Genomic DNA, 57,096 nt, shown 5'->3' on the forward strand with positions numbered 1-57,096 from the left:
ATCGTATTTGCTGGCGTCGCCGTACGGCGCCATGCCCATGACCTTGAACTCACCATCGAGCATATCGAAACCGAGGAACTCGGTGATCGCGCCGTACAGGCCGCCGAGGGAGTCCGGATCGAAGAACTCCTTGATCTTGTGGATCTTGCCGTTTTCACCGTAACCGAAAAAGGTCGTGGCGTACTCGCCCTTGCCGTCGATGCCCAGGATCGCGGTTTTCTCTTTGAAACCGGAGCAGTGATAAGCGCTGGAGGCGTGGGCCAGGTGGTGTTCGACCGGCTCGATCTTGATCTTCTTCGGATCAAAGCCCAGTTGCTCCAGGCACCAGACGATCTTGTTGCGATAGCGCTTGTAGCGACGGTTGCCCATCAGGATCGCGTCGAGGGCGCGGTCCGGGGCGTACCAGTAACGCTTGGCGTACTGCCAGCGGGCCTTGCCGAACAGACTGATCGGGGCGAACGGGATCGCTACCACGTCGACATCGGACGGCTTGATGCCAGCCTGTTCCAGGCAGAATTTCGCCGATTCGTAGGGCATGCGGTTCTTTGCATGTTTATCGCGTACGAAGCGTTCCTCTTCAGCCGCCGCGACCAGCTTGCCGTCGATGTACAGGGCTGCGGAAGGATCATGGCTAAGGGCGCCGGACAGGCCAAGAATCGTCAATGCCACAGGGGTCTAGCCTCTTTAGTCTGCATGCAGGCGCAAGCGCCTCAAAAATTAATGTGCCCTCGCAAGGGGCGAGAGACAGCTAAAGGGCGGGATTATAGCGTAAAAGCAGCGGCAAACCTCTAGCCGCAAGCGGCATGCAACTACGGCCGGGGCCTCGCGACATTTTTTATCCGCGCGCAGGTCGCCAATAGATGGAAATATTGCCGTCCACGCTTTGCCGGTAAATCGTGTACGGCAAGACAACGGTGTCCAGCGCGCCAGACACGGCCAAGTCCAGCAATACGAGTGGCACAAGGAAACCCGTAGGGTCTGGCGGCGCATTCAATACACAGAAGTCATAAGCCAGGCCGCTGTAGACCCGCGGGATGGACTGGCAATAGGTCTTTTGCCTGCGCAGCCCCTGCGCTGCTTCGGCTTCATCCTGCAGGACGGTGGCGGCGGTCCCGCAGCCCATTAGCGACACTGATAAAACACCTGCTGAAACTGCCATTTTGATTGTCACAGCCTGACCTCCGAGAACGTCAGGCAAACTAGCATCGGGGCAATTTCAGCCACAGTTCATGACTTCCCAAGATCGCGTAGGACGGATCACAAGAACTTGTCTGCTTTCTTGGTTGGCAGTTCCGACCTCATCGTCGGAACGCCGCCCGGAGCAAGCTCGCTCCCACATTTGAACTGAGGCGTTCACAGGTTTTGTGTTCACCACCAATCCCTGTGGGAGCGAGCTTGCTCGCGATAGCGATTTAAGCAGCGCCTGAGATGTCCTTGGGCAAACGCTGATCAATCACCTGAAAAAGGGCGCTACCTTCAGGCCAATTGCGCATGAACCGCGCGCGATCCCTGGCGTACGCCGGGGCGAAACTGCCAAGGGAACCGTGCTGGCACATCGAATCGAGGTCGATCAACGCCCAGCGATCCTGCTGCCAGAACAGGTTATGCCCCTTGAAGTCGCCATGACTGATGCGTTCGCGAATCAGCTCGGCAAACAAATGATCCAGCGCCGCCAGCTCGGCTTCCGGTGCATCACCGCTTTCAACATACGGCGCAAAACGCTCGATGATGTCCGGCCCCGGCAGGTACTCGGTGATCAGGTAAGCCCGACTGCGCAGCCACAGAAAACGCTTTTCCAGCAACGCCAGCGGCTTGGGCGTGGCAATCCCGAGGAACGCCAGGCGGTTGCCTTCGCGCCACGAATGCCAGGCCCGGCTCGGGCGCCAGAAACGCTTGAGCCAGTGGGCGAAGCCCTTGATGTTGTAGCGCTTGATCACCAGCGTGCGGCCAGCCACCTCGACCTTACCGACGCTCGCCGCGCCCCCGGTCTTGTACAGATGCCCCTGATCGAGCAGGGTATCGGCCTGCTCCAGCACCGGCACCATCGACGGCTCTTCCTCGCGGCGAATCGCCCGTAAGCCGAACGCCCCGCGCTGGACGCTGAACAGCGTGCACTCGCGGCCGACCTTGATCAGGAAGTCCTTGAGGCGCCAGCTGCGGACCTTGTCGATCTGCTTCTGCAGCGCCTCCATGGGCAAGGCGTGCTCGCCGTTGCTGAGCAGGTAATACACCAGCAACTCTTCAATGAAGGGCTCGATCGACTTCGGCAACTGGGCGAAGAACACCCCGAGGTTTTCCAGGACCTTCTGCCGCGACAGCGGCTGGCCAGGTGTTTCGGAGCAAATCCCGGCGCCGTCGATCAAGTACAGACGACCACGCTGACGCAGCAGGTTGTCCAGGTGCAGATCTTCCTGCCACAGGCCTTTGCGGTGCATTTGACCGATGGCACCTAACGCCTCGGCCAGCACCGCTCCTTGCCCATCGGACAGCACGGGCTGCTGCTCAACCTGCGTCCAGGTATCACCCAGGCTTTCGGCGCCGTCCAGAAACTCGAACAGCAGCCAACCACCCTCACCCTCTTTCAGGCCATCGGCCAACAGCTGCGGCGTGGTCAATCCTTGAGCGGCAAGCAAGCGCACGCCGTCCAGCTCACGCTGGAAGTGCCGCGAAGCCTTGCTGCCGACCAGCAACTTGGCCAACACCGGCCGGCCACGCCAGACGCCGGCACCGACATAACGCTGCCCCGGCAACACCCGCAACAGGCTCAGCAGTTGTAGCTCGGCGGGGCCGGCGGCATCAGCCAGCGAAACGCTCAATGGCAACGCCGGATTGCGGCCGGCGGACTTCAACTCGGATAAACGCATCAGCGTGGTCCCTTTTGGCTGCGCCGCGTCGTCAAACGCCCCAGCCAGCTGTCGATCAACGAGCTGTCCTGTGGTTGATCCAGATAGGCGGCCAGCAATTGCCGCAGGTGCGACTCTCCCCACTCGGGCGCGCGACGCGTCAGCGGTTCCAGGTCCTTGATTCGGTCACGCTGCCCGTACAGCAGTGGTCGGGTTTTTTCCAGGTCGATCAATTGAGCCTGATAGCCGTTGCCGGTGGCGCGCATGAAAATATGCTTGGGATAGAAGCACCCATGCACCTGGCGTGCAGCGTGCAACTGCCTGGCCAGTTCGCCAATGGCCTTGAGGATTTCCGAGTGCTGCTCAGGGCTCAATTCAGCCCAGTGCTGCAACAGCGAGTCGAGATCGTCCCAACCATCCAGGGCACGGGTCAGCAGGATCGCACGGACTTCGCCATCGACCTTGCGCTCCCCGTAGAACACCGCTTCCAGCGCCGGAATGCCCATCCTCCGGTAGAGGGAGATGTTGCGAAACTCGCGAGCGAAACTCGGCTCGCCGAACGGCGCACGCAAGGTGCGGGTCAGGTAGTTGCTTTGACGCTTGAGGTAGAAACCATGACCTTCCAGATCCAGCCGAAACACGCTGCTCCAGCCGCCGCGACCGGTGTTGGGCTCGTCCACCGCATCGAGTTGCTTGGCCCAGAGTGCTTCGAATGTGCCGAGGCCGTGGCGCTCAAGCAGCGCTCGGTCTTCAGCGGCCAGAAAATCAGTCATTCACGCCCCTCGAAAAATCTCACCACGTGCCGGATACGTTTTTTGTCCGCAGCGTTGAGCCGGGTCCGATTGCGGTATTGCAGGTAAAAGCGCAGGCGCTGGGTTGCCGACAGTTGATACTTGGCGACCTTGTCCAGGCACGCCAGATCCTTGGTAATACGGTACTTGAGCCAGAAACCGCGCCAGAAATCGCCGTTGGGGCAATCGATCAAAAACACTCGAGCCTCATCGTCGATCAGCAGGTTGCGCCACTTCAAATCATTATGGGTGAAGCGGTGGTCGTGCATGGTCCGGGTATATTCGGCCAGCTGACGACTGACGGTATCGACCCAGGCGCGATCCGAAAGTTTCGGGTCGCGACGCTCGGCCAGTGCCGACAAGTCTTCGGTACGAGGCAGCTCCCGGGTAATCATCGCGCCGCGAGCGTAGGCCACACCGCGTCGTTCCAGCCCCCAGGCCACCACTTCGGCCGTGGGGATGCCCCACTTGGCGAAGCGCTTGAGGTTCTGCCATTCCATCTTCACCCGAGGCTTGCCCAGGTAACGCCGCAAGCCTTTGCCAGCGCCCACATACCGCTTGACGTAATAGTTGACGCCATTGCGCTCGACCCGGATGACCTCCGAGAGCAGGTCACTGGTCAAACGCTCGCCTTGCAGCGCAAACACAGCCTCGAGGCTGCCAAAGTCATCGGCCAGGTCGCTGTAGGCCGGTTCCAGTTTCCAACCCGACATCAGAGCGCATCCCCGTATCGTTGTTTACGCTCATAGAGCTTGTTGGCCTTGCCGTCGAGCCATGCCAGCAAAGACGCCTCTTCAATCAGGATCTGACGCAGCGGCTGCTGGAAATAGCCTTTGAGGAAACGCAGCTTGTCGCGGCGGGTCAGGCCAATGTCCAGCGCGGAAAAGTACAGCGCGGCCAGGTCCTTGTTGCGCCAGCGCGAGGTGATCGCCGGGCGGGTCTGGGCGCGGTGCAGGTCGATCACCGAGAGTTTGAAGTCGTCGGCGGTCACCGGTTTGTCGGTATGCAGCAGGAAATGGCAGATGTAGCAGTCGCGGTGATTGACCCCGGCGCGGTGCATCATGCCGGTCATGCGTGCGACTTCGGCGATCAGCGCGCGCTTGAGCTTTGGCTCCGGTGGCTGCTTGATCCAGTTGATACTGAAATCTTCCAGACTGACCGTCGGCGCCAGCTCCTCGGTGACGATGAACGAGTGCTGGTCGGCGGGGTTGCTGCCCTTCTCGCCATACGCGACGGCGGTCATGGTCGGCACGCCAACTTGCTGCAGGCGTTGAATGGCCTGCCACTCCTGACCGGCCCCCAATACTGGAAGCTTGGCAGTGAGCAGGTTCTTGAAAATTTCGCCCCAGCCGATGCCACGGTGGATTTTCACGAAAAATCCGTTGCCATCGACTTCCGTGCGTAAGGTCCGACGTGCTTCCAGCTCGCGGTACACCTCGCCCTTGAGCCCCTCGACTTCGGCGAACGGGTCGCGTCCGGCCCAGAGGCTCTTGAACGGTTCAGCCAGCATCAACTTCATTTAAGCGTGCTCCGCCAGAATCACATCGGCCGCGTGCTGCGGCATGCTGTAGAGGTCGGCCGTCCCGGCGTAGGCCAGACCATTGCGGCTCCAGGCCGCCCTTGCTTGAGCGTCGTTCAACATGCCGGTCAGGTACTGCGTCAGCTGTGCCTGATCGAACGGTTCGTCCAGCACCAGGCCGGCGTCGGCCTCGGCAATGTAATGGGCGTACCCGCACACCGCGCTCACCAGCACCGGCAAACCGGCCACCAGCGCCTCGAGCAGCACGGTGCCGGTATTTTCGTTGTACGCCGGGTGGATCAACAGATCGGCACCCAACAGGAAACGCGGGATATCGCTGCGGCCTTTAAGGAACGTCACGTTTTCTCCAAGCCCCAGTGTCGCACTCTGCATCTGGAATAATTTGGGGTCATCCTGGCCAATTACAAACAGCCGGGTGCGTTTCCTCAACTCGGCAGGCAATGCCGCCAGTGCCTTGAGGCTACGGTCCACGCCCTTGGTCTTGAACCCGGAGCCGATCTGCACCAGCAGCAGTTCGTCGTCCTTGAGATCGAATTCAGCGCGGAACCCTGCGCGAACTTCATCGGCATCCGGCGGCCGGCGACGGTCCTGGGCGATGCCCGGTGGCAGCAGGTGGAAGCGCTCCAGCGGCGTGTCGTAATGCTTGATGAACAACGGCTGCTGAACCTCGGAAATCATCAACACTTCGGTCTTGGCGTCCCTGGCGAACACCGCCCGCTCGTATTCGGCGAAGTGGCGATAGCGGCCCCAACGGCGATACAGCGAGTTACGCAGGTTCTGCGCCTTGTCTTCGAAGCAGCCGTCGGCGGCGTAGTAGACGTCCAGGCCCGGCATCTTGTTGAAGCCAATCAGGCGGTCGACCGGGCGCTTGGCCAGGTCCGCTTCCATCCACTCGCTGAGCTTCTCGTTGCGGCGATGGTTGAAGAACGCCTTGACCGGCGCCACCAGCACTTCAAAACCCGGCGGTACGTCGCCTTCCCAGATCAGCGTGTAGACGCGAATCTGATGGCCGCGCTTCTGGCACTCCAGGGCGATGCGCATGAAATCGCGCTGCAGGCCACCAAAGGGAAAGTATTTGTACAGGACAAATGCCAATTGCATCAGCGCAGCTCCTCAGCCATTAACAACGTGCTCAGTCGGCTGGCGACACGCTCGGGATTCAGACGCGTGAAGCACAACGGCCACTCGCGTTTCAGGTCAAATTGACGGAAATCTTCAGCCGTCGGCTGATAAGTGCATTTCTTTTGCAGGCACGGTGCACAAGGGAAGTCGCTGGCCATGTGAATCTGCACTTTGCCATAGGCGCCGGTCAGGCCCGGATTGGTCGGACCGAACAGCGACAGCGTCGGCACATCCAGTGCGGCGGCCAGATGGCCCAAGCCGGTATCCACCGCCACGCAGGCTTGCGCGCCGGCCAGCACCTTGCCGACACCCGCCAGGTTCAGTTTTGGCAGCACTTCGGCGTGCTTGAAACCCGCAGCGATACGCTCGGCCCGGGCTTTCTCCAGGGCATTGCCCCAGGGCAACTTCACCCCGACGCCAAGGTAGCCAACCCGTTCAGTCAGCTCGCGCCAGTAGGCTTCGGGCCAGTGCTTGGTGTCCCAGGTGGTACCGTGCAAAAACACCACGTAAGGATTCTTGCGCGGCAACTCCACCAGGCGCTCGATATTCAGTCCGTAGTCGCCCAGACCTTTGGGCAAGTCATAGCCCAACGCAATGGCGAACAACTGACGCACTCGCTCCACCGCGTGCTGCCCACGGGCAACGGCCAGACGTCGATCATAAAAGCGCGCAGCAATGGGCTCGCGTGCGGAGCTTTTATCGAGGCCGGCCACCGGAGCCTTGACGTAACGGGTCAGCCAGGCGCTTTTCAGCAAGCCCTGGGCGTCTATCACCAAGTCATATCTGGTGGCGCGAACGCTTTGTTTGAAGCGCTTCCACTCGCCGCTCTTAATGGTCTGCCAGATGTTTTTGCGCCAGCGACGGATCGCCACCGGAATCACCTTGCCCACCGCCGGATGCCAGGTCGGGATTTCGGCAAAGCCTTCTTCCACCACCCAGTCGAATTTGATGCCGGGAATCGCCCGCGCCGCGTCGGTCAACGCCGGTAACGCGTGAATGACGTCGCCCAGCGAAGAAGTCTTGATCAACAGAACCCGCAAGCTATTTGACCTCGACCACAGTGCCTTGCAACCGCTGCAAGGCTTCGTTCACGGCCTGCGGCATGAGCTGGCGCAGGCAGTTGTAATGGCCGAAACGGCAGGTGCGATCGAAGCACGGACTGCACTCGATGCCCAGGCGTACGATTTCCACGTGCTCGGCCAGCGGTGGCGTGAAGCCCGGCGACGTCGAACCGTAGACCGCGACCAGCGGGCGGTTCAGCGCGGCGGCGACGTGCATCAGGCCGGAGTCGTTGGACACCACAGAATCTGCACAGGACATCAGGTCGATGGCTTCGGCCAGCGAGGTGCCGCCGCTGAGGTTGACCGATTCTTCACGCAGGCCCGGAATCAGCCGCGCGCGGATGTCTTCGCCCACGGCGTGATCGTTTTTCGAACCGAACAGCCAGACTTGCCAGCCTTCGCGGATCTTCGCTTCGGCGACCTTGGCGTAATGCTCGGACGGCCAGCGCTTGGACTCGCCAAACTCGGCACCAGGGCACAGGGCCAACACCGGACGGTCGAGGGTCAGGCCGAACTTTGCCAGTGCCGCCTCGCGCGTGACCGAATCGATCTGCAGCGTCGGGCGCGGATACGGCTTTGGCAATTCAACGCCAGGCTCGTAAGCCAGGGCCATGAAACGCTCGATCATCAGCGGGTAACGATCCTTATCCAGCGTGCGCACGTCATTGAGCAGGCCATAGCGGAACTCGCCACGCCAGCCTGTGCGTTTCGGGATGCTGGCAAAGAACGGCACCAGCGCCGACTTCAGGGAATTGGGCAGCAGGATCGCCTGGTCGTACTGGCCAGCCAGGGATTTGCCGATGCGCCAACGCGTTGCCAGCTCCAGGACACCGTGACCGAGCGGAAAGCTCAAGGCCTGGCGAACTTCGGGCATCCGCTCAAGAATCGGCCGGCTCCACTCGGGGGCCAGCACGTCGATTTCGCATTGCGGGTGGCGTTGCTTCAAACACTGGAACAGTGTCTGCGCCATCACCATGTCACCGACCCAACTGGGCCCAACGATCAGAATTTTCATGTGGTTTCCATAAACGAACCGGGGAGGCCTACGCCTCCCCGCCTCGAAAATTCTACAGAACAACGCAAATCTACTGTAGGAGCGAGCTTGCTCCGGGCGGCGATCCGACGATGAACCTGAGACCCCTCAGGGTGTCAGGCTCGCCGCGTTATCGTTAACGACCATCGCGAGCAAGCTCGCTCCTACAGGGAATATTGGCGTATCAAATATCCCGTTTCAGCTTAGCCCCAGCTCAAGCCAGATCCGCATGACCTGCCGCCGTTCGTCCGCGAACTGGTCGCCCGGTATCACCCCGGGGTCCTTCTGCAAGGCCTGCCGGTGGGCGGCGGAGCGGTAGGCTTTATACGCTTCACGCAACAGACTGGCATCTTCGACGGGCATCAGCCCTTCATGCTCCAGTTCTTCCAGAATGCGGATATTGTCCGTCCAGCGCAGCAATGGCGGGTGTGTTTCGGACCACGCCAGGGCCGCGTATTGCACCATAAATTCAATATCGACGATACCTCCGGCATCTTGCTTGATATCGAACGGCGCCGTGGCTTCGAAGGCATTTGCCCCGGTGCCGGCCGCCGTGCTCTTGCTGCCGAGGTTATCGCGCATCTTGGCGCGCATCTCGCTGACCTCCTGACGCAGGGTCGGTAGATCACGGGTTTTGCCCAATATCGCGGCGCGGACTTTCTCGAATGCCTGGCCGACATCCTGACTGCCCACCAACACCCGCGCACGCACCAGTGCCTGATGTTCCCAAGTCCAGGCTTCGTTCTCCTGATAACGGGCAAACGCCCCGAGGGAACTCACCAGCAACCCCGACGCACCGGACGGCCGCAGACGCATGTCCACCTCATACAGCTGCCCGGAGTTGGTCTGCGCTGTCAGCAAGTGAATGATCCGTTGCCCCAGACGGGTGAAAAATTGCGCGCCATCGATGGGTTTGGGTCCGTCGGTTTCAGCCTGCGGATCGCCATCGTGGATGAACACCAGGTCCAGGTCCGAACCATGCCCGAGTTCCAGGCCGCCGACTTTCCCATAACCGACAATGATGAAGCCGGGATCGCACAAGGTGCCATCGGTGCGCAGTGGCGTGCCGTACTTGGCCACGGTCTGGCGCCAGGCCAATGCCAGCACTTGCTCCAGGATCGCTTCGGCGAGCCAGGTCAGGTAATCGCTGACTTTCATCAGCGGCAGACTGCCGGCGATTTCCGAAGCGGCCACCCGCAAGCGGTGCGCCAGCTTGAAGTGGCGCAGGGCTTCCATTTGCTGTTCGAGGTCGTCCTCGGGAATCCGCGTCAGGCGCTCGCGCAACTCGGCCGCCAATTCTGGCGCCAATGGCGGTTTGAACAGCCGGCCTTCGTTGAGCAGTTCGTCGAGCAGTAACGGGAAACGGGTGATTTGCTCGGCGATCCACGGACTTGCCGCACACAGCGTCAACAAACGCCGCAGCGCACCGGGGTTCTCGGTCAACAACACCAGATACGCGGAGCGACGGGCCACGGCTTCAACCAGCGGCAGCACCCGTTCCAGTACCAGGTCCGGATTGTCATGTTCCACGGCCTGTGCCAGCAGACGCGGAATAAAAGCATCGAGACGTTCGCGGCCCAGACGCTGCATCGCCCGCAATTGCGGGCTACTGCGCAAGCCGGCCAAGGCTTTCAAGGCTTTGGGGGCATCCTTGAAGCCACCCTCTTCCAGTTGGCGGCAAGCGGCCTCATCGTCCTGAGCCTCTTCCCACAGCGGCAACCACTCACCGCCGACCACCACTTCGCTTTCGGCGCCCTGCTCTTCGTCGGGATCGGCGATCACCTGCCCGAAGTGCCAGGCCACGCGGCCGCGCCAATACATCAGTTGTTCGTGGAACGCCGTCCAGTTGGCGAAACCCAGCATAAAGGCAATGCGCGCCTGATCCTGCTCGCCACTGGGCAACATTTGCGTCTGGCGATCGGCAATCGCCTGAATCGCGTGTTCGGTGTAACGCAGGAATTCGTAACCTTCACGCAGCTCGCCGATCACGGCCGGCGGCAGGTAACCCTGACCTTCCAGCGTGCTCAGCACTTTTAATAGCGGGCGTTGCTGCAAGCTCAAATCGCGGCCGCCGTGAATCAGCTGGAACGCCTGGGCAATGAACTCGACTTCACGAATACCGCCGGAACCGAGCTTGATGTTGTCGGCCATGCCCTTGCGCCGTACTTCCTGCTGGATCAGTTGCTTCATGGTGCGCAGCGCTTCGATGGCCGAGAAGTCCAGGTAGCGCCGGTAAACGAACGGCCGCAGCATCTCCTGCAGTTGCGCGCCGGCTACTTGATCGCCGGCCACCACCCGCGACTTGATCATCGCGTAGCGTTCCCAGTCGCGACCCTGGTCCTGGTAATACTGTTCCAGCGCGTTGAAGCTCAGCACCAGAGCGCCGGACGAACCGTAAGGTCGCAAGCGCATGTCGACGCGAAATACAAAGCCGTCGACGGTCATCGGGTCCAGCGCCTTGATCAGCCGCTGGCCCAGACGAATGAAGAACTCCTGGTTATCCAGCGCGCGTTTCACGCCGACGGTTTCGCCGCCCTCGGGGTAGGCAAAAATCAGATCGATGTCCGAGGACAGGTTCAGCTCCACGGCGCCGAGCTTGCCCATGCCGAGAATGACCATCTGCTGCGGCTCGCCGCTGCGCCGCCCGGTCGGCACGCCGAACTGCTGGCAATGCCGCACATACAACCATTGATAGGCCTGATCGATGCTGGCATCCGCCATGTCCGAAAGGTCGCGACAGGTCTGGATCAAATCGGCCTGGCGGGTCAGGTCGCGCCAGATGATCCGCACCTGATGGCGTGCACGCTGGCGGCGCAAGGCGCGGCCAAGCTGATCGTCGGACTCGGCCTCGCTCACGGCGGCCGCGATCTGCCCGCACAACTCGCCGGGAGCGAAGCGGCGATCCAGTTCGCCGGACTGCACCAGCTCCAGCAACATCAAAGGGTCACGAGCACACTGTTCAATCACGAAATCGCTGGCGGCGGTGACGCGGGCAAATTGCGCCCAGCGTTCCGGCGTCCAGGTGGACAGCCCGTGGTCATCGTCCAGGGCAGCGACGGCAGCCCGGAACGACTGCTCGGCGCGGGAGACCAACGGCAGGAGAATGGCGGGCAGTTCGGCAAGCGAAGGGAGGCTCATGGTCTATCCTTGATCGGCGTACAACGGACTGCATGTAGTGGTTTTCGAAAACTCACTACCTGAGGGACTGTCGAACAAAAGTTAGAAATAGCTGAGATTTCTTTAATTTTGGCAGCCAGCATCAAGCTTTTACCTTCTGTAGTTGGAAAAAGACCAACCTTAACGATTATTCTCACAACGCAGCCGGGGGCGACAAGCCGCTCATCTGTAGTTTTACTACTCGTATATACATTAGACGGGCTGAAATGCCGGAAGATTTGTAGTAAAACTACACGCCGCCGGAACAACCTGTCGGCAATCCAAGAATTCATAACGTCTGCCCACAAGGCCAGTCGCTAACTCAGGCAACCGATTCTGGTAGCCTTTCCGCCCTGGAGCAAGCCATGCAAGACCTCGATCCCGTCGAAACCCAGGAATGGCTGGACGCCCTGGAATCGGTTCTCGACAAAGAAGGCGAAGACCGTGCTCACTATCTGATGACCCGTATGGGTGAACTCGCGACCCGCAGCGGTTCGCAGTTGCCTTACGCCATCACCACACCTTACCGCAACACGATCCCCGTTACCCACGAAGCACGCATGCCTGGCGACCTGTTCATGGAACGCCGCATTCGCTCGCTGGTACGCTGGAACGCGATGGCCATGGTAATGCGTACAAACCTGAAAGATTCTGACCTCGGCGGTCACATCTCCAGCTTCGCTTCCAGTGCGACCCTGTATGACATCGGCTTCAACTACTTCTTCCAGGCCCCGAGCGACGAACACGGCGGCGACCTGATCTACTTCCAGGGCCACACCTCGCCAGGCGTTTACGCCCGCGCATTCATGGAAGGCCGCATCACCGAAGACCAGATGAACAACTTCCGCCAGGAAGTCGACGGTCAGGGCCTGTCGTCCTACCCGCACCCTTGGCTGATGCCTGACTTCTGGCAGTTCCCGACCGTATCCATGGGTCTGGGCCCGATCCAGGCGATCTACCAGGCACGCTTCATGAAGTACCTGGAACACCGTGGCTTCATTCAGCCGGGCAAACAGAAAGTCTGGTGCTTCCTGGGCGACGGCGAGTGCGACGAGCCGGAATCCCTGGGTGCGATCTCCCTGGCCGGCCGCGAGAAGCTGGACAACCTGATCTTCGTCATCAACTGCAACCTGCAACGCCTCGACGGCCCGGTTCGCGGCAACGGCAAGATCATCCAGGAACTCGAAGGCGTGTTCCGCGGTGCCCAGTGGAACGTGACCAAAGTCATCTGGGGCCGTTTCTGGGACCCACTGCTGGCCAAGGATGTCGACGGCATCCTGCAACGCCGCATGGACGAAGTCATCGACGGCGAGTACCAGAACTACAAGGCCAAAGACGGCGCGTTCGTGCGTGAACACTTCTTCAACACGCCTGAACTCAAGGCAATGGTCGAAGACCTGTCCGACGACGAGATCTGGAAACTCAACCGTGGCGGCCACGACCCGTACAAGGTCTACGCGGCGTACCACGAAGCGGTCAACCACAAAGAACAACCGACCGTCATCCTGGCCAAGACCATCAAGGGTTATGGCACCGGTGCCGGCGAAGCGAAGAACACTGCGCACAACACCAAGAAAGTCGACGTCGACAGCCTGAAGTTGTTCCGTGATCGTTTCGACATCCCGGTCAAGGACGATGAGCTGGAAAACCTGCCATTCTTCAAACCGCAAGAAGGCAGCGCCGAAGCCCGTTACCTGAGCGAGCGCCGTACCGCACTGGGCGGCTTCGTACCTCAGCGTCGCGCCAAGAGCTTCAACATCCCGACTCCGCCACTGGACACCCTCAAGGCGATCCTGGACGGCTCGGGCGACCGCGAAATCTCCACCACCATGGCCTTCGTGCGGATCCTCGCGCAACTGGTCAAGGACAAGGAAATCGGTCCGCGCATCGTGCCGATCATCCCGGACGAAGCCCGTACCTTCGGTATGGAAGGCATGTTCCGTCAGCTGGGCATCTACTCCTCCGTCGGCCAGCTCTACGAGCCAGTCGATAAAGACCAGGTGATGTTCTACAAGGAAGACCAGAAGGGTCAGATCCTCGAGGAAGGCATCAACGAAGCGGGCGCCATGAGCTCCTTCATCGCTGCCGGTACTTCGTACTCCAGCCACAACCAGCCGATGCTGCCGTTCTACATCTTCTACTCGATGTTCGGCTTCCAGCGTATCGGCGACCTGGCCTGGGCCGCTGGCGACAGCCGCACCCGTGGCTTCCTGATCGGCGGCACCGCCGGCCGTACCACCCTGAACGGTGAAGGCCTGCAACACGAAGACGGTCACAGCCACCTGCTGGCCGCGACCATCCCGAACTGCCGCACCTACGATCCAACCTACGGCTACGAGTTGGCGGTGATCATTCAGGACGGCATGAAGAAGATGACCGAAGAGCAACAGGACGTCTTCTACTACATCACCGTAATGAACGAGTCGTACCAGCAGCCAGCCATGCCGGCCGGTGCCGAAGAAGGCATCAAGAAAGGCATGTACCTGCTCGAAGAAGACACCCGCGAAGCGGCGCACCACGTTCAGCTGATGGGCTCCGGCACCATCCTGCGTGAAGTTCGTGAAGCAGCGAAGATCCTGCGCGAAGAGTTCAACGTCGGCGCCGACGTGTGGAGCGTTACCAGCTTCAACGAACTGCGTCGCGACGGCCTGGCCGTTGAACGCACCAACCGTCTGCACCCGGGCCAGAAGCCTAAGCTGAGCTACGTCGAAGAGTGCCTGAACGGCCGTAAAGGTCCGGTCATCGCGTCTACCGACTACATGAAACTGTTCGCCGAGCAGATCCGTCAGTGGGTACCGTCCAAGGAATTCAAAGTCCTGGGCACCGACGGTTTCGGCCGCAGCGACAGCCGCAAGAAACTGCGTCATTTCTTCGAAGTCGACCGTCATTTCGTGGTGTTGGCAGCCCTGGAAGCACTGGCTGACCGTGGTGACATCGAACCTAAGGTTGTGGCTGAAGCCATCGCCAAGTTCGGTATCAACCCGGAAAAACGCAACCCACTGGACTGCTGAGGAGAGATTCTGTGAGCGAACTCATTCGCGTACCTGACATCGGCAGCGGTGAAGGTGAAGTAATTGAACTGTTTGTGAAGGTCGGCGACCGTATCGAAGCCGATCAGAGCATCCTGACACTTGAGTCGGACAAGGCGAGCATGGAAGTGCCTGCGCCGAAGGCCGGTATCATCAAGAGCCTGAAAGTGAAGCTGGGTGATCGCCTGAAAGAAGGCGACGAACTGCTGGAGCTGGAAGTCGAAGGTGCCGCTGCTGCGGCCCCTGCGGCTGCGCCGGCGGCCAAGGCTGAAGCCAAACCGGCTGCTGCACCTGCCGCCACCCCTGCTCCTGCTGCGCCGGCTGCTGCCAGCGTTCAGCAAGTGCACGTGCCGGACATCGGTTCGTCGGGCAAGGCCCAGATCATCGAGATCCAGGTCAAGGTCGGCGACACCGTCGCGGCTGATCAATCGCTGATCACTCTGGAATCCGACAAGGCGAGCATGGAAATCCCGTCGCCTGCCGCTGGCGTGGTCAAAGCCATCAGCGTCAAGCTCAACGACGAAGTCGGCACCGGCGACCTGATCCTGGATCTGGAAGTGGCGGGTGCTGCGGCACCAGCTGCTGCTCCGGCCCAGGCTGCCGCTCCGACTGCTGCCGCTGCGCCTGCTCCTGCAGCAGCTCCGGCTGCTCCAGTGGCCGACAGCGTTCAGGACATCCACGTTCCGGACATCGGTTCTTCGGGCAAGGCCAAGATCATCGAAGTCCTGGTCAAGGTCGGCGACACCGTTGCCGCCGACCAGTCGCTGATCACTCTGGAATCCGACAAGGCGAGCATGGAAATCCCGTCGCCAGCCGCTGGCGTGGTGGAAAGCGTTTCCATCAAGCTCGATGACGAAGTCGGTACTGGCGACCTGATCCTGAAACTGAAAGTCAAAGGCGCCGCTGCGGCCGCTGCTCCGGCACCTGCCGCTGCTGCTCCGAGCGCAGCTGCTCCATCTGCTCCTGCCGCCGCCGCTGCACCTGCTGCTGCGCCGGCCGCTGCTCCAGCCAAGCCTGGTGCAAAAGTTCACGCCGGCCCTGCCGTGCGTCAACTGGCCCGCGAATTCGGCGTCGAACTGAACGCCGTTGGCGCCAGCGGTCCGCACGGTCGCATCCTGAAAGAAGACGTGCAGGTTTACGTCAAGGCCATGATGCAGAAGGCCAAGGAAGCACCAGCCGCTGCTGCTGGCGCAACCGGTGGCGCGGGCATCCCGCCGATTCCGGTCGTGGACTTCAGCCGCTTCGGTGAAATCGAAGAAGTGCCGATGACCCGCCTGATGCAGGTCGGCGCCGCCAACCTGCACCGCAGCTGGCTGAACGTGCCGCACGTGACGCAATTCGACTCGGCGGATATCACCGAACTCGAAGCGTTCCGTGTTGCCCAGAAAGCCGTTGCAGAGAAGGCCGGCGTCAAGCTGACCATCCTGCCGTTGCTGCTCAAGACCTGTGCACACCTGCTCAAGGAGCTGCCGGACTTCAACAGCTCGCTGGCGCCAAGCGGCAAGGCGATCATCCGCAAGAAATACGTGAACATCGGCTTCGCCGTCGACACCCCGGATGGCCTGCTGGTACCGGTCATCAAGAACGTCGACCAGAAGAGCCTGCTGCAACTGGCGGCCGAAGCGGCTTCCCTGGCTGAAAAAGCCCGGACCAAGAAACTTTCGTCGGACGAGATGCAAGGCGCCTGCTTCACCATTTCCAGCCTCGGCCACATTGGCGGCACCGGCTTCACGCCGATCGTCAACGCGCCGGAAGTGGCGATCCTCGGTGTTTCCAAGGCAACCATCCAGCCAGTCTGGGACGGCAAAGCCTTCCAGCCGAAACTGATGTTGCCACTGTCGCTGTCCTACGATCACCGTGTGATCAACGGCGCCGCTGCTGCACGCTTCACCAAGCGTCTGAGCGACCTGCTGGGCGACATCCGCACCATGCTCCTGTAACACCGACCGGCCCTCCTTCACCGGAGGGCCAGTTGCGTTCCACGTTTCCGAGCGCCACGCTCGTACCTCAACCCCGCCAATTTGGCGGGGCTTTTTTTGCCTGTACGAAACGCAGGCAATGTCCTACATGCCTGGTTTGATTGCCCCACACACACCATCCCTTTTTGCCCGATATTTTCCCGTCAGCAAACACTTAGCCTTAACGCCCAAAACCACGATGGCAACTTTTAAAGCCACTGGTTGATTAGTTCATTATTCGAATGGATTCGAACATGCTAAAACTCTCTGTTGGCCCAATAGTTGGGCACACTACAACTGATCACGCGCGTATCTTTGTGCGTGGCGAAGCGCAAAAAAATGCACCCGTATTTGCCGGTATTCGTTATCGGCAGTCCGGGCATGAACAATGGCTCAAAAGTATCTTTGTAAGGCTGACAAGCCTGCAGGACATGTCCGATGTCATTGTTCTCAATAACCTGGCGGCCGATACCGAATACGAATACCAGGCCGGCTGGTTCAGCACTACGAGTGCCGAGCACTCTGTGGATTCGCTGCAAGAACTGCCGCTGCAATGGCCGCAAGAGCTCTATCGCGTGCGCACCCGGTCCGGCACGCTCGGCACACCACGAGCCTATTTCGTTGGCTCATGTCGTTACTTGCGGATGACCGCCGGCATCCCGTCGGCGCCACATCTGGGCGACCGGGTATTTGCCTCGATTACACAACTGGCACAACAAGCCGACCCGCCGGTCAGCGCGATGTTGATGACTGGCGATCAGATCTATGTCGACGATTTGAATTTTTTCGCGCCTGACCGCGAATATCAGCAAATACTCGCGAAATACCGTGCGGCTTTCTCCCAGCCGCATATTTCCAGGTTAATGGCCAACCTATCGACTTACATGATCCTCGACGATCACGAAATTGAAGATAACTGGCCGACCAAGAAAAGATCAGGCGATGATATTCTATATAAAAACGCCATCACTGCTTATGAGTTATATCAAGCCAGCCACAGCCCGGCATTTAAATTACTTGACGATGGGCGGATCAGCCGGCATCCAAAGCACTATTGGTATCAGTTCACCGATGGCGATATCGAATGGTTCGTCACCGATAGCCGTACCCAGCGTAATCTGTCCGCCGATGATCGACGCATCCTTGATGTTGAACAGGAATATGCCTTGTGCCAATGGCTGATCCACAGCCCCGCCCGGGTCAAGTTGGTGGTCACCAGCGTGATGCTCTATCCCGACGCCAAACACAACGGGGATGACGCCTGGGCCGGCTTTCCCGGGCAACGGCTGCGGTTGCTGGAGACCATTCGTTCGCACCGGTTGAAAAATGTCATTTTCGTTTCCGGTGACGTCCACGGCTCCTTGACCAGTCGACTGACCCACAGCAAAGACCCGGACTTTGAGGTGCACACCATCGTGTCTTCGCCATTGTGCAACATCAAACTGATGCCCTATGCCAGTCAATCCAGCTTTATCCTCGACCGGCCGTTGGCACGCAACGCCGCAGGCGAATATCGACAGGAATTGACCGGCAAAGTCATCAGTCAGGATAACTTCGCGCACCTGGTCATCGATGCGGAACGCATTCAGGTGAATTACCACGATCGGGATGGCAAGTTGCTGCAATCGACAGGCATCAATTTGCGCTGATGGCAAAAAAATCACAGCCTTCGGGACGCCCCCCAAGGCTGCGATCTGATCAATAACAATACTTTCTGCCGGGAACTGCAGAAATCTTCGCGCCTGCCGACATATTCTTATAGCACTTGGCCTTCATCTCTCTTGTCAGTCGGTGTCGCAATGATGCAACCTTGCCGCAGGCAACAGTCAAGAGGGCGAGAGCCCAGCGCGTTCAGCATATTCGAAGCGAGTTTCCCTCCATGAAAAGCCAACCCGATGCCGCCTGCCGTATGGTGGCCGAGGTAGTGACGCAGTTGCCTGTGCCCTCGCGGCTCGGCATGCTGCGTTTCGAACGGCTTAATGAACCCAGCTGGGCGCTGCTGTTTCTTGATCCCAATTGCGAACGCCAGTTCGGCCTGCCGGCCGTGGAGCTGTGTGCGCTGGTGGGCTCGCCCTACGCCAGCCTGATGGAGCCGCAAGCGCGCTATCAACTGCACGACGCGGTCCAGCAACAGCTGACTGAAAGCACGCATTACCTGATCCGCTACACCCTGCACACCGCCTCAGGCTCCCTGAATCTGCTGGAACTGGGCGAAGCCTACAAACAACACAACCGCCACCTGTTGCGCGGCTATCTGCTGGTCATCGACGGCCTGTTCGAGGATGACCCGCTGCAACCGGCCCTGGATCTGGAAACCCAGAACTCGCGCCTGCAATTCGCCCTGGAACTCAATCAGCGTGCCCAGCAGGAGCAACTGCTACATCTGGACCGGGTGCGTGCCCAGCAGGACCTGATCCTGCTGCTGACCCGGCAACGCTACAGCAGCAACAATTCCCTGCAAGAAGCTGCCGAACTGATCACCCGCAGCGCCTGCGACATTTACGAAATCGACTGCGCCAGCCTGTGGCACCTCGAAGGCTCGATGCTGGTGCCGATCTCGGCCTACCACCGCACGAACCAGGAATACCTGCTGCCGCAACCGATCGACGTCAGCGTGTTCCCCGATTACCTCGACGCCTTGCACACCGGCCGCGCCATCGACGCCCATAACGCCATGCGCGACCCGCGTACCCGGGAGATGGCCGAGAGCCTGCGCCCGCGCGACGTTAACGCAATGCTCGACGCCAGTATCCGCGTCGATGGCCAAGTGGTCGGCGTGCTGTGCCTGGAGCAGACCGGTGCGACCCGTGCCTGGCAACAGGACGAAATCGCTTTTGCTGGCGAACTGGCGGACCAGTTTGCCCAGGTCATCAGTAACCACAATCGTCGAACCGCCACCAGCGCCCTGCACCTGTTTCAGCGTGCGGTCGAGCAAAGTGCCAACGCCTTTCTGCTGGTCAACTGCGACGGCGTGGTGGAATACGTCAACCCGAGCTTCACCGCGATCACCCAATATTCCACCGAAGAAGTGCACGGTCAGCGCCTGTCGGAACTGCCGGCCCTGGAGAACCTCAGTGAACTGCTGTTCGACGCACCTTCGGCGTTGGCCAAGAGCAACAGTTGGCAAGGCGAATTCAAGAGTCGCCGGAAAAACCTCGAACCCTACTGGGGCCAGTTGTCGATCTCCAAGGTTTACGGCGACAACCGCGAGCTGACCCACTACATCGGCATATACGAAGACATCACCCAGACCAAGCTTGCTCAGCAACGCATCGAGCGCCTGGCCTACACCGACAACCTGACAAACCTCGGCAACCGCCCGGCGTTCATCCGCAACCTCGATGAACGCTTTGCCCGGGACAGCGATGCGCCGATCAGCCTGTTGCTGGTGGACATCGACAACTTCAAGCGGATCAACGACAGCCTCGGCCACCAGACCGGCGACAAACTGCTGATCAGCCTCGCCCGGCGCCTGCGCAACAGCCTGGTTCCGAGCGGCAGCCTGGCGCGATTCGCCAGTAATGAATTCGCCGTGCTGCTGGACAACACTGACCTGTCGACGGGCCAGCAAGTGGCCAACCAATTGCTGGCGACCCTCGACAAACCGATGTTCGTCGACAACCAGTTGATCAGCGTCACCGGCTCCGTGGGCCTGGCCTGCGCGCCGCTGCACGGGCGCGACCCGCAAACCCTGATGCGCAATGCCGGGTTGGCGCTGCACAAGGCCAAGGCCAACGGCAAACACCAGGTGCAAGTGTTCACCGAAGCGCTCAACGCCGAGGCCAGCTACAAGCTGTTCGTCGAGAACAACCTGCGCCGAGCCCTGACCCAGAACGAGCTCGACGTGTTCTATCAGCCCAAGCTGTGCCTGCGCAGCGGTCGCCTGCTGGGCATGGAAGCACTGCTGCGCTGGGACCATCCGGAAAAGGGCATGATCCGCCCGGATCAGTTCATCAGCGTCGCCGAAGAAACCGGACTGATCATTCCGATCGGCAAATGGATCGCCCGCCAGGCATGCCGCATGAGCAAAGCGCTGACCGCCGCCGGCCTGGGCAACCTGCAAGTGGCGATCAACCTGTCGCCCAAGCAGTTTTCCGATCCGGACCTGGTGGCCTCCATTGCCAACATCCTCAAGGAAGAAGCCCTTCCCGCTCATTTGCTGGAGCTGGAGCTGACCGAAGGCCTGCTGCTGGAAGCCACCGAAGACACCCACTTGCAACTCGACCAACTCAAGCGCCTGGGCCTGACCCTGGCCATGGACGACTTCGGCACCGGTTACTCGTCGCTCAGTTACTTGAAAAAATTCCCCATCGACATCATCAAGATCGACCGAAGCTTCATCCACGAAATCCCGGACAACCAGGACGACATGGAAATCACCTCCGCGGTGATCGCCATGGCGCACAACCTGAAACTCAAGGTCGTGGCTGAAGGCATCGAAACCGCCGAACAGTTGTCGTTCCTGCGCCGTCACCGCTGCGACGTCGGCCAGGGCTACCTGTTCGATCGTCCGATCCCGGGCAATGAGCTGATCGAAAAGCTCAAGCGCTACCCGCGTGGTCCAATCGCCTGACAGACACAGAACCTGCTCGCGAAGGGGCCATCGAAATCGCTACAAAATCCATTCCTTACCACTTTCCTTGAGCTGCATCAAAAGACCGATTCGTTAGGCACCTTACCATTGGACATCGAACATTTCTAACGTCCTCTGGAGCCCTCATGAACAAGTCCATGCTCAGCGCTTCGCTGGTTGCCTTCGCGCTCGCAGCCCCGCTCGCCCAAGCCCACGAGGCCGGTGACATCATCCTTCGGGCGGGCGCCATCACCGTTAACCCGAAAGCCGACAGTTCCAGCGTGAAGGTCGATCAGGGTCCGCTGGCCGGTACCAACCTGGGCGGCAAGGCGACCATGGACAGCGACACGCAGCTGGGCCTGAACTTCGCCTACATGCTCACCAACAATTGGGGGATCGAACTGCTTGCCGCCACTCCGTTCGAGCATGACGTGAATCTCAAAGGTACCGCCCTGCCTGCTGCCAACGGCAAACTCGGTTCCCTGAAACACCTGCCGCCAACCCTGAGCGTGGTCTACTACCCGCTGGATTCGAAGTCGGCCTTCCAGCCCTATGTCGGCGGTGGCATCAACTACACCTGGATCTACGACGAAAGCCTCAGCAGCGAAGCCAAGTCCGCCGGTTTCAGTAACTTCAATGCGAAGAACTCCTGGGGTCTGGCCTGGCAGGTCGGTGCCGACTACATGCTGACCGACCATGTCATGCTCAACGCCCAGGTGCGCTACATCGACATCGATACCCGCGCCACAGTGGAAAACAACGCCATTGCCCCGGGCACCCGCGCCAAGGTCAACATCGACGTCGATCCGTTTGTGTACATGGTTGGCCTGGGTTACAAGTTCTAAGCGACATCGCTGGAAGAATGTTCACGTGGTGGTGAACCAGGCCGTTGTGGCGAGGGAGCTTGCTCCCTCGCCACAGGGATTGCATCCGCTTTAACGCAAATTCCGGCCGTGAAAAAGGCGCCTGTAAAAAGGGCTCACCGGAGGCAACTTGCCGACCACGGCTTCCAGCGCTTCGAGCATTTGCTTGAGGGTCGTCGCCTGGTTCCAGCCGACGTTGACCGCACCGACTTCGACCCGGGGTTTCTCGATGGCCTGCACCAGCAAGTCGACCAGGTCTTCGACGTAGACAAAATCCCGGGTCTGCTCGCCATCGCCGAACACGGTGATCGGCAAGCCCTTTAGTGCGCGCTCGCTGAAAATACTGATCACCCCGGAGTACGGCGAGGACGGATCCTGGCGCGGGCCGAAGATGTTGAAGAAGCGGAAAATCACCGGCTCCAGCCCATGCAGGCGGCGGTAGAAATCGAAGTAATGCTCGCTGGCCAGTTTGTCCACCGCATAAGGCGTCAACGGCGCCTTGGGCGTGTCTTCGTCGATCGACTCACCTTCGCCATTGTTGCCATACACCGCCGCGCTGGAGGCAAACAGCACGCGCTTGACCCCGGTCTGGCGCATGGCTTCGCAGACGTTCAGCGTGCCGATGAAGTTGCTCTGGTGCGTACGCACCGGATCGTCCACCGAGGCCTGCACCGAAGCCACGGCCGCGAGGTGCGCCACGGCGCTGCATCCAGCCATCGCCTGGGCAACCAAAGCCGCATCGGCCACGTCGCCGACGATCAGTTCGACCCTGGGATTATCCAGCGGCAGATTGCTGCGCTTGCCGGTGGACAGGTCATCGAGAATCCGCACTGCATGGCCCTTGGCAAGCAGGGCGTCAGTCAGGTGTGAACCAATGAAACCGGCACCACCGGTGATCAAAACGGGACCGTCAGCCATGGCGATAGAACCTGTCCAGTAGACCGGGAAGCGCCGCACGCCAGGCGCGCGGCTTGATCCCGAAGGTGTGCAGAATTTTCTTGCAGGCCAATACCGCGTGTTGCGGTTCTTCGGCAGCATCCGGACGCGCGGCGTGAGCCTGAGCGGTCGGGGCCTCAATGGCCAGCGGATGCAGGCTGCGGGCTTCGGTCAGAATCGCCTGTCCCAGCGCCAGCGGCGTGGTCGCCTCATGCCCGGCGTAGTGGTAGGTGCCCCACAGCGGCGCGGCGCAATCGAGTTGCTTGAGCACAGAAATGATCACCCGGGCAGCATCGTCGACCGGCGTCGGATTGCCGCGTCGGTCGTCGGCCATCAGCAGTTCTTCGGGTTGTTCGGCACGGGCGAGGAAGCGGCCAAGGGTGCCATCCGGACTGTCGTCCAGCAGCCAGCCGAAACGCAACAGCACGTGTTGCGGGCAGGTGGCGCGAACGCTTTGTTCGATCCGCCACAACGCCTGACCGCGCAAGCCCAGTGGAACGGGTTCGTCTTTTTCGCTGTAGGCCGTGGCACGGGAGCCATCGAACACTCGATAGCTCGAAGGTTGCAGTAGAACGATGTTGTGGTGCTGGCACAGTTCCGCCAGACGCTCGATCGCACGCTCCTGGCTGGCCAGACGCTGTTCGCTCACTGCCTCCGCCTGAAACCAGTCGAAGTAGTAGGCAAGGTTGATCAATGCATCGGGACGGGTGTCGTCGAGCAGTTGTGTCAGGCTCGCGGCATCCCAGCCGTCTTCGGGCGGGCGGGGGGCGAGGAAACCGATGTCTTCCTCCGCACCGAGGCGAATCAGCGCCTGCCCAAGGGCATTTCCGCCGCCCAGTAACATAAGGCGCATTCGCATAGAGTCAGCAGGCCCAGTCTGATTGAAACAATGGCGTTATCGACACCGCGCCCAGGCGATGTCGTTGGTAATTGCCGGAATCGTTGCATTTTGCGGGTTTAGTGCGCAACCGTCACCCGTAAAGTGTAGATGTCTGACTTTTGCGGTGCCTGGACTGGCCTCATCGCGAGCAAGCTCGCTCCCACATTGGATTTATGTGAACCGAAGATCCACTGTAGGAGCGAGCCTGCTCGCGATGAGGCCCTGGAAGGCGGTGAAGATCTTGAGTGGTACTTGCATCTTCGGCCACCCACCCGCATAACTTGCTGCATGAACCTGCCCATTCCTGCAGACAGTGCCCTGAGCGGCTTTCATCCCGCAGTCAGCGCCTGGTTCAGTCACACATTCGCAGCGGTCACCGCCGCCCAGGCCCGGGCGTGGCCGTCGATCCGCCAGCGCCGTTCGACCCTGGTCGCCGCGCCCACCGGCTCCGGCAAGACCCTCACCGCCTTTCTCGCCGTCATCGACGACCTGGTGCACCGCGGCCTGGAAAGCCCCGAAGGCTTGCCCGACGCCACCCTGGTGGTCTACGTCTCGCCGCTCAAGGCGCTGTCCAACGACATCCAGATCAACCTGCAAAACCCGCTGGCCGGCATTACCGAACAGTTGCGCGTGATGGGTCTGCCCGAATTGCAGATCACCACCGCCGTGCGCACCGGCGACACACCGCAAAAAGACCGCTCGGCGATGCGCAAGACGGCGCCGCATATTCTGGTGACCACGCCGGAGTCCCTGTACGTGCTGCTCGGTTCCGATTCCGGTCGGCAGATGCTTGGCACGACACAAACGGTGATCATCGACGAGATCCACGCCATGGCCGCCAGCAAACGCGGCAGTCATCTGACCCTGAGCCTCGAACGCCTGCAAGCACTCTGCCCTGAGCCGTTGCTGCGCATCGGTCTGTCTGCCACGCAAAAACCCGTCGAAGCCGTCTCGCGCTTCCTGGTGGGTCGCGACCGCCCGTGCGAGATCGTCGACATCGGCCACGCCCGCCCCCGCGATCTGGATATCGAAGTGCCGCCCGTGCCGCTATCGGCGGTGATGGCCAACGATGTCTGGGAATTGGTGTACGACCGCCTCGCCGCCCTCGCCCGGGAACACCGGACCACGCTGATTTTCGTCAACACCCGGCGCCTGGCCGAACGCCTCAGCCGGCACCTGAGCGAGCGCCTGGGCAAGGCTGCCGTGGCGGCCCACCACGGCAGCCTGGCCAAGGAGTTTCGCCTGGACGCCGAGCAGCGACTCAAGCGCGGCGACCTGCAGGTGCTGATCGCCACGGCGTCGCTGGAACTGGGGATCGACATCGGCGAAGTCGACCTGGTGTGCCAGATCGCCTCGCCGCGTTCGATTGCCGGGTTTCTGCAGCGGGTCGGCCGTTCAGGGCACCAGGTCGGCGGCACGCCCAAGGGCCGCTTGTTCGCCACCACCCGCGACGACCTGATCGAATGCGCCGCGCTGCTCGACTGCGTGCGCCGGGGCGAACTCGATACCTTGCTGATCCCGCAAGCGCCGCTGGACGTGCTGGCGCAACAGATCATCGCCGAGGTCAGTTGCCAGGAATGGCCGGAGCAAGCGCTACTGGAGATGCTGCGGCGTGCCTCGCCCTACACCGGGCTCGACGACAAACACTACCAGGCGCTGCTGCACATGCTCGCCGAGGGCTACAACGGGCGTCAGGGCGTCCGCAGTGCCTACCTGCACCGCGACGCCGTGAGCCGCACCCTGCGCGGTCGCCGTGGCGCAAAACTGACAGCGGTGACCAGTGGCGGGACCATTCCGGACAACGCCGACTACAGCGTGCTGCTGGAGCCTCAAGGGCTGAACATCGGCAGCGTCAACGAAGACTTCGCGGTGGAAAGCATCGCCGGGGATGTCTTCCAGTTGGGCAATACGTCCTATCGGATCCTGCGCGTGGAAACCGGCAAGGTGCGGGTCGAGGATGCCCAAGGCCAGCCGCCGACCATTCCGTTCTGGCTCGGTGAAGCACCGGGGCGCAGCGCCGAATTGTCCGCGGCGGTGGCGCGCTTGCAGGCACAACTCGACGACCTGCTGGGGGCTGCGCCAGGCAACTTGCAGCCAGCGCTCGACTGGCTGACCGAGACCTTGGGCTTGAACCTCGCCAGCGCTGATCAACTGGTGGACTACCTGGCCCGTGCGCGACAGGCGTTGGGGGCCCTGCCATCCCAAGACACGCTACTGATGGAACGTTTTTTCGACGAGTCCGGCGGCACGCAACTGGTCATTCACACGCCGTTCGGCAGCCGCATCAACCGCGCCTGGGGCCTGGCCCTGCGCAAGCGTTTCTGTCGCACCTTCAACTTCGAATTGCAGGCCGCCGCCAGCGAAGACGCCATCGTGCTGTCGCTGTCCACCAGCCACAGTTTTGAACTGGACGACGTCTGGCGTTACATGCACAGCAACAGTGCCGAACACATCCTGATCCAGGCCGTGCTCGACGCGCCGCTGTTCGGTGTGCGCTGGCGCTGGAACGCCGGGGTGGCCCTGGCGCTGCCGCGCTACAGCGGCGGGCGCAAAGTCCCGCCGCAGATCCAGCGAATGAAAAGCGAAGACCTGATCGCCAGCGTGTTTCCCGACCAGATCGCCTGCGTGGAAAACCTCGCCGGCGAACGGGAGATTCCCGACCATCCGCTGGTGGAGCAAACCCTCGACGATTGCCTGCACGAAGCCATGGACACTGAAGGTTGGCTGGCACTGTTGCGGCGCATGGAACGCGGCGACATTCGCCTGATCAGCCGCGATTTGCCGGCGCCTTCGCCACTGGCGGCGGAGATTCTCAGCGCCCGGCCCTATACCTTTCTCGACGATGCGCCACTGGAAGAACGCCGCACCCAAGCCGTACTCAACCGCCGCTGGAGCGACCCGCAATCCACCGACGATCTCGGCGCGCTGGACGCCGAGGCGATTGCCGCCGTGCGCGACGAAGCCTGGCCGACGCCCTCCGGTATCGATGAAATGCACGAGGCCTTGATGAGCCTGGCGTGCATCACCGATGCCGAGGCCGACGCCAATCCGCAGTGGCTCGACTGGCTCACGACCCTGGCCGACAGTGGACGCGCAAGCCGTTTGCAGATCAACGCCGGGCAATCACTGTGGCTGGCGCTGGAGCGCCTGACCTGCCTGCGGGCAATTTATCCACAGGCCGAATTGACGCCATCGCTGCAAGTGCTGCCGGACTTCGACGAGGCCTGGGAACCCGACGACGCCATCCTCGAACTGATCCGCGCGCGGCTAAGCGCCTTCGGGCCGCTGGCGCTCAATCGTATTGCCGAACCGCTGGGCTTGCCCGCTACACAGGTCAACCAGGCCCTGGCGCAACTGGAACGCGAAGGCTACGTGCTGCGCGGCCGCTTCACCCCGGGCACCGCTCAGGAGGAATGGTGCGAGCGGCATTTGCTGGCCCGGATTCACCGCTATACGGTCAAGCGCCTGCGCCGGGAAATCGAACCGGTGGCGTTGCAGGATTTCATGCGGTTTCTGTTCGACTGGCAGCATCTGTCGAGCGCAAGCCAGGGCCAGGGTGCGGCGGTATTGCCGGCCGTCGTTGCGCAGTTCGAAGGCTACCCCGCCGCCGCTTCAGCCTGGGACAGCGACATCCTGCCGGCGCGGATCAAGGACTACTCGGCGACCTGGCTCGATGATCTGTGCCGCAGCGGCAGACTGGTGTGGACGCGCCTGACTGCGCACAACAAAAGCGCCAGCACCGCCCTGCGCAGCACGCCGATCGTGTTGCTGCCGCGCAACCGGGTCGGACTCTGGAGCGGCTTGACCGAACAGACGCCGGTCAGCGAACTGTCGCCGAAAACGCAAAAGGTCCACGCCGCCCTCAGCCAGCATGGCGCGCTGTTTTTCGATGAGCTGATCCATGAGGCCCACCTGCTGCGTTCGGAGCTGGAGATCGCCCTGCAGGAACTGGTGGGCGCGGGGTTGGTGAATGCCGACAGCTTCGCCGGATTGCGCGCACTGATCACCCCGGTCAGCAAGCGCCAGCCGCGCAACAGTCGGCGTGGGCGCGGGGCATTTATCGGTGGCATGGACGACGCCGGGCGCTGGGCCCTGTTGCGACGCGAACCTGCCGCGCCGGTGGTGGAAAACCAGCGGACGCCTGCCGAAACCCTTGAACACATCGCCATGACCTTGCTGCGCCGCTACGGTGTGGTGTTCTGGCGCTTGCTGGAACGTGAGGCGGACTGGTTGCCGAGCTGGCGCGAACTGCTGCGTACTTTCCATCGCCTGGAGGCTCGCGGCGAGATTCGCGGCGGGCGGTTTGTCAGTGGCCTGGCGGGCGAGCAATTCGCCTTGCCCGAGGCGATTCCATTGCTGCGCGAGGTCCGGCGTCGACCCCATGGCGGCAGCCTGGTCGCAGTGTGCGGGGTCGATCCGCTGAACCTCGCCGGCACGCTATTGCCCGGCTCGAAAGTCCCGGCACTGGCGAGCAATCGACTGGTGTATCGCGACGGGTTGCCGGTCGCTGCCGAGATTGCCGGCAAGCAGCAGTTCTGGGTGGAACTGGATCAGCAGATGGGCGCTGAAATACATAAAAAACTGATTCAACACAGTTATCTGTAGGAGCTGGCTTGCCAGCGAAGAGGCCTTCAGGTTCAAGATCAATGTTGCCTGACCATGCGCCTTCGCTGGCAAGCCAGCGCCTACAAAGGTGTTGCTATTGAGACCGCGGCCGATCCGGCATCAGCACCGCCGAGTGATCCGGCTCATGCCCTGCCTCGGGTGGCGCTTCGACCAGATGCCGCGGCACCAGCGCCCGCTGTGGATAAGTCTGCGCGAAGTTCACCCACGGGCAGTTATCCACAAGCTTTTTCAAACGCTGGTTGAAGGCGCGGCTCACCGCATATTGGCCACCGGACACCGTGCGGAATTGCGCGGTCAGCACCACACCGTTGAGGTCCATCTTGTCGACGCCAAACACGTCCAGCGGTCCTTGCAGGTTGTAGCGCAGGAATGGGTCGTTGCTGATGGAATGCCCGGCCTCGCGGATCAGTTCAATGGCCTTGTCGACATCAGTGTCGTAGGTGAATTGCACCGAGAAAAACGCATAGGCGAATTGCCGCGATTGGTTGGTCACGGCCTTGATCTGCCCGAACGGCACCGAGTGCACGAAGCCTTTGCCGTCGCGCAAGCGCAAGGTGCGGATGGTCAGACCTTCGACCGTGCCGGCATGTCCGGAATCGAGCACCACCCAGTCGCCGATGGACAGGGTATCTTCGATGATGATGAACAGCCCGGTAATCACGTCCTGCACCAGTTGTTGGGAACCGAAACCGATCGCCAGGCCGATCACCCCGGCACCGGCCAGGAAAGGCGCGACGTTGATTCCCAGGTTGGCCATGGTGGTGATCGCGCAAATCACCACCAGGATGATTTTGATCGCGTTGCGCAGCAGCGGCAGGATGGTTTTCACCCGCGTACTCGGCTGGCGCGCCGAACGCTTGTTGGTCGGTGGCTTCAGGGCTTCCTGAATCGCCGTGTCGAGCACCACCCAGACCATCCAGGTCACCAGCAGGATCAGGCCGATGTGGCTCAGGGAATCACTGATCGCCCGGCCCACGGCATTGCTCACCGCGAATTCGAACAGCGACACGCCCCAGACCCGTCCGAGGATATCGATGAACACGATGGCCATGCCGATGCGCAGCAAGGCGTGGGACAGATTGAGAAAGCGTTCCTTGTAGGCGCTGCTGCGGCGCAGGTCCGCTTCGCTGCGGGCCTTGAACAAATGGTGCAGCGTGGTGCTGAGAAACACCGTGGCAATCAGCAACACCGTGGTGAACAAGGCGCTGCGCAGCACTCTCTGGTTGTCCGCCCCGGCGCCGATCAGGTTGATGATCGAAACCAGTACCATCAACAGAATCGGCCAATACCAGAGCCCGGAAAATATCCGCAGGGTTTCACGCAACGCCGGCTGCCTGAGGCGCTGAGCCAGCGGCAAAATACGGATCACATGGGCGACCGGGCGACGCATGCGGATCACCAGCAAGCCGAAGGAAACCGACGCTGCCAACCCGGTGAACACGGCGATGCTGCTGGTGAGATTGTTGCCCAGTTGATGGGCGATCTGCGGGCTGGTCAGGGCATCGCTCAATGCCACCAGAAAGCCGATACCGAATAACGGCCGGGGACTCTTCTCGCGAATGATCTGCACCGCCCGCCGCTTGTGGCCGGCATTGAACACCACCACCAGCGACAGCACCAATGACGCGGCAAATATCCCCGCGCTAGCGGCATAAGCCAGACACAGCGCCAGCACCCGACCCGCCGATATCGGCAAAAACTGGCTGGCATAAATCGTCAGGGGCAGGCTGACCACCGCCGGAAGGGTGTAGGGCAGCACGTAACCGAGCAACGCCTGGCCCCGTTCACGACTGAGCAGCAGACGATGCTCGCACAGGCGCCTGGCGGCCATCCGCCCAAGCAGCCAAAGACAGGCAAACACCACCGTCCACACGCAGGTCAGCAGCAGGAAATCGCCGGCGACGCTCCAGGGCGAACGCGCCGATGGCTGATTGACCAACTGATCCACTTCATCGGCCGCGAGATCGGCACGCAGGCGCCAGGCGTCGACCAGGTTCTCGTTGAGATCGAGTTTGGTCTGGACCTCGTCGATGCTTGTACTGATGGCCCCCAGTAATCCGCCTTGCACCAAGGGTTCGGGGTGCGCCAGCGGCGTCGCGGCGGCCGGCAGCCCCGGTATCGCGGCGGCTTCCAGTTGCTCGCTGCCCAGAAACAGCAACGCTCCCAGCAGTATCGCGGTCTTGAGCCTGATCAAAGCACCCACTCCTTTGGCTGTGTCTGTAAGGAACTGATCGAGAAATGCCGGGCAAGTTCGGATATTGCCCGCAGATAGCAGGACCGCGATATTTGATCTGCACGCAAATATCAAATGTCCATCCCTGTATTTTTCTGAACGAGCCAAGTCCCGACACTGCGCTCCATCGAATCAACCTCCGGAGTTGCAGCCATGCCCATTGCCCTGCTCGCGCTGACCCTCAGCGCCTTTGCCATCGGGACGACCGAGTTCGTCATCGTTGGCCTGTTACCCACCATTGGCGCCGACCTCGGCGTCAGCCTGCCGTCCGCCGGCCTGCTGGTCAGCCTGTATGCCCTGGGCGTTGCCGTCGGCGCCCCGGTGCTGACCGCCCTCACTGGCAAGGTTCCACGCAAATTGCTGCTGTTGTCGCTGATGGTGCTGTTCACCCTCGGCAACCTGCTGGCCTGGCAAGCACCTGGCTACGAGTCGTTGATCCTCGCCCGGATCGTCACCGGCCTGGCCCACGGGGTGTTTTTCTCGATCGGTTCGACCATCGCCACCAGTCTAGTGCCGAAGGAAAAAGCCGCCAGCGCGATCGCCATCATGTTCACCGGCCTGACCGTGGCGCTGGTCACCGGCGTGCCGCTGGGGACATTCATCGGCCAGCATTTCGGCTGGCGTGAAACCTTCCTCGCCGTTTCGGCACTGGGCGTGATCGCCTTCATCGGCAGCCTGCTCTACGTACCGAACACTATCGCCCACACCAAACCCGCGTCGTTGTTGCAGCAATTGCAGGTGCTCAAGCAACCGCGCCTGTTGCTGGTGTATGCCATGACAGCCGTCGGCTACGGCGGTTCGTTCATCGCCTTTACCTTCCTCGCGCCGATTCTTCAGGACCTCTCCGGCTTCAGCGCCAGCACCGTCAGCCTGGTGTTGCTGGTCTACGGCATCTCCGTGGCCGTCGGCAACATCTGGGGCGGCAAACTGGCGGACCAGCGCGGCCCGATCAGCGCCCTGAAAATCATCTTCGCCCTGCTCGCCGCCGTGCTGTTCGTGCTGACCTTCACGGCCGGCAATCCTTGGCTGGCGCTGGCTACCGTGCTGGTGTGGGGCGCCGTGGCATTTGGCAATGTGCCGGGGTTGCAGGTGTATGTGGTACGTCAGGCTGAGCATCACACCCCGCAGGCGGTGGACGTGGCATCCGGCCTGAACATCGCGGCATTCAACCTCGGCATTGCCGGTGGCGCGTGGGGCGGTGGCCTGATCGTCGCCCACATGGGGTTGATTCACACCGCGTGGATCGGCGGTCTGGTGGTGTTGCTGGCGCTGGCATTGACCGCGTGGAGTGGACGTCTTGATCGCCTCGGCCCGGTCTATGCCGAACCGGCAGAAGGGACGACCCGGATAGTTGCTGGTCACTGAGGGACCCGGTGGGAGCAACTGTCTTCACCATGCCACTCGTCACCGCCATTCGGTACCGTCCGTAGCCCCATCGAAACTTTCGCCGCCGCCCCAGAGTCATCCAAGGACAGGAGCCGTCAGGCGGGAGGCGACATGACAGCGAATCACACCGATATTCCCGCACACTCAAACGCAACCGACATGCGGGTACAGGGTTCGTCCGTCACTTGTCGTTTCACGGTACTGACGGTCAACACCCATAAAGGTTTCACCGCGCTCAACCGGCGCTTCATCCTGCCGGAACTGCGTGAAGCGGTGCGCAGTGTGTCTGCCGATGTGGTGTTTTTGCAGGAAGTCCACGGCACCCACGAACAGCATCCCCGGCGCTACACCAACTGGCCGGCGATGCCACAATACGAATTCCTTGCCGACAGCCTGTGGCCGCAGTTCGCCTATGGCCGCAATGCGGTGTATCCGGCGGGCGATCACGGCAATGCGCTGTTGTCGAAGTTCCAGATCATCCGCCACGACAACCTCGACGTATCCATCAGCGGCCACGAGAACCGCGGGCTCTTGCATTGCGTGTTGCGTTTGCCCGGCGACGGCCAGGAGGTGCATGCCATTTGCGTTCATCTGGGGCTGCGCGAAACCCATCGCACCGCGCAACTGAAGCTGCTCACCCAGCGCCTGGACACCCTGCCCGGCGACGCCCCGGTGATTGTCGCCGGGGACTTCAACGACTGGCGCCAGCGCGCCGATGCGTTTCTCAAGCCCAGCGGTCTGCATGAAGTCTTCGCCGCGCTGCATGGCAAACCGGCGCGCAGTTTCCCCGCGCGCTTGCCGGCATTGCGCCTGGACCGCATCTACGTGCGCAACCTCAAGGCCAGCCATCCGCAAGTGCTGACCACCCGGCCCTGGTCGCATCTTTCCGACCACGCCCCGCTGTCGGTGGAAATCGAGCTATGAGCAGCCAATCGATGGAAAAAAACACGCTGGCAGACATTCCCGCCCCATCGATCCGCGAGCCGACAGCGGTCGATGTCGAATACGGCTGGCAAGGCAGCAATCGCGTCGAGTTGCTGGAAAACGGCGAGGCGTACTTTCCCCGGGTATTTGAAGCCTTGCGCCGGGCGCAAAGTGAAATACTGCTGGAAACCTTCATCCTGTTCGAGGACAAGGTTGGCAATGAGCTGCAACAGATCCTGATCGAAGCCGCTCAGCGCGGCGTACGCACCACCGTCAGCCTCGACGGCTTTGGCTGCGGCGAGCTGAGTACCGGGTTCCTCACCGCACTGACCGCGGCCGGGGTGCAACTGCAAATATTCGACCCGGCACCGAAACGCCTGGGCATCCGCACCAACTGGTTCCGGCGCCTGCACCGCAAGATTGTGGTGGTGGATGGCACCGTCGCGTTCGTCGGCGGGATCAACTTTTCCGCCGATCATCTGGTCGACTTCGGCCCCGAGGCCAAACAGGATTATTCGGTAGAAATTGAGGGTCCGGCAGTGGCCGATATCCATCACTTCGCCCTGCTGCAATGCGGTCGCCCGGTGCACGCCAAATACTGGTGGCAACGCCGTCGGCTGCGGCGTTCGGAACTCGCCTTCAGCGATCACGACGGCCAGGTGCGGCTGGTGTACCGCGACAACGGTGAACACCCGACCGACATCGAGGAGGTTTACCGCCTGGTGTTGCGCCAGGCGCAGCGCCGAGTGGTGATCGCCAACGCCTACTTCTTTCCCGGTTTCCGCTTGCTGCGCGAGATCCGCAACGCGGCCCGCCGAGGCGTGGATGTGCGGCTGATCCTGCAGGGCCAGCCAGACATGCGGGTGGCCAGGCTCGCCGCGCGCATGACCTATGACTACCTGCTCAAGTCCGGGGTGAAGATCTACGAATATTGCGACCGCCCGCTGCACGGCAAGGTCGCCTTGGTGGACGAGGACTGGAGCACCGTTGGCTCCAGCAACCTCGACCCGTTGAGCCTGTCGATGAATCTGGAAGCCAACGTGCTGATCCGCGACCAGGCCTTCAATCGTCATCTGTTCGATCGCCTGGAAGACCTCAGCGATAACCATTGCAAGGCCATGTCTCCCGACATCGCGCCACGCGGGCGTGTCTGGCACATGACCATCGGTTTTCTGGTGTTTCACTTCCTGCGGCATTTCCCGGCATGGGCCGGTTGGTTGCCGGCGCATAAACCTCGCCTGAAACCCTTCCACCCGCCAACCGGAAGCGCTGACCATGAACCGCGCTGAGACCCACCCGGCCTCTCAGGGCAAAAGCTCCGGCAAGTCCCATTGGCGTCGCTGGAAACGACCGCTGACGATGCTGTTTTTCCTGATGCTGATCGTGCTGTTCACGACGCTCGCCCAGCGCATCGAGTGGAACGAAGTGTTCGATAACCTGGCCGATTTCAAGGTGCGCACGTTGATCATTGCTTCGGGGCTGACCCTGGTGAGTTTTCTGGTGTACGCCTGCTTCGACCTGATTGGTCGCACCTACATCCGCCAGAACCTGACCTGGAAGCAGATCCTGCCCGTGGGGATCATCAGCTACGCCTTCAACCTGAATCTGAGCGCATGGGTCGGCGGCATCGCCATGCGTTACCGGTTGTATTCGCGGCTCGGGGTGAGCAAGAGCAACATCGCGAAAATCCTTGGCCTGAGCCTGGCGACCAACTGGTTCGGCTACATGATAATTGCCGGCGCCGTGTTCAGCAGCGGGCTGGTGCACATGCCACCGGGCTGGAAACTCAGCAGTAGTGCGCTGCAAGGCGTGGGGGGTTTGTTATTGCTGCTGAGCGCCGGGTACCTGGCGGCGTGCCGGTTTGCCAAACGTCGGGAGTGGGCGACTCGCGGCGTGGAAATTGATCTGCCGTCGCTGCGCATGGCGGTGCTGCAACTGACCCTCGGGGCTCTGAACTGGTCGCTGATGGCGGCGGTGATTTTCACCTTGCTGCCGAGCAAACTGGACTATCCATTGGTACTTGGCGTGTTGTTGATCAGCGCCATCGCCGGAGTCATTACCCACATCCCGGCCGGGCTCGGCGTGCTCGAGGCGGTGTTCGTGGCGCTGCTGCAACACGAGGTTTCACGGGGCAGCCTGGTGGCGGGACTGCTGGCCTATCGGGCGATTTATTTCATTTTGCCGCTGTTGATTACCGTGGTGATGTATTTGCTGGTGGAGGCCAAGGCCAAGGCGTTGCGGATCGAGAAAAAACCCAAGTGACGGGGTGGTCGTGAGGACGCTATCGCGAGCAGGCTCGCTCCCACATTGGATCTCGGGAGTTCCACAAAAACTGTATTCACCACTGAACTACTGTGGGAGCGAGCCTGCTCGCGATTGGTAGCAAGATCACCGCAAACTTCAAGATGATTGAATAATGCTCAACCGCTCCCCCACCACCATCTCGGTAATCCAGCCGACAAGGATCGAGGTGTAGGCCTGCTGCGAAACCGGGTCGCTCAGCGCATGGTCGGCACCGTCGATGATGCGGTGAGTCAGCGAGTGCGTCTGCTGACAGGCTGCCCGATAGCTCATGATCGTCGCGTGGGGCACGTATTCGTCGGTCTCGGACTGCACCAGAAGCACGTCCCCGGTGAATTGCGAGCAAGCATGCAAGGCACGGTTGCTGTCGGCACGCACCAGGGTGCCTCGGTAATCACGCAGATCCAGTTTGTCCAGATCGCGTTTCGGTGTGTGCCATTGCTCGTCGCGATACAACGCCGGCACCCGTAGCGCCAGCCAGCGCACCGGCCTGAGCGAGGTCAGAATCGAGGCCAGATACCCCCCGTAACTGGTGCCGACCACCGCAATCGCCGACGTATCGAGCGCCGGGTGCGCGAGCAATCGGTCATAGGCTGCCAGCAGGTCGCGCAGGTTGTCTTCGCGGGTCACCCGGGACAATGGAATGCCGGTGCCGCTGGTGTGCCCGCGCAGGTCGAAGGTCAGGCAGACACAGCCCAACCCGGCGATGCCTTTGGCGCGCTCCAGGTCCCGCTCCTGACTGCCGCCCCAACCGTGCACGAAGAGCACGCCGGGGACCTTCGATTTGGGGCTCAGGAAGGTCCCACTCATCTGTTCGTCGTCGATGTCGATCTGAATGGATTCGCTTCTAGCCGTCATAGGATTTGACCGTCACGTACTTGAGGAGAAAGTCACTGGTCTGCGCCCGCCCGCGGTACACCTCGATGGCGTCCGCCGGCAGCGGCTGATCGCTGTAGGTTTCCACCGAAGACACACGAATCGCACACATCCCCGGATCGTTGACGAAACGCTGCAAGGCCGCCACCTCGGCACTGCTGGCACCGCCAATGCGCCAGGACTGTTCGAGCACACCACTGCGCCGTTTGCCGTCGCTATCGATGCCCTGAGCGATGTCGTAGTTGCGCCGTGACGCGTAGAAACGCGGATAGGCTTCATCCGCAGCGCTGTCGAACACCTGCGCTTGCTTGATAGCCACCCGCACATCATCGGCCAGGTCCAGCTTCAGTAAATCGACGTAGCTGCCCTGCACCACCAACAGGTTCGAGCCGCCATACACCTCTTCGCCCCTTGCGTCCTTGGTCAAGTATTGTTCACCGCAGTAACTCAGCACCTTGTCGCCGATGAAACTCTGACCGACGCTGTGGGTGATCACTTGATCCAGGTCCTGCTCCAACACCACGCCTTCCGTGAACAGCGTTTTGGCTTCGGGCCGGGCGAGGATTTCGTCGAACCGGTCGAGGCTGTCGATCACTTCCTGACCCCGCCCGGCGCAGGCGTGAATCGGCTTGAGGCGGATCGGGCCGGTATAGAGCAGATGCTTCGCCGCTGGCCGTGCATCCTCCAGCGAGAACACGCTGAGACCGTCGAGCACGACACTGCGCACCCGCTCGGAAAACAATGGTGTCCAGCCTTGCGGTGCATGGGCGTGGTGGTTGAGCAATCCATGACTGATGGCTTTGGTGCACATGAAGTCGTGGTCGACATAACCGCCCCAAAAATCCTCCGGCCCCTTGACCCCTAGTTGCCGGGCAGCCGCAGCGCCCACCAGGGTCTGGGTCGGCAACAGGTAGAGGTCCCGTCCGTCATGCAACTGCGGGTCGTAGCTGCCGCCGTACTTGAGCCCCAGTATCTGCGCCAGCCAGCGGGCCAGTGCACGGTTGGTTTCAACTTCGTGCACTGGCGCGTCGGCGAGCACCGAATGGGCGACCACCAGTTTCCTGCGGTTTGTTGGGGTCATGCATCCCCCTTCAATCGACGCTTGATGAATGTAGCTGAAGAGGTGCAGAGATCAGGCCAAGGCCCGGTGCGGGAAAAGGGGTTTTAAATCAGCCCGTTGCGCAAAAAGTGATGGCATGGGGCCTGTTTTATTCTGCACGACGCCCTTTGATATTCCGGCATTTTGCACGACTCTCTGTAGGAGCGAGCCTGCTCCGGGCGGCGTTCCGACGATCAGGCCAACACCATCAATATTGATGTAGCCTGACACACCGCGTTCGCGGGCAAGCCCGCTCCTACAGGTTATTGGCAGTACAGCGACTACCGCACAGCAGCACCCGGCGTCACACCAAACCTCGACCGATAATCACTCGGCACCAGCCCGGTGATTTTCTTGAACGTCGCACGAAACGCCCCGGGGTCCTGATAACCGACGGTCCAGGCGATGTGGTCGATGGTGCCGTTGGTGAACTCAAGCATTTCCCGGGCCTTGCCGACTCGCAGATGCTGGCAGTATTCGGTGGGTTTGAGCCCGGTGGCCGCGCGGAAGCGTCGCAGGAAGGTGCGCTCTTCCAGGCCTGCCTTTTCGGCCATCGCCGCCAGCGACACATCGGTTGCCCCGGTACTTTGCAGCCAGTGTTGCACCTTGAGGATCGCCGCATCGCCATGGCTGAGAATCGGCGCAAAATTGCTGCCGCACTCACTGGCGCTGTCGCTGTGTTCCACCACCAGAAAACGCGCGGTGCTGGTGGCGATGCTTGGCCCCAGTAGTCGGTTGACCAGGCGCAGACCCAGTTCGGACCAGGCCATCAGCCCGGCGGTGGTAATCAGGTCGCCATCATCGACAATCGGCGTATCGGCCTTGAGCCGTATCGCCGGATAACGTTCGGCGAAGGCTTTGGCCGAGGTCCAGTGAGTGGTGGCGCTGCGACCGTCGAGCAGACCACTTTCGGCCAACAGGATAGAACCCACGCAAACCCCGCCCAGTGTCGCACCGTTGGCATGTTGCTCACGCAACCAGCGGATCAATCCCTGTGGCGCCTGGCCTTCGGAAAAACCGCCGATCGATGGCGGAATCAACACGGCCACCAGGGTGCGCTCCGGGCCGGGATGGCTGTCGAAGACCCGAACTGGCGGCTGATCACCCTCGACCTGCCAATGGCTGACCCGCAGCAGCGGCAACTGCGCAGACTGATGTTCGGCGGCAATCCGGTTGGCCACCCCGAACAAATCCGTCAACCCATGCACCGCCGCCATCTGCGCGCCGGGATAGATCAACACTCCGAGTTCGGCGATTGCCCTTTCTGCATCCATTGTCAGTTTTCCCCCTTCTATTGTCGGTGCGGCCAATCCTCGGATCGCCTGCCAGAGCCAATACTTCATTCCACACCTACACACACTTCGAGGAAACAGTCATGGCCAAGCAAGCGCTCATCGTAGTCGATATCCAGAACGACTACTTCCCCCAAGGCAAGTGGCCGCTGGTCGGTGCCGACGCCGCTGCCGACAACGCCGCACGCCTGATCAAGACCTTCCGCGACGCCGGTGATTCTGTGGTGCACATCCGCCACGAGTTCACCTCCGAAGAGGCGCCGTTTTTCACCCCGAACTCCGAAGGCGCCAAGCTGCACCCGAAAGTGCTCAACCGCGCCGACGAACCGCTGGTGCTCAAGCACTTCGTCAACTCGTTCCGCGAAACCGGGCTGAAATCGATCCTCGATGAGCAAGACATCAAGGAGCTGGTGGTCGTGGGCAGCATGAGCCACATGTGTGTGGACGCCATCACCCGTGCGGCGGCGGACTTTGGCTATAAGGTGACAGTGATCCACGACGCCTGCGCCACCCGCGACCTGGAATTCAATGGCGTGGCGGTTCCGGCGGCGCAGGTTCATGCGGCGTTCATGGCGGCCCTGGCGTTTGCGTATGCCAGTGTGGTGTCGACCAACGAGTTCCTCGCGGCCTGAGTCTTCAAATAAATTTCACCGCCCATAAAAAAACCCGCACTTCAGACCGAAGTGCGGGTTTTGTTTTGTCAGCTTGCCGCTTGTAGCTGTTTTAGAACGGGATATCGTCATCAAAGCTGTCGAAATCCGGGGCCGGCTGAGGAGCAGCCTGCTGTGGAGCCGGGCGCGACTGTTGCGGCGCCGACTGCTGTGGACGCGGAGCCTGCTGGCGCGGAGCGGGTTGCTGGTAGTTGTTACCGCCGCCCTGGCCTTGCTGGTCGCCCTGTGGACGGCCGCCCAGCAGTTGCATGGTGCCTTGCATGTCGACCACGATTTCGGTGGTGTAACGCTTGATACCGTCTTTTTCCCACTCGCGGGTCTGCAGCTTGCCTTCGATGTAGACCTGCGAACCTTTACGCAGGTATTCGCCAGCGATTTCCGCAACTTTGCCGAACATCGACACACGGTGCCATTCGGTCTTTTCGACTTTCTGACCGGTTTGCTTGTCGGTCCACTGTTCGCTGGTCGCCAGACTCAGGTTGGTCACGGCGTTACCGTTAGGCAAGTAGCGAACTTCGGGATCCTGGCCGCAAGTGCCGACCAATATGACTTTGTTAACCCCACGGGCCATAACGTTCTCCTAGGCTACGCACGCTGCCCCGGCCGGGTTGTTCACCAGGCACTCAAGGGTGGTGCGATCCAATAGTTCGGTGTCCAGTTTGATGTAAATCGCCGCCTCTTCTGCGACGATGACTGCATCTGTTACCCCTACGACCGCCTTCAGGCGCTCGACCAGACCCGCTTCGCGGATCGCCTCGGGCGACAACGGCAAGCGCAGGCTCGTGACGTAGGGAGGTTCGCGCATGGTAACAGCAAAGGCCAGCCAGAGGGCAGCCAGACCGGCGCATCCGAGGAACACAACCGACAGACCGCCATGCTGGAACAGCCAGCCACCAAGAATGCCGCCCAATGCCGACCCGAGGAACTGGCTGGTGGAATAAACCCCCATCGCAGTGCCCTTGCCGCCGGCCGGTGAAACCTTGCTGATCAGCGATGGCAACGAAGCTTCCAGCAGATTGAACGCGGTGAAGAACACCACCGTACCGATCACCAGAGCCCGCAAGCTGTCGCCGAACTGCCAGAAGAATAGCTCAGTGAGCATCAGCGTCACGACGGAGCCGAGTAAAACTCGTTTCATTTTGCGTTTCTTCTCGCCGTAGATAATGAACGGGATCATGGCGAAGAAAGAAATCAGCAGCGCGGTCAGGTACACCCACCAGTGCTGCTCTTTGGGCAGCCCGGCTTTCTCGACCAGCGCCAGCGGCAAGGCGACGAAGCTGGACATCAACATCGCGTGCAACACAAAAATACCCAGGTCCAGGCGCAGCAGGTCCGGATGCTTGAGGGTCGGGATCAACGCCTGGCGCGCAATACCGGACTCACGATGCTGCAACGGGCTGGTGGAGCGCGGCACCATGAACATCACGATCACGATGCCGAACAGTGCCATACCGCCAGTAGCGAGAAACAGCCCGGACAGCCCGAAGGCGCGGGTCAGCAGCGGGCCGACCACCATGGCCACCGCAAACGACAGGCCGATGGTCATGCCGATCATGGCCATGGCCTTGGTCCGGTGCTGCTCGCGGGTCAGGTCCGACAGCAAGGCCATGACCGCCGCGGAAATCGCCCCGGCGCCCTGCAGGATTCGGCCGGCGATCACGCCCCAGATCGAGTCGGCATTGGCTGCCAGCAGACTGCCGAGGGCAAAGACGATCAGGCCCAGGTAAATCACCGGGCGGCGACCGATGCGGTCGGAAATGAAACCGAACGGAATCTGGAACACTGCCTGGGTCAGGCCATAAGCGCCAATCGCCAGACCGATCAGGGCCGGCGTGGCTCCGGCCAGATCCATCCCATAGGTCGCCAGTACCGGCAACACCATGAACATGCCAAGCATACGGAAGGCGAACACCAGGGCCAGACCGCTTGCCGCGCGGGTCTCGCTGCCACTCATGCGCTCGCTGTGGGGATCGTGCATGGAAAAACCTCATGTGAACCGGCGGCGATTCTACCAGTCCCATCGATTGGCAGGGTATATCGCGACGCTTTGACGCGCATTGCTGACACACTCTTCATGTAAGACAGTAGCCCACTCGTTTGATAGTGTGCATCCATCCAGTATTTGGCCGTATACTCCTACGTTTTCGACGCCCGCCAAGCGAGGCCACCTTGGACAAGATCCTGATTCGTGGGGCTCGAACCCACAACCTGAAGAACATCGACCTGACCCTGCCACGGGACAAGCTGATCGTCATCACCGGCCTGTCCGGCTCCGGCAAGTCGTCCCTGGCTTTCGACACCCTGTACGCCGAAGGTCAGCGCCGCTACGTCGAATCGCTGTCGGCCTACGCCCGGCAGTTCCTGTCGATGATGGAAAAACCCGACGTCGACACCATCGAAGGCCTGTCGCCGGCGATCTCCATCGAGCAGAAGTCCACCTCGCACAACCCGCGTTCGACGGTCGGCACCATCACCGAAATCTACGACTACCTGCGCCTGCTATATGCTCGCGTGGGTATTCCCCGTTGCCCGGATCACGACATCCCGCTGGAAGCGCAGACCGTCAGCCAGATGGTCGATCTGGTCCTCGTCGAACCGGAGGGCAGCAAGCTGATGCTGCTGGCGCCGGTCATCCGCGAGCGCAAAGGCGAGCACCTGTCGGTTTTCGAAGAGCTGCGCGCACAGGGCTTCGTCCGCGCCCGAATCAACGGCAAGCTCTATGAGCTGGACGAAGCCCCCAAGCTCGACAAGCAGAAAAAACATACCATCGATGTCGTGGTCGACCGCTTCAAGGTTCGCGCCGACCTGCAACAACGCCTGGCCGAATCCTTCGAGACCGCGCTGAAACTGGCGGACGGCATCGCCCTGGTGGCGCCGATGGACGACGAGCCGGGTGAAGAGATGATCTTCTCCGCACGCTTCGCCTGCCCGATCTGCGGCCACGCGATCAGCGAACTGGAACCCAAGCTGTTTTCCTTCAACAACCCGGCCGGCGCTTGCCCGACCTGTGATGGTTTGGGGGTGAAGCAGTTCTTCGACATCAAGCGGCTGGTCAATGGCGAACTGACCCTGGCCGAAGGAGCGATTCGCGGCTGGGACCGGCGCAACGTCTATTACTTCCAGATGCTCGGCTCGCTGGCCTCGCACTACAAGTTCAGCCTGGAAATTCCGTTCAACGAACTGCCGGCCGATCAGCAGAAATTCATCCTGCACGGCAGCGGTTCGCAAAACGTCGACTTCAAATACCTGAACGACCGTGGCGATATCGTCAAACGCTCGCACCCGTTCGAAGGCATCGTGCCGAACCTGGAACGCCGTTACCGCGAAACCGAATCGGCATCGGTGCGCGAAGAACTGGCCAAGTTCCTCAGCACCCAGTCGTGCCCGGATTGCCGTGGCACCCGTCTGCGGCGTGAGGCACGGCATGTGTGGGTCGGCGAGAAAACCCTGCCGGCAGTGACCAACCTGCCGATCGGCGATGCATCCGATTATTTTGGCGGGCTCAAGCTCACCGGACGTCGCGGCGAAATCGCCGACAAGATCCTCAAGGAAATCCGCGAACGCCTGCAGTTCCTGGTCAACGTCGGCCTCGACTATCTGTCGCTGGATCGCAGCGCGGACACCTTGTCCGGTGGCGAGGCCCAGCGTATTCGTCTGGCCAGCCAGATTGGCGCTGGCCTGGTAGGCGTCCTGTACATCCTCGACGAACCCTCCATCGGCCTGCATCAGCGCGATAACGACCGGCTGCTGGGCACCCTCAAGCACCTGCGCGATATCGGCAACACGGTGATTGTGGTCGAGCACGATGAAGATGCCATTCGCCTGGCCGACTACGTGGTGGACATCGGCCCGGGCGCTGGCGTGCATGGCGGGCATATCGTTGCCGAAGGCACACCGGCCGAGGTCATGGCGCACCCGGACTCGCTGACGGGCAAATACCTGTCGGGCCGGGTGAAGATCGAAGTCCCGGCCAAGCGCACGCCGCGCAACAAGAAGCTGACGCTTTCGCTCAAGGGCGCGCGCGGCAACAACCTGCGCAATGTCGACCTGGAGATTCCGATTGGCCTGCTGACTTGCGTGACTGGCGTGTCCGGCTCCGGCAAGTCGACGCTGATCAACAACACCCTGTTCCCTTTGAGCGCCACAGCGCTGAATGGCGCCACTACCCTTGAAGCGGCCGTCCACGACAGCATCAAGGGCCTGGAGCACCTGGACAAGGTCGTCGACATCGACCAGAGCCCGATCGGCCGTACACCGCGCTCCAACCCTGCGACCTACACCGGATTGTTCACGCCGATCCGCGAGTTGTTCGCCGGCGTACCGGAGTCCCGCTCCCGGGGCTACGGGCCGGGGCGCTTCTCCTTCAACGTCAAGGGCGGCCGCTGCGAAGCCTGCCAGGGCGACGGCCTGATCAAGGTCGAGATGCACTTCCTGCCGGACATCTACGTGCCCTGCGACGTGTGCAAGAGCAAGCGTTACAACCGCGAGACCCTGGAGATCAAGTACAAGGGCAAGAGCATCCACGAAACCCTTGAGATGACCATCGAGGAAGCGCGGGTGTTCTTCGATGCCGTACCGGCCCTGGCGCGCAAGCTGCAAACGTTGATGGACGTCGGCCTGTCGTACATCAAGCTGGGGCAATCGGCGACCACGCTGTCCGGCGGTGAAGCCCAGCGGGTGAAACTGTCCCGCGAGCTGTCCAAGCGCGATACCGGCAAGACCCTGTACATCCTCGACGAACCCACCACCGGGCTGCATTTCGCGGATATCCAGCAACTGCTGGACGTGTTGCATCGCCTGCGTGACCACGGCAACACAGTGGTGGTGATCGAACACAACCTGGACGTGATCAAGACCGCTGACTGGCTGGTGGACCTGGGTCCGGAGGGTGGTTCCAAGGGCGGGCAGATCATTGCCGTCGGCACGCCGGAGGAAGTGTCAGAGATGAAGCAATCCCATACCGGTTACTACCTCAAGCCGCTGCTGGAGCGTGACAGGGCTTAACCGGGCCCCATGAAAAAGCCCCTGTCACTTCATCAGTGACAGGAGCTTTTTTGTATCTGTAGGAGCGAGCTTGCTCCGGGCGGCGTTCCGACGAAGGTCGTAAACGATAACGCAGCGCCTTCAGATTTTTCGCGAGCAAGCTCGCTCCTACAAAAGACGTTGGGGCTTCCCCTATGCAATCAGGTGTGGGATTGCAGGTAGTTCTCAAGCCCGATCAACTTGATCAGACCCAACTGCTTCTCGAGCCAGTAGGTGTGATCTTCTTCGGTGTCATGCAATTGAACCCGCAGCATTTCGCGGCTGACATAGTCCTTGTGCTGTTCGCAGAGCTTGATGCCCTTGCACAGCGCAGCACGGACCTTGTATTCCAGGCGCAAATCCGCTTCGAGCATCTCGGTCACCGTGGTGCCGACATCGAGATCGTCCGGACGCATGCGCGGTGTGCCCTCGAGCATCAGAATCCGGCGCATCAAGGCATCAGCGTGCCCTGCTTCCTCTTCCATCTCGTGGTTGATTCGTTCGTAGAGCTTGGTGAAACCCCAGTCCTCATACATCCGCGAGTGGACGAAATATTGATCACGCGCGGCCAGTTCGCCGGTCAGCAACGTGTTGAGGTAATCGATCACATCTGGGTGGCCTTGCATCGCCCTACATCTCCCTGCTTGAAAGTTGTAGTTTGAACCAACATGCCCTTATCGTCACTCGCAAGACGCAATAAAAGCGAAGATATTCTGAGAAAAACGGCTGAAATAACGCAAAAAACCGCCCAAACAAGGGCGGTTCTGCTTCTCATTTAGACTTCGTTAAGCTGTACGTTGAGCAGCTTTGCGATTGCTTCTCCATACGCCGGGTCGGCCTTGTAGAAGTGCTGCAACTGACGGTCAACCACATCACTCGACACACCCGCCATCGCTCCGGCGATGTTGCTGACCAGCAGTGATTTCTGCTCTTCAGTCATCAAGCGGAACAACGCGCCGGCGTGACTGTAGTAATCCGTGTCTTCACGGTGGTCGTAACGATCGGCGGCGCCACTGAGGGCCAACGCCGGCTCTGCGTAACGAGGCGCCTGCTTCGGCGACTCGACGTAGCTATTTGGCTCATAGTTCGGCGTCGAGCCGCCGTTGCTGCCAAAAGCCATCGAACCATCGCGCTGGTAACTGTTGACCGGACTCCGCGGAGCGTTGACTGGCAACTGCTGGTGATTGGTACCGACGCGGTAGCGATGAGCGTCCGCATAGGCGAAGACCCGACCTTGAAGCATACGATCCGGCGACAGACCAACGCCCGGGACCATGTTGCTGGGACCGAACGCAGCTTGCTCGACTTCGGCGAAGTAGTTCTGCGGATTGCGATTGAGCTCCAGTTCTCCGACTTCAATCAGTGGAAACTCTTTCTGCGACCAGGTTTTGGTCACATCAAACGGGTTCTCGTAGTGCGCCGCCGCCTGAGCCTCGCTCATGATCTGAATGCACACACGCCATTTCGGGAAATCACCCTGCTCGATGGCATTGAACAGGTCGCGCTGAGCGTAATCCGGATCAGTACCCGCCAGGCGCGACGCCTCGGCAGGAGCAAGGTTCTTGATCCCCTGTTTGGTCTTGTAGTGCCACTTCACCCAGTGACGCTCACCTTGAGCATTGATGAGGCTGTAAGTGTGGCTGCCGAAACCGTGCATGTGGCGATATCCATCAGGGATACCCCGGTCGGAGAACAGGATGGTGACCTGGTGCAGCGCCTCGGGCGAATGCGACCAGAAGTCCCACATCGCCTGGGCACTCTTCAGGTTGCTTTGCGGCAAACGCTTCTGGGTGTGGATAAAGTCCGGAAACTTCAGCGGATCGCGAATGAAGAACACCGGGGTGTTGTTACCAACAATGTCCCAGTTGCCTTCCTCGGTGTAAAACTTCAGGGCAAAGCCGCGCGGATCACGCTCGGTATCGGCCGAACCACGCTCACCGCCTACGGTGGAAAACCGCAGGAAAGTCGGGGTTTGCTTGCCGATTGCCTCAAACAGCTTCGCGCTGGTGTATTGAGTGATATCGCGCGTCACGGTGAACGTACCGTAGGCACCCGAGCCTTTGGCGTGTACACGGCGCTCAGGGATGTTTTCACGGTTGAAGTGGGCAAGCTTCTCGATCAGGTGAAAGTCGTCGAGCAGCAGCGGGCCACGAGGGCCGGCGGAACGGGAATTCTGGTTATCGGCAACAGGAGCGCCACTGGCGGTGGTAAGCGTTTTGTTTTGGCTCATGCGATCTTCCTTCCTCTGTCGGTCTTGAACTGCCGGCTATCGGCTGAGAAGGAGTATTGATCATCAATATGACAGCTACAAATTCATTAACTTGCAGACATCGATAGATAAAAACTAATGATCATCCCCATCACATAATGCCGATGTGGACGAAGGAGACGCTTGTACAAACGGCGCGTTTCTTACAGACACAAAAAACCGGGCACTAGGCCCGGTTCTTTGTTTCAGACTGACGTCTTACTCGGCAGATACAGCTTCGCCGGCAGTAGCACGATCAACCAACTCGACGTACGCCATAGGCGCGTTGTCGCCAGCGCGGAAACCGCACTTGAGGATGCGCAGGTAGCCACCCTCACGGGTAGCGTAACGCTTGCCCAGGTCGTTGAAGAGCTTACCAACGATAGCTTTCGAACGAGTACGGTCGAAAGCCAGACGGCGGTTAGCAACGCTATCTATCTTGGCCAAAGTGATCAGCGGCTCGGCAACGCGGCGCAGTTCTTTAGCTTTTGGCAGAGTAGTTTTGATCAGCTCGTGCTCGAACAGCGACACCGCCATGTTTTGGAACATGGCCTTGCGGTGCGAGCTGGTGCGGCTCAGGTGACGACCACTTTTACGATGACGCATGGTTCATTCCTTACCAAACACTACGTTCGGTGATTACGACGATCAGGCAGTCGCCTTGTCGTCCTTCTTAAGACTTGCAGGCGGCCAGTTGTCGAGGCGCATGCCGAGGGACAGACCGCGGGAGGCCAGAACGTCCTTGATTTCAGTCAAGGATTTCTTGCCCAGGTTCGGAGTCTTCAACAGCTCTACTTCGGTACGCTGAATCAGGTCGCCGATGTAGTAGATGTTTTCCGCCTTAAGGCAGTTAGCCGAACGTACAGTCAGTTCCAGATCGTCAACCGGGCGAAGCAGGATCGGATCGATCTCGTCTTCCTGCTCGACAACCACTGGCTCACTGTCACCCTTGAGGTCGACGAACGCAGCCAACTGCTGTTGCAGGATGGTTGCAGCGCGGCGAATTGCCTCTTCAGGATCCAGAGTACCGTTGGTTTCCAGATCAATAACCAGCTTGTCCAGGTTAGTACGCTGCTCGACACGGGCGTTTTCCACCACGTATGCGATACGGCGAACCGGGCTGAACGAAGAGTCAAGCTGCAAGCGACCGATGCTGCGGCTTTCGTCTTCATCGCTCTGACGCGAATCTGCCGGTTCATAACCACGACCACGAGCTACTACGAGCTTCATGTTCAGGGCGCCGTTAGACGCCAGGTTAGCGATTACGTGATCGGGATTAACGATCTCGACATCATGATCCAGCTGAATATCGGCAGCGGTAACCACCCCCGAACCCTTCTTCGACAAGGTCAGCGTAACTTCGTCACGACCGTGCAGCTTGATAGCCAGACCTTTAAGGTTCAACAGGATTTCAATGACGTCTTCCTGTACACCTTCGATGGCGCTGTACTCGTGGAGCACACCGTCAATCTCGGCCTCGACTACTGCACAGCCGGGCATTGAGGACAACAGGATGCGGCGCAGCGCGTTGCCCAGGGTATGGCCAAAGCCACGCTCGAGAGGCTCGAGAGTGATCTTGGCGCGGGTTGGACTGACAACCTGCACATCAATGTGGCGGGGTGTCAGGAACTCATTTACCGAAATCTGCATGGATGCACCTATTTTCTAGCCCTTACTTGGAGTAGAGCTCGACAATCAGGCTTTCGTTGATGTCGGCGGACAGATCACTGCGAGCTGGAACGTTCTTGAAAACGCCCGACTTCTTCTCAGTGTCTACTTCTACCCATTCTACGCGGCCACGTTGGGCACACAGATCGAGAGCTTGGACAATGCGAAGTTGATTTTTTGCTTTCTCGCGAACAGCGACCACGTCACCAGCACGAACCTGGTAGGACGGAACGTTAACGGTCTGACCGTTTACGCTGATCGACTTGTGCGATACCAGCTGACGGGATTCGGCACGAGTCGAACCAAAGCCCATACGGTATACAACGTTGTCCAGACGGCATTCGAGCAGTTGCAGCAGGTTTTCACCGGTTGCACCTTTCTTGCCAGCAGCTTCTTTGTAGTAGCCGCTGAATTGACGCTCGAGAACGCCGTAGATACGACGGACCTTCTGCTTTTCACGCAGTTGGGTGCCGTAGTCGGACTGGCGACCGCGGCGTTGGCCGTGGATACCAGGTGCTGCTTCAATGTTGCACTTCGATTCGATCGCGCGCACGCCGCTCTTCAGGAAGAGATCGGTGCCTTCGCGACGAGCGAGTTTGCATTTTGGACCAATGTAACGAGCCATTCTTTACAATCTCCTGGATTACACGCGGCGCTTCTTCGGCGGACGGCACCCGTTGTGCGGGATTGGCGTCACGTCGGTGATGCTGGCGATCTTGTAGCCACAGCCGTTCAAAGCGCGGACTGCGGATTCACGACCTGGACCTGGACCTTTGACGTTGACGTCGAGGTTTTTCAGGCCGTATTCCAGCGCAGCTTGACCAGCACGTTCAGCAGCTACTTGAGCAGCGAACGGGGTGGACTTGCGGGAACCGCGGAAACCCGAACCACCGGAGGTAGCCCAGGAAAGAGCGTTACCTTGACGGTCGGTGATGGTCACGATGGTGTTGTTAAAAGATGCATGGATGTGGGCGATGCCATCAACCACTGTCTTTTTAACTTTTTTACGAGGACGAGCAGCAGGTTTTGCCATGATTAAATTCCTGTCGATTCGCTGGGGCGATTACTTGCGGATCGGCTTACGCGGACCTTTACGGGTACGCGCGTTGGTCTTGGTACGCTGACCGCGTACTGGAAGACCGCGACGATGACGCAGACCGCGATAGCAACCGAGGTCCATCAAGCGCTTGATTTTCATGTTGATTTCGCGACGCAGGTCACCTTCAGTGGTGAACTTCGCCACTTCGCCACGCAGCTGTTCAATTTGCTCGTCGCTCAGATCTTTGATCTTTGCTGCTGGGTTTACCCCAGTCTCTGCACAAATTTTCTGTGCAGTAGTGCGACCAACACCATAGATGTAGGTCAGCGAGATAACAGTATGCTTGTTATCTGGAATGTTAACGCCTGCAATACGGGCCATTCAGTGGGACTCCAATTGACAGCTACCTACGCCCCGGAAGCCAAGAAATAGGGCGCGAGATAATATCGCTGTAATAACAAATAATCAACCCGGCAGCGCACTAGCTGCCGGGCTTGAAGCACAATCACACTCAGCCTTGGCGCTGTTTGTGACGCGGTTCCGCGCTGCAAATTACTCGAACAACACCTTCGCGGCGAATAATCTTGCAGTTACGGCACAGCTTTTTCACCGATGCACGAACTTTCATCACCAACTCCTCGAACCTTATGGGTCAGCGCAGCATGCCGCTGCCGTAACCCTTCAGGTTGGCTTTCTTCATCAGGGATTCGTACTGGTGCGAAACGAGGTGCGATTGTACTTGGGACATGAAGTCCATCACAACCACGACGACGATCAGCAACGAGGTCCCGCCAAGGTAGAACGGTACGTTGGCTGCAACCACCAGGAACTGGGGCAACAGGCAGACGGCCGTCATGTAAAGAGCACCGAACATGGTCAAGCGAGTCAGAACGCCATCAATGTAGCGCGCAGACTGCTCACCTGGACGGATGCCCGGAATAAAGGCACCGGACTTCTTCAGGTTTTCCGCTACGTCTTTCGGATTGAACATCAACGCCGTATAGAAGAAGCAGAAGAAAATAATCCCTGCACTAAACAGCAGAATATTCAACGGCTGACCAGGAGCGATCGACTGCGAGATGTCCTGCAACCAGCCCATACCTTCAGACTGACCGAACCAGGCACCCAACGAAGCCGGGAACAGCAAAATGCTGCTCGCGAAAATAGCCGGAATAACACCGGCCATGTTCACCTTCAGCGGCAAGTGGCTGGTCTGCGCAGCGAAGACCTTGCGGCCCTGCTGACGCTTGGCGTAGTGAACAGCAATACGACGCTGACCACGCTCAATGAACACCACGAAACCGATAATCGCTACTGCCAGCAAACCGATGGCAACCAGGGCGAAGATGTTGATATCACCCTGACGTGCAGACTCGAAAGACTGCCCGATCGCTCTCGGAAGACCGGCGACGATACCCGAAAAAATCAACATCGAGATACCGTTGCCAACACCACGCTCAGTAATCTGCTCACCCAGCCACATCATGAACATCGCACCAGCCACAAACGTGGATACCGCGACGAAATGGAAGCCAAAGTCACCAGTGAACGCAACGCCCTGCCCCGCCAGACCAATGGACATGCCAATGGCCTGGACGAGAGCGAGGACGACAGTGCCGTAGCGGGTGTACTGGCTGATCTTGCGACGGCCAGCTTCACCTTCCTTCTTCAACTGCTCCAGCTGCGGGCTGACGGCGGTCATCAGTTGCATGATGATCGATGCCGAGATGTACGGCATGATCCCCAGTGCAAAGATGCTCATCCGTTCCAGCGCGCCGCCGGAAAACATGTTGAACAAGCTAAGAATGGTCCCCTCATTCTGTCGAAACAGGTCCGCGAGTCGGTCCGGGTTGATACCTGGAACCGGGATGTGTGCGCCTATTCGGTAGACGATAATCGCCAGGAACAGAAAACGCAGACGAGCCCAGAGTTCAGACATACCGCCTTTGCCGAGCGCAGAGAGAGCACCTTGCTTAGCCATTTATTCCTCGAACTTGCCGCCAGCTGCTTCGATAGCCGCACGCGCACCTTTGGTGGCGCCGATTCCCTTGCCGATAGTGACAGCGCGAGTCACTTCACCGGACAGCATGATTTTCACACGCTGTACGTTGACGTTGATCACGTTGGCATCTTTCAGGGACTGCACGGTGACGATGTCGCCTTCCACTTTAGCCAGCTCGGACAGACGCACTTCTGCGCGGTCCATGGCTTTCAGGGAAACGAAACCGAACTTTGGCAGGCGACGATGCAGCGGCTGTTGACCGCCTTCAAAGCCTGGAGCAATGGTGCCACCGGAGCGGGAGGTCTGACCTTTGTGACCACGGCCACCAGTCTTACCCAAACCGCTACCGATACCACGGCCCGGACGATGCTTTTCGCGACGGGAACCCGGCGCTGGACTCAGATCATTGAGTTTCATCGATTAACCCTCGACACGCAGCATGTAGTAAGCCTTGTTGATCATCCCGCGATTCTCGGGAGTATCCAGGACTTCTACAGTGTGACCGATGCGACGCAGACCCAGACCCTTAACGCACAGTTTGTGGTTAGGGATGCGGCCGGTCATGCTTTTGATCAGCGTTACTTTTACGGTAGCCATGATCAGAAGATCTCCTTGACGCTTTTGCCACGCTTGGCGGCAATGGATTCAGGAGACTGCATTGCTTTCAAACCCTTGAAAGTGGCGTGAACCACGTTTACCGGGTTAGTCGAGCCGTAGCACTTGGCCAGAACGTTCTGAACGCCAGCAACTTCGAGGACAGCACGCATAGCGCCGCCAGCGATGATACCGGTACCTTCAGAAGCAGGCTGCATGTACACCTTCGAAGCGCCGTGAGCGGACTTCATTGCGTACTGCAGAGTGGTGCCGTTCAGATCAACCTGGATCATGTTGCGGCGAGCAGCTTCCATTGCCTTCTGGATCGCAGCAGGCACTTCACGCGACTTGCCACGGCCGAAGCCAACACGGCCCTTACCATCACCCACCACGGTCAACGCGGTGAAAGTGAAGATACGGCCGCCTTTAACGGTTTTGGCTACGCGGTTAACTTGAACCAGCTTCTCGATGTAGCCTTCGTCGCGCTTTTGGTCGTTATTTGACATAACTTAGAACTCCAGCCCAGCTTCACGAGCAGCATCAGCCAGCGCTTTAACGCGGCCGTGGTACTTGAAGCCAGAGCGGTCGAAAGCCACTTGCGAGACGCCAGCGGCCTTAGCACGCGTAGCGACCAGCTGGCCAACCTTAGTGGCCGCGTCGATGTTGCCGGTGGCACCATCACGCAGTTCTTTATCCAAAGTCGAGGCGCTTGCCAGGACTTTGTTGCCGTCGGCCGAAATGACCTGGGCGTAGATGTGCTGCGAAGAGCGGAACACGCAGAGACGCACGACTTCGAGTTCGTGCATTTTCAGGCGTGCTTTGCGAGCGCGACGCAGTCGAGTAACTTTTTTGTCGGTCATTTGCTATGCCCTACTTCTTCTTGGCTTCTTTACGACGGACGACTTCGTCCGCGTAGCGCACACCTTTGCCTTTGTACGGCTCTGGTGGACGGAAGTCGCGGATCTCGGCGGCCACTTGACCTACCAGCTGCTTGTCGATGCCCTTGATCAGGATATCGGTCTGGCTAGGAGTCTCAGCGGTGATGCCTTCCGGCAGTTCATAATCCACTGGGTGCGAGAAGCCAAGAGCCAGGTTCAGCACTGTGCCTTTTGCTTGCGCTTTGTAACCAACACCGACCAGCTGGAGCTTGCGCTCGAAGCCTTGGCTTACGCCTTGGACCATGTTGTTTACCAACGCACGAGTGGTACCAGCCATTGCGCGAGTCTGTTGATCGCCATTGCGAGCAGCGAAACGCAGCTCACCGGCTTCTTCAACGATCTCAACGGACGAATGGATGTTCAGTTCGAGAGTGCCCTTGGCACCCTTCACCGAAAGCTGTTGGCCTGCGAATTTTACTTCGACACCGGCTGGCAGCTTAACGGGGTTCTTAGCGACGCGAGACATGCTTATCCCCCCTTAGAACACAGTGCAAAGAACTTCGCCGCCGACACCGGCAGCGCGCGCAGCACGATCAGTCATCACACCCTTGTTGGTGGAGACGATAGACACACCGAGACCGCCACGAACTTTTGGCAGATCATCGACGGACTTGTACTGACGCAGGCCTGGACGGCTAACGCGCTTCACTTCTTCGATAACCGGACGGCCTTCGAAGTACTTCAGCTCGATGGACAGCAGTGGTTTGATTTCGCTGCTGATCTGATAACCCGCAATGTAACCTTCGTCCTTCAGGACTTTGGCAACAGCTACCTTCAACGTGGAAGATGGCATGCTTACGACGGACTTTTCAGCCATCTGGGCATTACGGATACGAGTTAGCATGTCCGCTAACGGGTCCTGCATACTCATGGGCTAGACGCTCCTAATACAAAAAAATTAGCCTTGCGGCTATTACGTGTCGCCGAGAATCTCCGAGCATGAAAAACACGGGCTCAGGCGAGCCGGGTATTCTAGACACACCCCAGAAATGAATCAAGCCCCAAAAGGGGCTTGATCCAGATTCAAGGCCACCGGCGGTCAGGATCTTGCGATCCTGGACACCGAGACTTTGACAGTACTTACCAGCTGGCTTTAACCAGACCCGGTACGTCACCACGCATGGCAGCTTCACGCAGCTTGTTACGGCCGAGGCCGAACTTGCGGTAAACGCCGTGTGGACGACCGGTCAGGCGGCAGCGGTTACGCATGCGCGAAGCGCTTGCGTCACGTGGCTGCTTCTGCAGGGCTACTGTAGCTTCCCAACGCGCTTCTGGACTTGCGTTCAGATCAACGATGATAGCTTTCAGTGCTGCACGCTTCTTGGCGTACTTGGCAACCGTGAGCTGACGCTTCAGCTCGCGGTTTTTCATGCTCATCTTGGCCATGGTCCTACTCCAATCAGTTGCGGAACGGGAATTTGAACGCACGCAGCAGAGCGCGGCCTTCATCATCGTTCTTGGCAGTGGTGGTCAGGGTGATGTCCAGACCGCGGAGAGCATCGATCTTGTCGTAGTCGATTTCCGGGAAGATGATCTGCTCTTTCACGCCCATGCTGTAGTTGCCACGACCATCGAAGGACTTGGCATTCAGGCCGCGGAAGTCGCGAACCCGAGGCAGGGAGATCGACAGCAGACGATCCAGGAACTCGTACATACGCTCACGGCGCAGGGTCACTTTGACGCCGATCGGCCAACCTTCACGGACTTTAAAGCCAGCGATGGATTTGCGAGCGTAGGTCACAACGACTTTCTGGCCGGTGATCTTTTCCAGGTCAGCAACAGCGTGCTCGATGACTTTTTTGTCGCCGATCGCTTCGCCCAGACCCATGTTCAGAGTGATTTTGGTAACGCGCGGAACTTCCATCACGTTCGAAAGCTTAAGTTCTTCCTTAAGTTTCGGAGCAATTTCCTTCCGGTAAATCTCTTTTAGTCGTGCCATGGTCTCATCTACCTAGCAGTGTTCAAGCATCAACCGCTTTTTGGGTCGACTTGAAGACACGAATTTTCTTGCCGTCTTCTACTTTGAAACCAACGCGGTCAGCCTTGTTGGTTTCGCCGTTGAAAATGGCGACGTTAGAAGCATCCAGTGGAGCTTCTTTTTCGACGATACCGCCCTGCACGCCCGACATCGGGTTAGGCTTGGTATGACGCTTGACCAGGTTCAGACCACCAATAACCAAACGGTTGTTAGCGAGAACCTTAAGCACCTTACCGCGCTTACCTTTGTCTTTGCCGGCGATCACGATGATCTCGTCGTCACGACGAATCTTTTGCATGTCGGATCTCCTTACAGCACTTCTGGGGCGAGCGAGACGATCTTCATGAACTTCTCAGTACGAAGTTCACGGGTCACTGGCCCAAAGATACGGGTGCCGATCGGCTCTTGCTTGTTGTTCAACAGAACAGCAGCGTTGCCATCAAAGCGGATAATGGAGCCATCAGCACGACGTACGCCGTGACGAGTGCGGACTACAACAGCAGTCATCACTTGGCCTTTTTTCACTTTACCGCGAGGAATTGCTTCCTTGACGGTAACTTTGATGATGTCACCGATACCAGCGTAACGACGATGGGAGCCACCCAGCACCTTGATGCACATAACGCGGCGAGCGCCGCTGTTATCGGCCACATCGAGCATGGATTGAGTCTGAATCATATAATTTCTCCGACCCCTAGTCCTTAGACTTCCACAGCGCGTTCGAGAACATCAACCAGCGCCCAAGACTTGGTCTTGGCCAAAGGACGAGTTTCACGAATAGTGACTTTGTCGCCGATGTGGCACTGATTGGTTTCGTCGTGCGCGTGCAGCTTAGTCGAACGCTTAACGTATTTACCGTAGATCGGGTGCTTAACGCGACGCTCGATCAGAACGGTGATGGTTTTGTCCATCTTGTCGCTGACAACACGGCCAGTCAGCGTACGGACAGTTTTTTCGGCTTCAGCCATGATTACTTACCTGCCTGCTGGTTGAGCACAGTCTTCACGCGAGCGATGTCACGCTTAACTTGCGAGAGCAGATGAGACTGCCCCAACTGGCCAGTTGCTTTCTGCATACGCAGATTGAACTGGTCGCGCAGCAAGCCGAGCAGTTGCTCGTTCAGCTGCTGTGCGGATTTTTCACGAAGTTCATTCGCTTTCATCACATCACCGTCCGTTTAACAAAGGAGGTGGCGAGCGGCAGCTTTGCAGCAGCCAGGGCGAAAGCCTCACGCGCCAGCTCTTCAGAAACACCCTCGATTTCATACAGGACTTTGCCTGGCTGAATCTGGGCAACCCAGTATTCGACGTTACCCTTACCTTTACCCATCCGAACTTCGAGTGGCTTCTTGGAAATAGGCTTGTCCGGGAATACACGGATCCAGATCTTGCCGCCACGTTTAACGTGACGGGTCAGTGCACGACGCGCTGACTCGATCTGACGAGCGGTGAGACGACCACGAGCTACAGACTTCAGCGCGAACTCGCCGAAGCTGACTTTGCTACCGCGCTGAGCCAGACCACGGTTGTGGCCTGTCATCTGCTTGCGGAACTTCGTACGCTTTGGTTGCAACATTTGGCGTACCCCTTACTTAGCAGCTTTTTTACGAGGCGCTGGTGCTTGTGGTTTCAGTTCTTCTTGGCGACCACCAATTACTTCGCCTTTGAAGATCCAAACCTTTACACCGATCACACCGTAAGTGGTGTGAGCTTCGTAGTTGGCATAGTCGATGTCGGCACGCAGGGTGTGCAGTGGCACACGACCTTCGCGATACCATTCAGTACGTGCGATTTCAGCACCGCCGAGACGACCGCTCACTTGGATTTTGATGCCTTTGGCACCAATGCGCATGGCGTTCTGTACGGCGCGCTTCATAGCGCGACGGAACATTACGCGACGCTCCAGCTGCTGAGCTACGCTCTGCGCAACCAGCATACCGTCGAGCTCCGGCTTGCGGATCTCTTCGATATTGATGTGCACAGGCACACCCATTTGCTTGGTCAGGTCCTGACGCAGTTTCTCAACATCTTCACCTTTCTTCCCGATAACGATACCTGGACGAGCGGTGTGGATGGTGATACGTGCAGTTTGGGCCGGACGATGGATATCGATACGGCTTACGGACGCGCTTTTTAGTTTGTCTTGGAGATACTCACGCACCTTCAGATCTGCGAGCAAATAGTCCGCATAAGTCCGACCGTCTGCGTACCAGACGGAGGTGTGCTCCTTGACGATTCCCAGGCGAATGCCAATGGGATGTACTTTCTGACCCATCTCTTCGACTCCGTTACTTGTCAGCAACCTTGACAGTGATATGGCAAGACCGCTTGACGATGCGATCAGCACGGCCTTTGGCACGTGGCATGATGCGCTTCAGCGAACGCCCTTCGTTGACGAAAACGGTGCTGACCTTC

At 59.8% G+C, this 57,096-nt stretch carries 53 protein-coding genes and 1 pseudogene (2 of these 54 only partly in view); 12 read left to right on the forward strand and 42 right to left on the reverse strand.

Annotation, left to right across the window (positions count from 1 at the left end):
• From AC1DKH_RS17170 to glnE, 10 genes are all read right to left on the reverse strand, one after another.
• Positions 1-669: the beginning of a carbamoyltransferase family protein gene (locus tag AC1DKH_RS17170; protein WP_477753620.1), read on the reverse strand. 1,089 nt of this gene lie to the left of the window's left edge; only the first 669 of its 1,758 coding nucleotides appear in the window; the start codon lies at positions 667-669; its stop codon lies beyond the left edge, outside the window.
• A 166-nt stretch (positions 670-835) separates the two neighbouring features.
• Positions 836-1,171: a YceK/YidQ family lipoprotein gene (locus AC1DKH_RS17175; RefSeq protein WP_477753621.1), complete on the reverse strand. Its 336-nt coding sequence runs from the start codon at positions 1,169-1,171 to the stop codon at positions 836-838.
• A gap of 241 nt (positions 1,172-1,412) precedes the next feature.
• A complete protein-coding gene (locus AC1DKH_RS17180; RefSeq protein ID WP_477798743.1) occupies positions 1,413-2,864 on the reverse strand; it encodes a lipopolysaccharide kinase InaA family protein in 1,452 nt (483 codons plus the stop codon).
• Positions 2,864-3,616, reverse strand: a complete 753-nt coding sequence (locus tag AC1DKH_RS17185; RefSeq protein WP_477753623.1) for a lipopolysaccharide kinase InaA family protein — start codon at positions 3,614-3,616, stop codon at positions 2,864-2,866. Before AC1DKH_RS17185 ends, AC1DKH_RS17180 begins: the two co-directional genes overlap by 1 nt.
• Entirely contained in the window at positions 3,613-4,347 is a 735-nt protein-coding gene (locus AC1DKH_RS17190) for a lipopolysaccharide kinase InaA family protein (RefSeq protein ID WP_477798744.1), read from the reverse strand. Before AC1DKH_RS17190 ends, AC1DKH_RS17185 begins: the two co-directional genes overlap by 4 nt.
• Positions 4,347-5,153, reverse strand: a complete 807-nt coding sequence (gene rfaP / locus AC1DKH_RS17195) for a lipopolysaccharide core heptose(I) kinase RfaP (protein ID WP_477753625.1) — start codon at positions 5,151-5,153, stop codon at positions 4,347-4,349. Before rfaP ends, AC1DKH_RS17190 begins: the two co-directional genes overlap by 1 nt.
• On the reverse strand, positions 5,154-6,275 hold the full coding sequence (locus AC1DKH_RS17200) for a glycosyltransferase family 4 protein (RefSeq protein WP_477753626.1): 1,122 nt from the start codon (positions 6,273-6,275) through the stop codon (positions 5,154-5,156).
• The gene (gene waaC / locus AC1DKH_RS17205; protein ID WP_477798745.1) at positions 6,275-7,336 is read right to left on the reverse strand and encodes a lipopolysaccharide heptosyltransferase I; all 1,062 of its coding nucleotides are present in this window, start codon (positions 7,334-7,336) and stop codon (positions 6,275-6,277) included. Before waaC ends, AC1DKH_RS17200 begins: the two co-directional genes overlap by 1 nt.
• 1 nt (position 7,337) lies before the next feature.
• Positions 7,338-8,372 carry a lipopolysaccharide heptosyltransferase II gene (gene waaF / locus AC1DKH_RS17210; RefSeq protein ID WP_477798746.1) on the reverse strand — a complete coding sequence of 345 codons (1,035 nt, stop codon included), beginning with the start codon at positions 8,370-8,372 and terminating at the stop codon, positions 7,338-7,340.
• Positions 8,373-8,588: 216 nt separating this feature from the next.
• Complete coding sequence (glnE, locus tag AC1DKH_RS17215) at positions 8,589-11,528, reverse strand: bifunctional [glutamate--ammonia ligase]-adenylyl-L-tyrosine phosphorylase/[glutamate--ammonia-ligase] adenylyltransferase (protein WP_477753629.1); 2,940 nt, start codon at positions 11,526-11,528, stop codon at positions 8,589-8,591.
• Between the two features lie 383 nt (positions 11,529-11,911).
• On the opposite strand from glnE, the gene aceE reads away from it, so the two are divergent.
• The 5 genes from aceE to AC1DKH_RS17240 all read left to right on the forward strand — a co-directional run bounded on the left by aceE (position 11,912) and on the right by AC1DKH_RS17240 (position 21,951).
• Positions 11,912-14,557 (forward strand): pyruvate dehydrogenase (acetyl-transferring), homodimeric type, encoded by a 2,646-nt coding sequence (gene aceE / locus AC1DKH_RS17220; protein ID WP_477753630.1) that lies wholly within the window; start codon positions 11,912-11,914, stop codon positions 14,555-14,557.
• Positions 14,558-14,568: 11 nt separating this feature from the next.
• A complete protein-coding gene (aceF, locus tag AC1DKH_RS17225) occupies positions 14,569-16,515 on the forward strand; it encodes a dihydrolipoyllysine-residue acetyltransferase (RefSeq protein ID WP_477798747.1) in 1,947 nt (648 codons plus the stop codon).
• Between the two features lie 272 nt (positions 16,516-16,787).
• Positions 16,788-18,182 (forward strand): alkaline phosphatase D family protein, encoded by a 1,395-nt coding sequence (locus AC1DKH_RS17230; protein ID WP_477798758.1) that lies wholly within the window; start codon positions 16,788-16,790, stop codon positions 18,180-18,182.
• Between the two features lie 230 nt (positions 18,183-18,412).
• A complete protein-coding gene (locus AC1DKH_RS17235) occupies positions 18,413-21,106 on the forward strand; it encodes a sensor domain-containing phosphodiesterase (protein WP_477798748.1) in 2,694 nt (897 codons plus the stop codon).
• A gap of 146 nt (positions 21,107-21,252) precedes the next feature.
• Positions 21,253-21,951: an OmpW/AlkL family protein gene (locus tag AC1DKH_RS17240; protein WP_477753634.1), complete on the forward strand. Its 699-nt coding sequence runs from the start codon at positions 21,253-21,255 to the stop codon at positions 21,949-21,951.
• A 132-nt stretch (positions 21,952-22,083) separates the two neighbouring features.
• Here AC1DKH_RS17240 and AC1DKH_RS17245 read toward each other — a convergent pair.
• Positions 22,084-22,887, reverse strand: a pseudogene (locus AC1DKH_RS17245) (NAD-dependent epimerase/dehydratase family protein); the annotation flags it as partial.
• The gene (locus AC1DKH_RS17250; protein ID WP_095941931.1) at positions 22,880-23,764 is read right to left on the reverse strand and encodes a sugar nucleotide-binding protein; all 885 of its coding nucleotides are present in this window, start codon (positions 23,762-23,764) and stop codon (positions 22,880-22,882) included. The pseudogene AC1DKH_RS17245 and the gene AC1DKH_RS17250, both read right to left, overlap by 8 nt.
• Positions 23,765-24,073: 309 nt before the next feature.
• Here AC1DKH_RS17250 and AC1DKH_RS17255 point away from each other — a divergent pair, with 309 nt between their 5' ends.
• Positions 24,074-28,390 (forward strand): DNA glycosylase AlkZ-like family protein, encoded by a 4,317-nt coding sequence (locus AC1DKH_RS17255; protein ID WP_477798749.1) that lies wholly within the window; start codon positions 24,074-24,076, stop codon positions 28,388-28,390.
• A 94-nt stretch (positions 28,391-28,484) separates the two neighbouring features.
• On the opposite strand, the gene AC1DKH_RS17260 is transcribed toward AC1DKH_RS17255, so the two are convergent.
• Complete coding sequence (locus tag AC1DKH_RS17260) at positions 28,485-30,605, reverse strand: mechanosensitive ion channel family protein (RefSeq protein WP_477798750.1); 2,121 nt, start codon at positions 30,603-30,605, stop codon at positions 28,485-28,487.
• A gap of 192 nt (positions 30,606-30,797) precedes the next feature.
• On the opposite strand from AC1DKH_RS17260, the gene AC1DKH_RS17265 reads away from it, so the two are divergent.
• From AC1DKH_RS17265 to AC1DKH_RS17280, 4 genes are all read left to right on the forward strand, one after another.
• Complete coding sequence (locus AC1DKH_RS17265; protein ID WP_477753639.1) at positions 30,798-32,009, forward strand: MFS transporter; 1,212 nt, start codon at positions 30,798-30,800, stop codon at positions 32,007-32,009.
• 180 nt (positions 32,010-32,189) lie between these two features.
• Complete coding sequence (locus AC1DKH_RS17270) at positions 32,190-32,954, forward strand: endonuclease/exonuclease/phosphatase family protein (protein ID WP_477798759.1); 765 nt, start codon at positions 32,190-32,192, stop codon at positions 32,952-32,954.
• Entirely contained in the window at positions 32,951-34,243 is a 1,293-nt protein-coding gene (gene clsB / locus AC1DKH_RS17275; RefSeq protein ID WP_477753640.1) for a cardiolipin synthase ClsB, read from the forward strand. Before AC1DKH_RS17270 ends, clsB begins: the two co-directional genes overlap by 4 nt.
• Positions 34,230-35,216, forward strand: coding sequence for a lysylphosphatidylglycerol synthase domain-containing protein (locus tag AC1DKH_RS17280; protein ID WP_477753641.1), 987 nt, complete (start codon positions 34,230-34,232; stop codon positions 35,214-35,216). The genes clsB and AC1DKH_RS17280 overlap by 14 nt, the downstream gene beginning before the upstream one ends.
• Before the next feature lie 138 nt (positions 35,217-35,354).
• Here the strand turns inward: AC1DKH_RS17280 and AC1DKH_RS17285 are convergent, their stop codons facing one another.
• The 3 genes from AC1DKH_RS17285 to AC1DKH_RS17295 all read right to left on the reverse strand — a co-directional run bounded on the left by AC1DKH_RS17285 (position 35,355) and on the right by AC1DKH_RS17295 (position 38,504).
• The gene (locus tag AC1DKH_RS17285) at positions 35,355-36,113 is read right to left on the reverse strand and encodes an alpha/beta hydrolase family protein (protein ID WP_477798751.1); all 759 of its coding nucleotides are present in this window, start codon (positions 36,111-36,113) and stop codon (positions 35,355-35,357) included.
• Positions 36,103-37,212, reverse strand: coding sequence for a DUF3182 family protein (locus AC1DKH_RS17290; protein ID WP_477760296.1), 1,110 nt, complete (start codon positions 37,210-37,212; stop codon positions 36,103-36,105). Before AC1DKH_RS17290 ends, AC1DKH_RS17285 begins: the two co-directional genes overlap by 11 nt.
• Before the next feature lie 299 nt (positions 37,213-37,511).
• Positions 37,512-38,504 (reverse strand): GlxA family transcriptional regulator, encoded by a 993-nt coding sequence (locus tag AC1DKH_RS17295; RefSeq protein WP_477798752.1) that lies wholly within the window; start codon positions 38,502-38,504, stop codon positions 37,512-37,514.
• A 101-nt stretch (positions 38,505-38,605) separates the two neighbouring features.
• Here AC1DKH_RS17295 and AC1DKH_RS17300 point away from each other — a divergent pair, with 101 nt between their 5' ends.
• Complete coding sequence (locus AC1DKH_RS17300; RefSeq protein ID WP_477756196.1) at positions 38,606-39,154, forward strand: cysteine hydrolase family protein; 549 nt, start codon at positions 38,606-38,608, stop codon at positions 39,152-39,154.
• A gap of 91 nt (positions 39,155-39,245) precedes the next feature.
• Here the strand turns inward: AC1DKH_RS17300 and AC1DKH_RS17305 are convergent, their stop codons facing one another.
• Both AC1DKH_RS17305 and AC1DKH_RS17310 read right to left on the reverse strand, forming a co-directional pair.
• The gene (locus AC1DKH_RS17305) at positions 39,246-39,764 is read right to left on the reverse strand and encodes a single-stranded DNA-binding protein (protein WP_347909392.1); all 519 of its coding nucleotides are present in this window, start codon (positions 39,762-39,764) and stop codon (positions 39,246-39,248) included.
• 9 nt (positions 39,765-39,773) lie between these two features.
• Entirely contained in the window at positions 39,774-41,171 is a 1,398-nt protein-coding gene (locus AC1DKH_RS17310; protein WP_477798753.1) for an MFS transporter, read from the reverse strand.
• A gap of 191 nt (positions 41,172-41,362) precedes the next feature.
• On the opposite strand from AC1DKH_RS17310, the gene uvrA reads away from it, so the two are divergent.
• A complete protein-coding gene (gene uvrA, locus AC1DKH_RS17315) occupies positions 41,363-44,197 on the forward strand; it encodes an excinuclease ABC subunit UvrA (RefSeq protein WP_477798754.1) in 2,835 nt (944 codons plus the stop codon).
• A gap of 179 nt (positions 44,198-44,376) precedes the next feature.
• On the opposite strand, the gene bfr is transcribed toward uvrA, so the two are convergent.
• The 24 genes from bfr to rplV form a co-directional block, all read right to left on the reverse strand.
• The gene (gene bfr / locus AC1DKH_RS17320; RefSeq protein ID WP_008053867.1) at positions 44,377-44,841 is read right to left on the reverse strand and encodes a bacterioferritin; all 465 of its coding nucleotides are present in this window, start codon (positions 44,839-44,841) and stop codon (positions 44,377-44,379) included.
• Positions 44,842-44,990: 149 nt separating this feature from the next.
• Complete coding sequence (locus AC1DKH_RS17325) at positions 44,991-46,445, reverse strand: catalase (protein WP_477798755.1); 1,455 nt, start codon at positions 46,443-46,445, stop codon at positions 44,991-44,993.
• Positions 46,446-46,682: 237 nt separating this feature from the next.
• A complete protein-coding gene (gene rplQ / locus AC1DKH_RS17330) occupies positions 46,683-47,069 on the reverse strand; it encodes a 50S ribosomal protein L17 (RefSeq protein WP_046041617.1) in 387 nt (128 codons plus the stop codon).
• 42 nt (positions 47,070-47,111) lie between these two features.
• Complete coding sequence (locus tag AC1DKH_RS17335) at positions 47,112-48,113, reverse strand: DNA-directed RNA polymerase subunit alpha (protein ID WP_007970428.1); 1,002 nt, start codon at positions 48,111-48,113, stop codon at positions 47,112-47,114.
• A gap of 22 nt (positions 48,114-48,135) precedes the next feature.
• Positions 48,136-48,756 carry a 30S ribosomal protein S4 gene (rpsD, locus tag AC1DKH_RS17340; RefSeq protein ID WP_003176404.1) on the reverse strand — a complete coding sequence of 207 codons (621 nt, stop codon included), beginning with the start codon at positions 48,754-48,756 and terminating at the stop codon, positions 48,136-48,138.
• An 18-nt stretch (positions 48,757-48,774) separates the two neighbouring features.
• A complete protein-coding gene (gene rpsK / locus AC1DKH_RS17345) occupies positions 48,775-49,164 on the reverse strand; it encodes a 30S ribosomal protein S11 (RefSeq protein WP_002555466.1) in 390 nt (129 codons plus the stop codon).
• Positions 49,165-49,194: 30 nt separating this feature from the next.
• A complete protein-coding gene (rpsM, locus tag AC1DKH_RS17350) occupies positions 49,195-49,551 on the reverse strand; it encodes a 30S ribosomal protein S13 (RefSeq protein ID WP_009045849.1) in 357 nt (118 codons plus the stop codon).
• Positions 49,552-49,681: 130 nt separating this feature from the next.
• Positions 49,682-49,798 (reverse strand): 50S ribosomal protein L36, encoded by a 117-nt coding sequence (gene rpmJ / locus AC1DKH_RS17355; protein WP_002555468.1) that lies wholly within the window; start codon positions 49,796-49,798, stop codon positions 49,682-49,684.
• A 24-nt stretch (positions 49,799-49,822) separates the two neighbouring features.
• Positions 49,823-51,151 carry a preprotein translocase subunit SecY gene (gene secY, locus AC1DKH_RS17360; protein WP_003228718.1) on the reverse strand — a complete coding sequence of 443 codons (1,329 nt, stop codon included), beginning with the start codon at positions 51,149-51,151 and terminating at the stop codon, positions 49,823-49,825.
• Positions 51,152-51,589, reverse strand: a complete 438-nt coding sequence (rplO, locus tag AC1DKH_RS17365; RefSeq protein WP_003228720.1) for a 50S ribosomal protein L15 — start codon at positions 51,587-51,589, stop codon at positions 51,152-51,154.
• Positions 51,590-51,592: 3 nt separating this feature from the next.
• Positions 51,593-51,769 (reverse strand): 50S ribosomal protein L30, encoded by a 177-nt coding sequence (gene rpmD / locus AC1DKH_RS17370; protein ID WP_003186033.1) that lies wholly within the window; start codon positions 51,767-51,769, stop codon positions 51,593-51,595.
• A gap of 2 nt (positions 51,770-51,771) precedes the next feature.
• A complete protein-coding gene (rpsE, locus tag AC1DKH_RS17375) occupies positions 51,772-52,272 on the reverse strand; it encodes a 30S ribosomal protein S5 (RefSeq protein WP_003186035.1) in 501 nt (166 codons plus the stop codon).
• 3 nt (positions 52,273-52,275) lie between these two features.
• Positions 52,276-52,626, reverse strand: coding sequence for a 50S ribosomal protein L18 (gene rplR, locus AC1DKH_RS17380; RefSeq protein WP_003186037.1), 351 nt, complete (start codon positions 52,624-52,626; stop codon positions 52,276-52,278).
• 10 nt (positions 52,627-52,636) lie between these two features.
• Positions 52,637-53,170, reverse strand: coding sequence for a 50S ribosomal protein L6 (rplF, locus tag AC1DKH_RS17385; RefSeq protein WP_003176412.1), 534 nt, complete (start codon positions 53,168-53,170; stop codon positions 52,637-52,639).
• 12 nt (positions 53,171-53,182) lie between these two features.
• Positions 53,183-53,575 (reverse strand): 30S ribosomal protein S8, encoded by a 393-nt coding sequence (gene rpsH, locus AC1DKH_RS17390; protein ID WP_003186040.1) that lies wholly within the window; start codon positions 53,573-53,575, stop codon positions 53,183-53,185.
• Positions 53,576-53,784: 209 nt separating this feature from the next.
• Positions 53,785-54,090, reverse strand: a complete 306-nt coding sequence (gene rpsN, locus AC1DKH_RS17395) for a 30S ribosomal protein S14 (protein ID WP_003176414.1) — start codon at positions 54,088-54,090, stop codon at positions 53,785-53,787.
• A 13-nt stretch (positions 54,091-54,103) separates the two neighbouring features.
• Positions 54,104-54,643, reverse strand: coding sequence for a 50S ribosomal protein L5 (gene rplE / locus AC1DKH_RS17400; RefSeq protein ID WP_003210069.1), 540 nt, complete (start codon positions 54,641-54,643; stop codon positions 54,104-54,106).
• 22 nt (positions 54,644-54,665) lie between these two features.
• Entirely contained in the window at positions 54,666-54,980 is a 315-nt protein-coding gene (rplX, locus tag AC1DKH_RS17405) for a 50S ribosomal protein L24 (protein WP_003176416.1), read from the reverse strand.
• Positions 54,981-54,991: 11 nt separating this feature from the next.
• Complete coding sequence (gene rplN, locus AC1DKH_RS17410) at positions 54,992-55,360, reverse strand: 50S ribosomal protein L14 (RefSeq protein ID WP_002555479.1); 369 nt, start codon at positions 55,358-55,360, stop codon at positions 54,992-54,994.
• A gap of 23 nt (positions 55,361-55,383) precedes the next feature.
• A complete protein-coding gene (gene rpsQ, locus AC1DKH_RS17415) occupies positions 55,384-55,650 on the reverse strand; it encodes a 30S ribosomal protein S17 (RefSeq protein ID WP_003176419.1) in 267 nt (88 codons plus the stop codon).
• Positions 55,651-55,652: 2 nt separating this feature from the next.
• Positions 55,653-55,844, reverse strand: a complete 192-nt coding sequence (rpmC, locus tag AC1DKH_RS17420; RefSeq protein WP_002555481.1) for a 50S ribosomal protein L29 — start codon at positions 55,842-55,844, stop codon at positions 55,653-55,655.
• Entirely contained in the window at positions 55,844-56,257 is a 414-nt protein-coding gene (gene rplP / locus AC1DKH_RS17425) for a 50S ribosomal protein L16 (RefSeq protein WP_003176421.1), read from the reverse strand. The genes rpmC and rplP overlap by 1 nt, the downstream gene beginning before the upstream one ends.
• A gap of 12 nt (positions 56,258-56,269) precedes the next feature.
• Positions 56,270-56,956, reverse strand: a complete 687-nt coding sequence (gene rpsC / locus AC1DKH_RS17430; RefSeq protein WP_008065719.1) for a 30S ribosomal protein S3 — start codon at positions 56,954-56,956, stop codon at positions 56,270-56,272.
• A 13-nt stretch (positions 56,957-56,969) separates the two neighbouring features.
• Positions 56,970-57,096, reverse strand: the end of a protein-coding gene (gene rplV / locus AC1DKH_RS17435; RefSeq protein ID WP_003103908.1) for a 50S ribosomal protein L22. The gene runs 206 nt beyond the window's last position; 127 of the gene's 333 nt are visible here — the last part of the coding sequence; its start codon lies beyond the right edge, outside the window — the gene reads right to left on this strand; the stop codon is at positions 56,970-56,972.

It is taken from the genome of Pseudomonas sp. 05L36, assembly GCF_056398125.1.

Excerpts from the sequence above, each read along its gene's own strand:
- AC1DKH_RS17180 (WP_477798743.1), bottom strand. The coding sequence starts at position 2,864 with ATGCGTTTATCCGAGTTGAAGTCCGCCGGCCGCAATCCGGCGTTGCCA.
- AC1DKH_RS17185 (WP_477753623.1), bottom strand. The coding sequence starts at position 3,616 with ATGACTGATTTTCTGGCCGCTGAAGACCGAGCGCTGCTTGAGCGCCAC.
- AC1DKH_RS17190 (WP_477798744.1), bottom strand. The coding sequence starts at position 4,347 with ATGTCGGGTTGGAAACTGGAACCGGCCTACAGCGACCTGGCCGATGAC.
- rfaP (WP_477753625.1), bottom strand. The coding sequence starts at position 5,153 with ATGAAGTTGATGCTGGCTGAACCGTTCAAGAGCCTCTGGGCCGGACGC.
- AC1DKH_RS17200 (WP_477753626.1), bottom strand. The coding sequence starts at position 6,275 with ATGCAATTGGCATTTGTCCTGTACAAATACTTTCCCTTTGGTGGCCTG.
- waaF (WP_477798746.1), bottom strand. The coding sequence starts at position 8,372 with ATGAAAATTCTGATCGTTGGGCCCAGTTGGGTCGGTGACATGGTGATG.
- glnE (WP_477753629.1), bottom strand. The coding sequence starts at position 11,528 with ATGAGCCTCCCTTCGCTTGCCGAACTGCCCGCCATTCTCCTGCCGTTG.
- aceE (WP_477753630.1), top strand. The coding sequence starts at position 11,912 with ATGCAAGACCTCGATCCCGTCGAAACCCAGGAATGGCTGGACGCCCTG.
- AC1DKH_RS17230 (WP_477798758.1), top strand. The coding sequence starts at position 16,788 with ATGCTAAAACTCTCTGTTGGCCCAATAGTTGGGCACACTACAACTGAT.
- AC1DKH_RS17235 (WP_477798748.1), top strand. The coding sequence starts at position 18,413 with ATGAAAAGCCAACCCGATGCCGCCTGCCGTATGGTGGCCGAGGTAGTG.
- AC1DKH_RS17240 (WP_477753634.1), top strand. The coding sequence starts at position 21,253 with ATGAACAAGTCCATGCTCAGCGCTTCGCTGGTTGCCTTCGCGCTCGCA.
- AC1DKH_RS17250 (WP_095941931.1), bottom strand. The coding sequence starts at position 23,764 with ATGCGAATGCGCCTTATGTTACTGGGCGGCGGAAATGCCCTTGGGCAG.
- AC1DKH_RS17255 (WP_477798749.1), top strand. The coding sequence starts at position 24,074 with ATGAACCTGCCCATTCCTGCAGACAGTGCCCTGAGCGGCTTTCATCCC.
- AC1DKH_RS17265 (WP_477753639.1), top strand. The coding sequence starts at position 30,798 with ATGCCCATTGCCCTGCTCGCGCTGACCCTCAGCGCCTTTGCCATCGGG.
- AC1DKH_RS17270 (WP_477798759.1), top strand. The coding sequence starts at position 32,190 with ATGCGGGTACAGGGTTCGTCCGTCACTTGTCGTTTCACGGTACTGACG.
- clsB (WP_477753640.1), top strand. The coding sequence starts at position 32,951 with ATGAGCAGCCAATCGATGGAAAAAAACACGCTGGCAGACATTCCCGCC.
- AC1DKH_RS17280 (WP_477753641.1), top strand. The coding sequence starts at position 34,230 with ATGAACCGCGCTGAGACCCACCCGGCCTCTCAGGGCAAAAGCTCCGGC.
- AC1DKH_RS17285 (WP_477798751.1), bottom strand. The coding sequence starts at position 36,113 with ATGACGGCTAGAAGCGAATCCATTCAGATCGACATCGACGACGAACAG.
- AC1DKH_RS17290 (WP_477760296.1), bottom strand. The coding sequence starts at position 37,212 with ATGACCCCAACAAACCGCAGGAAACTGGTGGTCGCCCATTCGGTGCTC.
- AC1DKH_RS17295 (WP_477798752.1), bottom strand. The coding sequence starts at position 38,504 with ATGGATGCAGAAAGGGCAATCGCCGAACTCGGAGTGTTGATCTATCCC.
- AC1DKH_RS17300 (WP_477756196.1), top strand. The coding sequence starts at position 38,606 with ATGGCCAAGCAAGCGCTCATCGTAGTCGATATCCAGAACGACTACTTC.
- AC1DKH_RS17305 (WP_347909392.1), bottom strand. The coding sequence starts at position 39,764 with ATGGCCCGTGGGGTTAACAAAGTCATATTGGTCGGCACTTGCGGCCAG.
- AC1DKH_RS17310 (WP_477798753.1), bottom strand. The coding sequence starts at position 41,171 with ATGCACGATCCCCACAGCGAGCGCATGAGTGGCAGCGAGACCCGCGCG.
- bfr (WP_008053867.1), bottom strand. The coding sequence starts at position 44,841 with ATGCAAGGCCACCCAGATGTGATCGATTACCTCAACACGTTGCTGACC.
- AC1DKH_RS17325 (WP_477798755.1), bottom strand. The coding sequence starts at position 46,445 with ATGAGCCAAAACAAAACGCTTACCACCGCCAGTGGCGCTCCTGTTGCC.
- rplQ (WP_046041617.1), bottom strand. The coding sequence starts at position 47,069 with ATGCGTCATCGTAAAAGTGGTCGTCACCTGAGCCGCACCAGCTCGCAC.
- AC1DKH_RS17335 (WP_007970428.1), bottom strand. The coding sequence starts at position 48,113 with ATGCAGATTTCGGTAAATGAGTTCCTGACACCCCGCCACATTGATGTG.
- rpsD (WP_003176404.1), bottom strand. The coding sequence starts at position 48,756 with ATGGCTCGTTACATTGGTCCAAAATGCAAACTCGCTCGTCGCGAAGGC.
- rpsK (WP_002555466.1), bottom strand. The coding sequence starts at position 49,164 with ATGGCAAAACCTGCTGCTCGTCCTCGTAAAAAAGTTAAAAAGACAGTG.
- rpsM (WP_009045849.1), bottom strand. The coding sequence starts at position 49,551 with ATGGCCCGTATTGCAGGCGTTAACATTCCAGATAACAAGCATACTGTT.
- rpmJ (WP_002555468.1), bottom strand. The coding sequence starts at position 49,798 with ATGAAAGTTCGTGCATCGGTGAAAAAGCTGTGCCGTAACTGCAAGATT.
- secY (WP_003228718.1), bottom strand. The coding sequence starts at position 51,151 with ATGGCTAAGCAAGGTGCTCTCTCTGCGCTCGGCAAAGGCGGTATGTCT.
- rplO (WP_003228720.1), bottom strand. The coding sequence starts at position 51,589 with ATGAAACTCAATGATCTGAGTCCAGCGCCGGGTTCCCGTCGCGAAAAG.
- rpmD (WP_003186033.1), bottom strand. The coding sequence starts at position 51,769 with ATGGCTACCGTAAAAGTAACGCTGATCAAAAGCATGACCGGCCGCATC.
- rpsE (WP_003186035.1), bottom strand. The coding sequence starts at position 52,272 with ATGTCAAATAACGACCAAAAGCGCGACGAAGGCTACATCGAGAAGCTG.
- rplR (WP_003186037.1), bottom strand. The coding sequence starts at position 52,626 with ATGACCGACAAAAAAGTTACTCGACTGCGTCGCGCTCGCAAAGCACGC.
- rplF (WP_003176412.1), bottom strand. The coding sequence starts at position 53,170 with ATGTCTCGCGTCGCTAAGAACCCCGTTAAGCTGCCAGCCGGTGTCGAA.
- rpsH (WP_003186040.1), bottom strand. The coding sequence starts at position 53,575 with ATGAGTATGCAGGACCCGTTAGCGGACATGCTAACTCGTATCCGTAAT.
- rpsN (WP_003176414.1), bottom strand. The coding sequence starts at position 54,090 with ATGGCCAAGATGAGCATGAAAAACCGCGAGCTGAAGCGTCAGCTCACG.
- rplE (WP_003210069.1), bottom strand. The coding sequence starts at position 54,643 with ATGGCACGACTAAAAGAGATTTACCGGAAGGAAATTGCTCCGAAACTT.
- rplX (WP_003176416.1), bottom strand. The coding sequence starts at position 54,980 with ATGCAAAAGATTCGTCGTGACGACGAGATCATCGTGATCGCCGGCAAA.
- rplN (WP_002555479.1), bottom strand. The coding sequence starts at position 55,360 with ATGATTCAGACTCAATCCATGCTCGATGTGGCCGATAACAGCGGCGCT.
- rpsQ (WP_003176419.1), bottom strand. The coding sequence starts at position 55,650 with ATGGCTGAAGCCGAAAAAACTGTCCGTACGCTGACTGGCCGTGTTGTC.
- rpmC (WP_002555481.1), bottom strand. The coding sequence starts at position 55,844 with ATGAAAGCGAATGAACTTCGTGAAAAATCCGCACAGCAGCTGAACGAG.
- rplP (WP_003176421.1), bottom strand. The coding sequence starts at position 56,257 with ATGTTGCAACCAAAGCGTACGAAGTTCCGCAAGCAGATGACAGGCCAC.
- rpsC (WP_008065719.1), bottom strand. The coding sequence starts at position 56,956 with ATGGGTCAGAAAGTACATCCCATTGGCATTCGCCTGGGAATCGTCAAG.